30 protein-coding genes are annotated in these 41,166 nt (G+C 59.2%); 14 read left to right on the top strand and 16 right to left on the bottom strand.

From position 1 onward, the window contains the following. The first annotated feature begins 180 nt into the window (after positions 1-180). The 5 genes from pyrF to hpt all read left to right on the top strand — a co-directional run bounded on the left by pyrF (position 181) and on the right by hpt (position 3,615). Complete coding sequence (gene pyrF / locus ABIQ96_RS27175) at positions 181-957, top strand: orotidine-5'-phosphate decarboxylase (RefSeq protein ID WP_348217816.1); 777 nt, start codon at positions 181-183, stop codon at positions 955-957. A gap of 51 nt (positions 958-1,008) precedes the next feature. Then, positions 1,009-1,932, top strand: a complete 924-nt coding sequence (locus ABIQ96_RS27170) for an MBL fold metallo-hydrolase (RefSeq protein WP_348217815.1) — start codon at positions 1,009-1,011, stop codon at positions 1,930-1,932. Positions 1,933-1,977: 45 nt separating this feature from the next. Continuing rightward, positions 1,978-2,610 (top strand): peptide-methionine (S)-S-oxide reductase MsrA, encoded by a 633-nt coding sequence (gene msrA, locus ABIQ96_RS27165; RefSeq protein WP_348217814.1) that lies wholly within the window; start codon positions 1,978-1,980, stop codon positions 2,608-2,610. A 91-nt stretch (positions 2,611-2,701) separates the two neighbouring features. Then, positions 2,702-3,025 carry a hypothetical protein gene (locus tag ABIQ96_RS27160; RefSeq protein WP_348217813.1) on the top strand — a complete coding sequence of 108 codons (324 nt, stop codon included), beginning with the start codon at positions 2,702-2,704 and terminating at the stop codon, positions 3,023-3,025. 53 nt (positions 3,026-3,078) lie between these two features. Further along, positions 3,079-3,615, top strand: coding sequence for a hypoxanthine phosphoribosyltransferase (hpt, locus tag ABIQ96_RS27155; RefSeq protein WP_348217812.1), 537 nt, complete (start codon positions 3,079-3,081; stop codon positions 3,613-3,615). On the opposite strand, the gene ABIQ96_RS27150 is transcribed toward hpt, so the two are convergent. From ABIQ96_RS27150 to ABIQ96_RS27135, 4 genes are all read right to left on the bottom strand, one after another. Continuing rightward, positions 3,579-4,520 carry an ankyrin repeat domain-containing protein gene (locus ABIQ96_RS27150; RefSeq protein WP_348217811.1) on the bottom strand — a complete coding sequence of 314 codons (942 nt, stop codon included), beginning with the start codon at positions 4,518-4,520 and terminating at the stop codon, positions 3,579-3,581. The genes hpt and ABIQ96_RS27150 overlap by 37 nt on opposite strands. A gap of 142 nt (positions 4,521-4,662) precedes the next feature. Then, entirely contained in the window at positions 4,663-5,940 is a 1,278-nt protein-coding gene (dgt, locus tag ABIQ96_RS27145; RefSeq protein ID WP_348217810.1) for a dGTP triphosphohydrolase, read from the bottom strand. 37 nt (positions 5,941-5,977) lie between these two features. Continuing rightward, entirely contained in the window at positions 5,978-6,355 is a 378-nt protein-coding gene (locus tag ABIQ96_RS27140) for a type II toxin-antitoxin system VapC family toxin (RefSeq protein ID WP_348217809.1), read from the bottom strand. Continuing rightward, the gene (locus tag ABIQ96_RS27135) at positions 6,352-6,639 is read right to left on the bottom strand and encodes a ribbon-helix-helix protein, CopG family (RefSeq protein WP_348217808.1); all 288 of its coding nucleotides are present in this window, start codon (positions 6,637-6,639) and stop codon (positions 6,352-6,354) included. The genes ABIQ96_RS27140 and ABIQ96_RS27135 overlap by 4 nt, the downstream gene beginning before the upstream one ends. A gap of 102 nt (positions 6,640-6,741) precedes the next feature. Between ABIQ96_RS27135 and ABIQ96_RS27130 the strand changes: the two genes are divergently transcribed. From ABIQ96_RS27130 to ABIQ96_RS27115, 4 genes are all read left to right on the top strand, one after another. Next, on the top strand, positions 6,742-8,433 hold the full coding sequence (locus tag ABIQ96_RS27130) for a DUF4407 domain-containing protein (RefSeq protein WP_348217807.1): 1,692 nt from the start codon (positions 6,742-6,744) through the stop codon (positions 8,431-8,433). 153 nt (positions 8,434-8,586) lie between these two features. Then, complete coding sequence (locus ABIQ96_RS27125; RefSeq protein ID WP_348217806.1) at positions 8,587-9,108, top strand: hypothetical protein; 522 nt, start codon at positions 8,587-8,589, stop codon at positions 9,106-9,108. Between the two features lie 58 nt (positions 9,109-9,166). Further along, entirely contained in the window at positions 9,167-11,149 is a 1,983-nt protein-coding gene (locus ABIQ96_RS27120; RefSeq protein WP_348217805.1) for a DNA gyrase/topoisomerase IV subunit A, read from the top strand. Between the two features lie 331 nt (positions 11,150-11,480). Then, on the top strand, positions 11,481-16,859 hold the full coding sequence (locus ABIQ96_RS27115) for a cadherin-like beta sandwich domain-containing protein (protein WP_348217804.1): 5,379 nt from the start codon (positions 11,481-11,483) through the stop codon (positions 16,857-16,859). A 176-nt stretch (positions 16,860-17,035) separates the two neighbouring features. Here ABIQ96_RS27115 and ABIQ96_RS27110 read toward each other — a convergent pair whose 3' ends face one another. The 9 genes from ABIQ96_RS27110 to ftsH form a co-directional block, all read right to left on the bottom strand. Further along, positions 17,036-20,758: a hypothetical protein gene (locus tag ABIQ96_RS27110; protein WP_348217803.1), complete on the bottom strand. Its 3,723-nt coding sequence runs from the start codon at positions 20,756-20,758 to the stop codon at positions 17,036-17,038. Positions 20,759-20,802: 44 nt separating this feature from the next. Further along, positions 20,803-21,513 carry a hypothetical protein gene (locus tag ABIQ96_RS27105; protein WP_348217802.1) on the bottom strand — a complete coding sequence of 237 codons (711 nt, stop codon included), beginning with the start codon at positions 21,511-21,513 and terminating at the stop codon, positions 20,803-20,805. 34 nt (positions 21,514-21,547) lie between these two features. Then, positions 21,548-22,567 (bottom strand): VWA domain-containing protein, encoded by a 1,020-nt coding sequence (locus ABIQ96_RS27100; protein ID WP_348217801.1) that lies wholly within the window; start codon positions 22,565-22,567, stop codon positions 21,548-21,550. After that, the gene (locus ABIQ96_RS27095; protein WP_348217800.1) at positions 22,561-23,475 is read right to left on the bottom strand and encodes a VWA domain-containing protein; all 915 of its coding nucleotides are present in this window, start codon (positions 23,473-23,475) and stop codon (positions 22,561-22,563) included. Before ABIQ96_RS27095 ends, ABIQ96_RS27100 begins: the two co-directional genes overlap by 7 nt. After that, complete coding sequence (locus tag ABIQ96_RS27090) at positions 23,472-24,236, bottom strand: hypothetical protein (RefSeq protein WP_348217799.1); 765 nt, start codon at positions 24,234-24,236, stop codon at positions 23,472-23,474. Before ABIQ96_RS27090 ends, ABIQ96_RS27095 begins: the two co-directional genes overlap by 4 nt. Then, complete coding sequence (locus ABIQ96_RS27085) at positions 24,233-25,096, bottom strand: DUF58 domain-containing protein (RefSeq protein WP_348217798.1); 864 nt, start codon at positions 25,094-25,096, stop codon at positions 24,233-24,235. The genes ABIQ96_RS27090 and ABIQ96_RS27085 overlap by 4 nt, the downstream gene beginning before the upstream one ends. A gap of 1 nt (position 25,097) precedes the next feature. Then, positions 25,098-26,090 (bottom strand): MoxR family ATPase, encoded by a 993-nt coding sequence (locus tag ABIQ96_RS27080; RefSeq protein WP_348217797.1) that lies wholly within the window; start codon positions 26,088-26,090, stop codon positions 25,098-25,100. Between the two features lie 79 nt (positions 26,091-26,169). Next, positions 26,170-27,135: an arabinan endo-1,5-alpha-L-arabinosidase gene (locus ABIQ96_RS27075; RefSeq protein WP_348217796.1), complete on the bottom strand. Its 966-nt coding sequence runs from the start codon at positions 27,133-27,135 to the stop codon at positions 26,170-26,172. A 368-nt stretch (positions 27,136-27,503) separates the two neighbouring features. Next, positions 27,504-29,870 (bottom strand): ATP-dependent zinc metalloprotease FtsH, encoded by a 2,367-nt coding sequence (ftsH, locus tag ABIQ96_RS27070; RefSeq protein WP_348217795.1) that lies wholly within the window; start codon positions 29,868-29,870, stop codon positions 27,504-27,506. Between the two features lie 164 nt (positions 29,871-30,034). Between ftsH and ABIQ96_RS27065 the strand changes: the two genes are divergently transcribed. After that, positions 30,035-33,598, top strand: a complete 3,564-nt coding sequence (locus tag ABIQ96_RS27065) for an ATP-binding cassette domain-containing protein (RefSeq protein WP_348217794.1) — start codon at positions 30,035-30,037, stop codon at positions 33,596-33,598. Here ABIQ96_RS27065 and ABIQ96_RS27060 read toward each other — a convergent pair. Together ABIQ96_RS27060 and ABIQ96_RS27055 are read right to left on the bottom strand one after the other, a co-directional pair. Further along, the gene (locus ABIQ96_RS27060) at positions 33,595-34,209 is read right to left on the bottom strand and encodes a hypothetical protein (protein WP_348217793.1); all 615 of its coding nucleotides are present in this window, start codon (positions 34,207-34,209) and stop codon (positions 33,595-33,597) included. The genes ABIQ96_RS27065 and ABIQ96_RS27060 overlap by 4 nt on opposite strands. 2 nt (positions 34,210-34,211) lie before the next feature. Beyond that, positions 34,212-35,000 carry a ParA family protein gene (locus tag ABIQ96_RS27055; protein ID WP_348217792.1) on the bottom strand — a complete coding sequence of 263 codons (789 nt, stop codon included), beginning with the start codon at positions 34,998-35,000 and terminating at the stop codon, positions 34,212-34,214. Positions 35,001-35,118: 118 nt separating this feature from the next. On the opposite strand from ABIQ96_RS27055, the gene ABIQ96_RS27050 reads away from it, so the two are divergent. From ABIQ96_RS27050 to hisH, 4 genes are read left to right on the top strand one after another with little or no spacing between them, the layout of a single operon-like run. Next, positions 35,119-37,302 carry a DUF255 domain-containing protein gene (locus ABIQ96_RS27050; protein WP_348217791.1) on the top strand — a complete coding sequence of 728 codons (2,184 nt, stop codon included), beginning with the start codon at positions 35,119-35,121 and terminating at the stop codon, positions 37,300-37,302. A gap of 34 nt (positions 37,303-37,336) precedes the next feature. After that, complete coding sequence (locus ABIQ96_RS27045) at positions 37,337-38,392, top strand: PTPDL family protein (protein ID WP_348217790.1); 1,056 nt, start codon at positions 37,337-37,339, stop codon at positions 38,390-38,392. 29 nt (positions 38,393-38,421) lie between these two features. Continuing rightward, positions 38,422-39,015 carry an imidazoleglycerol-phosphate dehydratase HisB gene (gene hisB / locus ABIQ96_RS27040; protein WP_348217789.1) on the top strand — a complete coding sequence of 198 codons (594 nt, stop codon included), beginning with the start codon at positions 38,422-38,424 and terminating at the stop codon, positions 39,013-39,015. After that, positions 39,012-39,626, top strand: a complete 615-nt coding sequence (gene hisH / locus ABIQ96_RS27035; RefSeq protein WP_348217788.1) for an imidazole glycerol phosphate synthase subunit HisH — start codon at positions 39,012-39,014, stop codon at positions 39,624-39,626. Before hisB ends, hisH begins: the two co-directional genes overlap by 4 nt. A 121-nt stretch (positions 39,627-39,747) precedes the next feature. Here the strand turns inward: hisH and ABIQ96_RS27030 are convergent, their stop codons facing one another. After that, the gene (locus ABIQ96_RS27030; protein WP_348217787.1) at positions 39,748-41,166 is read right to left on the bottom strand and encodes an NHL repeat-containing protein; all 1,419 of its coding nucleotides are present in this window, start codon (positions 41,164-41,166) and stop codon (positions 39,748-39,750) included.

Raw genomic sequence — 41,166 nt, 5'->3', positions numbered from 1 at the left:
CACGAAGTTGCCCGCGAACGCTGAGACAACCAATCAAAGACTGGCCCAAGACAAAAATCGCCAGCTCAAGACCCCTCCTGAAAACCATCATCTTCACGAATCCTTAAAGGCATTGCCCTAAAGGGTTAAACTACATACGAAGAGGTTGAACTCCGAGCCCGACGTCTTCATCCTCCGGCCATGAGCTACGCCGAGCGTCTTCAGAAGCGGATTGAGAAAACAGGTTCACGTCTTTGTGTGGGACTCGATCCACGGCCGGGCGATGGTGGTGCCGCGTTTGCCCGGAATTTTCTGGAACAAGTGATTGAGGAAACCGCGATCTGGGCCGCCGCATTCAAGCCGAACATGGCGTATTTCGAGGCGATGGGCATCGAGGGGATTCGTCTGTTGGAAGACCTGCTCGCCAAGATGCCGGATGACGTGCCGGTGATTCTGGATGCGAAACGCAGCGACATCGGCGAGACGCAAAAATACTACGCGCAAGGTTATTTCGCCGGTTGGAACGTCGATGCTGTGACGCTCAATCCATTTCTCGGTTATGATTCGATCGAGCCGTTCCTCGATTGGGAAGGGAAGGGGATTTATCTGTTAGCTGTGACCTCGAATCCCGGCTCCGCCGACTTCCAACGCCAGAAACTGGCGGATGGGCGCTCCGTTTTCGAACTCGTCACCGCCCTCGGCGAGCGGGCGAAATCCGAAGGCCGCAAGACCGACGTCGGCTACGTCGTCGGCCTGACGAACGCGGCGGATGTGTTGGAAAAAATCCCCGACGCGCCGTTGCTCGTTCCCGGTCTCGGCGCCCAAGGCGGCGATCTCGCATCGCTCGCTGCCGCCGCACGGAAAGCGCCGGATGTGATCAATGTTTCCCGTGGAATTCTCTACGCTGCCGATGAATTGGGATTCGGCGCTCGGGCGAGGGAGTGGGCGGAGAAAATTTCCGCTGCTTATGACCAATAAGGTTGAGGTTTTCGGTGCAAGCCAGCCGTTCATCCGCTAGTATCAAAAATCGTGCACGACGAAGAGCCCTTACCCCTGACGCCGATGCCCGCGAGGTATTCCGGCTTGCTGCCGCAAAAGGGCTGGCCTAAGCGCAATCTCAAATTCCTGCGGCATCGGATCGTGCCGGGAATGTTTCGCCGGACCGATGGCGATGTGCTTGAGCCGGTGTTGGCTCCACCGGACTTGGACAAGGTGCGCATCACTTGGATCGGGCATGCTTCGTTTTTCCTGCAGTTTGCCGGCCACTCGGTGATCGTCGATCCGAACTGGGCGAAATGGCACGGGCCGGTGAAGCGGCATCGCCAACCAGGTCTGGATTTGCACGCGGTTCCCGAGGTGGATCTGGTCTTGGTGACGCACGCGCATTTCGATCATCTGCACAAACCGAGTTTGAAAATTCTCCAGGCTCGCGAGGGCATCGTGGTCCCACGCGGCAGCGGTTCGTTGGTGAAACGCCTTGGGTTTCCAGCGATCCACGAAATGCAGATTTGGGATCGGTTGAATTTCGACGAACTGGAAATCATTCACACCCCGTCGCATCATTGGGGCGCGCGCTTCATTCATGACACCCACCGCGATTACGGTGGCTACATCGTGCGGGCTGGCGGCAAGAGCGTCTTCCATTGCGGGGACAGCGCCTATTTTGACGGCTTCACCGACATCGGGAAGCGCTTCGATATCGACGTCGCTCTCATGCCGATCGGTGCTTACGAGTCACCGAGCGGTCGTGATGTTCACATGAATCCCGAAGAAGCCGTTAGAGCGTTCGCCGACATTGGTGCGAAGGTGCTCATCCCGATGCATTATGGAACCTTCCCGTTGGGAAATGAACCTCACGATGAACCGGTTGAGCGCCTGCTGATGGAAGCGGATCGGCTCGGGATCAGCGATCAGGTGCTCATTCCCGAAGAAGGTGTGGGTATCGAATGGTGATCAATCTTTTCGGGAACAAAATTTCATTTCGTGTATCCTACGAATATGAAGCGCCGATATTTCCTCGCCCTCCTTTCACTCGTCCCAACACTCGCTTCGTGCGAACCTGAAAAAGCCATGACCGCCACCGACAAACATCCCGCGAAAATGCCAGAAGTCCCCGCAGGTGCGGAAGTTGTCACGCTGGGTGCCGGTTGTTTCTGGTGCATCGAGGCCGCTTATCGCAAGATTGACGGCGTGATTTCCGCGACTTCCGGTTACATGGGTGGCAGTCTGAAGAACCCGAGTTATGAGGACATTTGCAACGGAGGCTCCGGTCATGCCGAGGTCGTGCAAGTCGTTTTCGATCCCAAGAAAATCCCGTTGGAAAAAGTCCTTTCGTGGTTCTGGGAACTCCACGATCCGACCACGCTGAACCGTCAGGGCAACGATGTGGGAGAGCAGTATCGTTCGGTGATTTTCTATCATACCGATGCCCAGAAGACGATTGCCGAGGCGTCGAAAGCCGCGGCCAAAGCGGATTTCAAGGACCCGATCGTTACGCAAATCGCCAAATCCTCCGATTTCTACCCGGCCGAGAACTATCATCAGAATTACTATAACGAGAATAGATCGAAGAATCCCTACTGCCGCTTTGTTATCGAGCCCAAGCTCAAGAAGCTGAAACTCGACGAGTGATGGTCTAACGGAAGTCTCCGGAATGCCTTAGTTTGCTTGACAATTCGGGGTTTTGTGGGATTCCTGAGCGCTGGCAATGGCAAAACGCAGCATGGCAGGAGTCAAACTGACCCGCTTGGAAGCCCGCACCCGGGTCATCCAAGGGGCGGGGCGTCTGGCGTTTGTCTGCTTTTGCATGGCCATCGGATTTGTCGTCGTCGCCACCGCATTTCCCCAACGCCGCGAGTTGGAAAAACTCGAAGCGAAGCTCAAGCTGGCCAAGGATCAGGAGGCGAGTATTCAGGCTGACAAGGAATACCATCAGATTGAATACCGGGCCTTGCGCGAGGATCCTTTGTTTCTCGAAATCCATGCGCGGGATCGCCTCGACTATTATCGCGAGGGTGAGCGGGTTTTGAAATTCCGCAGTGAGTAGGGGAGTGTTTTTTGACGCTTGGCGTCGTGGGGTGGAAGGTTTATCCCGTGGGCATGCGCGACGATATTGAAAAAGTCCTGATTGATGAGGCGGTCATTGAAAAACGACTCGACTCGATGGCTCTGGAAATTGAGCGCGACTTTCCGGCAGGCCCGATGGTGGTAATCATTCTTCTCAAAGGCGCGCTCGTATTCGCCGCCGACCTTCTCCGGCGTGTGCCGCGTCCGCTGGAGATCGAGTGCCTCAATGTCGCCAGCTATCACGGTGGACTGGAAAGTTCGGGAAAAGTGGATTTCCTCGACCGCCATTTTCCGGAAGTCAAAGGCCAGCACGTTCTTCTGCTAGATGATATTCTCGATACCGGCCGCACGCTTCACGCAGTCTCGCAGCGGTTGATCGAAGAGGGGGCCGTGGCCGTGCACACCGCTGTGCTGTTAGCCAAGGACAAGGCGCGCGCCGAAGAGGTCCAGGCGGACTACGTTGGATTCGAGATCGGCGACGAGTTTGTGGTCGGTTACGGCTTGGACTATAAAGGCAAGTATCGGAACCTGCCTTACGTCGGAGTGCTGAAGCTTTCCGCCGCGATTTGAATTGACCGACGGGTTTCCGGATCATCAACGAAGTGCCATGGCGGAAAACCGCATTGGTCCGGGATCCTCGGATCGGCCCCGGACTCCAAAAGCAGCGCTGCCATCGCCACGCTCCGGCAACAGTTAAGCGGAACACACATATCGACATCCTGTTGGTTCACATTTGCGCCAGCGTCTATAAGGAGAGAAACCATTTCCAAGTTGTCGTTGCCGATTGCGGAGAACAGTGTCGTTTCGCCAGTGCTGGTTTGGTCCACTTTTGCCCCATGCCCGAGCAGCCATTGCACTGCGCGGAGATCGCTCGCCTCGGCGAAGGATTTGAGCGGCCAATAGCCGCAGCCATCGACTTGATCGAGGTCGGCATGGAACTCGTCAACCAGCATTGCGAGCATCTCCAAACTGTTGCATTCACTAACGGCATGTTTTTCGGTTTCCGAAAGATGGATCTTCCTGGAATGTGCGATCATGGATTCAAGGTGCTTTTCGGAGGTAAGATCAGCGGCAAGATCCTCTGGTAGGTTCTTCAACCACTCAGGGGGAGGCGCATCTTTCCTCGAGTGAATGGCCGTCTCCATGATGTTGAATAGCCCGACCTGAGCAGGCGATGCGGGATCTGGAGTATGACTGTAACTCAGCCGCGCACCTGCCGAGAGCAGCGTACGGGCAACCTCGACGTGGTTGTGTCCCACAGCGCTTAATAACGGACTATCCCCGTATTCATCAAGTGCATCGGGCAGCGCACCGTGGTAGAGGAGCAGGTCAATGGCCTGCGCCGAACCAATCTTGGCGGCGATATGTAGAGGTGTTTGACCCCAAGAACCCTTGGAATTCGGGTCGGCTCCTTCTGCGAGTGCCAGTTCAAGTAAACTCGCATCGGAGACGATGGCTTCATCCAAAGTTGACATGCCAGATTCAAATCCTTAATCCGCCAGATGCAAGGAGGCATCTGGGGCAATTATATTCCGTCAGCGTCCTCCGGCATGGTTGCGGGTCCCTTGGTTACGGCGGCAGCTTGCTACGCCTCAGGGAATTAATTGAGAAAAGATCCTAACCCACCAAATCCCCGATCGACCCGAAGTCCGGCGAAAACAAACGTTTGTAAGTCCGCGCTGCATAGCCGTCGGTCATGCCTGATAGAAAATCGCAAACCAGTCTGGCTCTTGTTGCTTCATCCGGTGCCGCCGCGATTTCCGCTGCGGTATCGGCGGGCAGGAGTTGGAAATCCTGACCGTCGATTTTTCCCTGCGCGATGTAGCGTTCGCCGAGGACTTCCCATAACTGCCGCAGCATCCGGCTGCCCTTGTGCTCGAGCTGTTTCAACTGCGGCGAGAGGAAGACGACTTCGAAGGCCAGGCGCTTGAAGAGTTTTGATTCCGCTTTCACCGATTCGTCGATGGCGAGGCGGTAACGATAACGGTTCGTCGAGCCGCTGAGGAAATTGACGTCGGTTTCCAATCGAGTGGACTGGATGTATTTTCCGATGCGTTTCCCAACGAAGGGATCCACGCGTTTCCGCCGGATCGCCCGCATCAGATCGCCGAGAGGTGTTTCATCGCCGGTGGGTTCGCCATGTTTCTCCGCCCATGCCTCGATTTTTTCGATGTTGAGAAACCCCGCGCGCACGCTGTCTGATAAATCGTTGAGCGAGTAGGCGGTGTCATCCGCCCAATCCATCACCTGGCACTCGATCGACTTGAACTTGTCGCGCACCTTGCCCGGTGTGAGTTCCAGCGGGAAATCGTTTCCGCCCATCGCCCAGTCGAGATAGGTGTGTTGATTGTCGTAAATGAAATGATGTTCCGGTTGGTTGCCGAGTTCGGTCCACAGGGATTTGTATTTCAACACGCCGTCGAGGAAGGCTCGGGTCGGGTCCATGCCGCTGCGCTTCGCGGAGAAAATGCGTTCTGTTAGCAAGCGCAGCGTCTGGGCGTTTCCTTCGAATCCACCGTGGTCGCGCATCAGGTGGTTCAGGGTTCTTTCGCCCGCATGGCCGAACGGTGGATGCCCGAGATCGTGCGAAAGGCAGATGGCTTCGACCAAATCCGGATCGATGAAAAAATCATCACCGAGCGGGCCGTCCGGCATGCTCTTCAGCCAGTAGGAAATCGACTTGCCGATCTGCGCGACTTCCAATGAATGTGTTAGGCGGGTCCGGTAGAAATCATACTCGCCGCTCCAAAAAACCTGCGTCTTGTTTTGCAGGCGTCGGAACGTCGGAGTATGAAGCACACGATCGCGGTCGATCTGGAATGGCGTCCGATAGTCACCGTCGCAGGCACCCGAGCGCCGCTCCGTGTCAAAAGCCCCGTAAAAGCGGTTCAACATTTGCCGGAGACTAGAGACCCGCGGGCATCCGGCAATCTCAACCTTCGAGCACCAGCCCGAATGGGACGAGTCGTTCGAAGTCCCCCGCATTGAACGTCGCCAGCGGCATGCCGGAAACGATGGCCGCGGCGGCGATCATGCAATCGGCATGCGATCCACGCCGTCGACCGCTCAGGTTGAAAAGCCGCGCAGCCTCCTCGGCTTCCACGCGGGTGAAATCGAGCACCTTCCGATCCAGCACCGCGAACGCCGCGTCCTTTTGCGCCTTGGAGAGGGGACCGTTGCAAAATTCCGACCACGCCACCGAGCTTGCTGCCACCGATTTCCCGGCCTTCAGCCATGCGGAAATCTTCGCGCCACCGGCCGATCCGACGGTTACCAGATCCACGAGAAAATTCGTGTCCAAGTGAATCATGATTCCCACCAGTAGCGTTTCGCGGCGCGTTCGGCCTCGATGGCGGCCTTGAAATCGTCGCCCTCACGCATCGTCAGCCCGGCTCCGTTTTGCAGCCATTCCAATGCTTGAAGCGGGCTGGGGCGCTTGTCTTCGGCTTCCGCATCCTCATTGATTCTGCGGATGGCACGGCGCATGACCTCCGCCTTCGAGACGGACCAGCGCTTCGCCAAGTCATCCAAAAGCCCCAAAGTGCCGGTGTCCAGCGACACGCTGGTCCTTACCAAAGTGCTGACATAACTCATGTGGTAATAAGTGGTGCATCCTCGCGCTCAAGTCAAGTTGCAAACCCTACTTGAAAAAACGCCCGTCCCCCGCAAGTAGTGTCCGGCTAACTCTCAAACTTCATGCACACCATCAAACGCGCGTTTTTCTGGCTCTCCGGGGCCGGCACTGAGACCCTCGAAAAATGCCCGGCATGGGAGCAGCGGAAATATGTCGCTTTCGGAGCCACCGTGCTGGTCCCGTGTGCCTTCGCCTTCATCGCCTGCGCCTACGCGCTCTCGACCCTCACCGACAATACCCGCGTCATCTATCCAGTCGCGACGGTCTGGGCCTTCATCATTCTCACCATCGACCGCGCGCTGCTCGCCAGCTATCGGGCCTATGCCTCGATCTTCCGGAAGTTTTCACAATTCTGCCTGCGTCTCGTCGTCGCCGTCCTGATGGGCATCACCATCGCGCATCCGCTGGTCCTGCTGCTCTTCCGCGACACGATTTCGTCGGTGATTGAAAAGGACAGGGCGGCGGAAATCGAAGTCGTCCGCACCGGCTTCGAGTCGGAGAAGGAAAAAGTCCGCGGACAGGTCACCGTTTTGGAAACCGCCCTCGCCGAGCAACGGACCAAATGGAACGAGTCCTTCCAAGCCCGCTTCATCCTTCAGGAAACCGAGGAAGCGAAGTCCGCCATCCCCGGCCTAACCGCCGAGCAGCAGAAAGAGCTTAAGGCCGCTATCGAAGAGGGCACCGCGCCATTCCGCGAGCGTCTCACGGTCATCGAAAAACAATCCGACGAATTTTCTCCGCAATACGCCAAGCTCCAGACCGAGCTCGGTTTCTGGCAGGCGGAATTTGAACGCGAGCTCAACGGCCAACGCTCCGGCATGCGCGGCGAGGGGCCTCGGGCCAAGTCGATCCGTTCCGACCAACTTGAACCACGCCGCGAGGAATCCAAACGCCTCGGCGCACTCCTCGAACACCTCACCGCCGAGAAGGCCACCCTCCAAACCCAATCGCGCCAAGCAGAAGCGGCGGCCATCTCCCAATTTGAAACGAAGCTCGCTGAAATCGCTGCATCTAACAAAACTGAGGCCGAGCGCGTCGCCGGTCTCAAACAAAAGGTCGAAAGCGACCAGGCCGGCCAATTCGTCACCCAACAGAACGCCCTGCGCGATACGATCAAACAACAGATCGACACCCGTCTCGCCGAACTCAACCGCGTCCAAGGCGAGCTCGCCGCCGTTGCCAAGGAGGAATCCGACCGCCTCGACAAACTGCGTGCCGAGCCCCGCCGCGACATTCTCACCCAGACGCTTGCCCTTCATGCGTTGTTCCAAGCCGGCAATCAAGGCGGCCAATTCGCGTTCTACACCTACCTTGTTCTAACGCTTCTCTTCATGCTCGTGGACACCATCCCGCTGATCGTGAAATTCTTCACCAAGGCCGGCCCCTACGATTCGCTTGTGGACCGCGATGAAATCACCTTCGACACCGAGCACCGTGCCTTCCGCCAGAGCCGCACCCGTTACATGGAGCAACTTTCCAGCGGCAATCTCATCGCCGTCACCCGCAACCAGCGATTGGAAAATGCCTTGGTCGATGGCGTCGAGCATACCCGCGCCGCCCGCGAGTTTCTCGACTCGCTCGTGGAAATGGAAAAATCCTTCGCCGATAAAATGAAACTCGAGGAACAAACCATCGGTGTCGCAGAAAGCGACAAACGCGCCGCCCTCGAAGCCATCAAGAAGCGCTTCTACGCCGACCTCAACCATCGCATGGAAATCTTCTTCACCACCCGCCACGCGCCGGAGGGCGCCTAGTTGGAGCGCGGAATTTATTCCGCGCGAATTGTTATATCGTTCACATGCGGAATAAATTCCGCGCTCCAGTTTTGACATGCCTCGCAGCGAGGTCACTCTGAACCTATCAAGAAACTGCTTCCATTTCTCATTCCCTCTGCCGACGCCGCTGATTTGCGCAAGGCTGCATGGCTCGCCCTCGCGGGAACCCTGATCGCCGGAACCTTCGGCATCATCCACGATCAGATCACCTACACGATTTCCCCCGAGTATTTCACCCGGATGAAATTCGACCAGTTTCATGCCTGGGACTTCGGATTTCCGCGCCGGGTTTTCGTCGCGGAAATCGGATTTCTCGCGACGTGGTGGGTCGGCCTGATCGCCGCCTGGTTTCTCGCCCGTGTTGCTCTGCGGAAATTTCAATTCCCCGCGAAATCGGTTATGCGGACGATGGCGTCCATCGTGGGTTTCGTCGTTCTTTTGGGAGTCGCCGCCTATTTCACCGGCCCGTCCTTGCTGGCAGATCGCTCCGGTTGGCGGGAATCACTCGAATCCATCCGCGTCATCGACCAAGTCGCCTTCAACCGCGTCGCCGCCATCCATTTGGCAAGCTACGGCGGAGCCTTGATCGGCTGGATCGCGGCGATGGCATGGTTTTTGAGCCGCCCGAAATCGCGGATTTTCCCGAAGGAATAAGCTTCCCGTCACCTGAGGCTTGCGCGGATGCTCCGGGTTCTTTAACCATCCGCCCCACATGACGCACGATCCGGACCAACATGCCTCGCTGGGAGCGATGTATTCCGACTATTTCCTCGATTACGCCAGCTACGTCATCCTCGAGCGGGCGGTTCCCCACCTTTTCGACGGCCTCAAGCCGGTCCAGCGCCGGATCCTCCACGCCATGGATGAACTCGACGACGGCCGCTACAACAAGGTCGCGGGGATCGTCGGAAACACAATGAACTACCACCCGCACGGCGACCAATCCATCGGTGCCGCCATCGTCGGACTCGGGCAAAAGGACCTGCTCATCGACACCCAGGGAAACTGGGGCAACACCCTCACCGGCGACGGCGCGGCCGCTCCCCGTTACATCGAAGCCCGCCTCACGAAATTCGCCAACGAAGTCGTCTTCAACCCGAAAACCACCGATTGGCTCCCCAGCTACGACGGCCGGAGAAAAGAGCCGGACACCCTCCCGGTGAAATTCCCATTGCTGTTAGCCCAGGGCGTCGAGGGCATCGCCGTCGGCCTCGCTTGCAAGGTGTTGCCTCACAATTTTCACGAACTCATCGAAGCCTCCATCGCCGTTCTGCGGGACCAACCGTTCACCCTGATCCCGGATTTTCCGACCGGTGGCATCATGGATGCCTCCGACTACCGCGACGGCCTGCGCGGCGGAAAAGTTAGGGTCCGCGCCCGCATTTCCACCGAGAAAAAAGGTTTCCTCCGCATCACCGAAATTCCCTTCGGCACCACCACCGGCGCGTTGATGGAGTCCATTGTCGCCGCCTCCGACAAGGGCAAGATCAAGATCCAGAAAATCGAAGACAACACCGCCGCCCACGCCGACATCCTGGTCTATCTGCCCGCCGGAGCCGATGCGGAACAAACCCGCGACGCGCTCTATGCCTTCACCGACAGCGAACTCACCATTTCTCCTAACGCCTGCGTCATCTACGACGGCAAGCCGGTGTTCATGGGTGTTTCGGAAATCCTCCGCCGCGTCACGCACCACACGCGTGATTTGCTCAAGATGGAGCTGGAAATCAAACTCGCAGAGCTCGCCGAGAAATGGCATTTCAGCTCGCTCGAAAAAATCTTCATCGAGAACCGCATCTACCGCGACATCGAAGAATGCGAAACTTGGGAAGCCGTCCTCAAGGCCATCGACGCCGGCCTCAAGCCGTTCAAGAAACTCCTCAAGCGCGACGTCACAGAAGACGATCTCGTCCGGCTAACGGAAATCAAGATCAAGCGCATTTCCAAGTTCGACTCTTTCAAGGCCGACGAGGAAATCAAAGGACTCGAAAAACTCATCGACGAGACCGACAAGCACCTCCGCAACCTTACCAAGTTCACCATCAAGTGGTATGAGGACCTCGCCAAAAAATACGGCAAGGAGCGCGAGCGCCGCACCGAGATCGCCTCGTTCGACCGCGTTGATAGAATGCAGGTGGTCGCCGCCACCGAGACACTCTATCTGGATGCCAAGAACGGCTTCGCTGGCTATGGCCTCAAGAAAGACGGCGAACCGGTGGAAAGATGCTCCACCATCGACGACATCATCGCCTTCACCCAGGACGGCAAGATGCGCGTCATGAAGGTCGCGGAAAAAGTCTTCGTCGGCCAGAAACCGCTGCGCGTCGCCATCTTCCGCAAGGACGAGGATCTCATCTACTCGATGATCTATCGGGACGGCCGAGACGGTCCCATCCTTGCCAAGCGCTTCACCGTCGGCGGCATCACCCGCGACAAGGAATACGACCTCACCAAAGGCACGCCCAACAGCCGCATCCTCTATTTCGCCTTCCACAAGACCAACGAGGAAAGCGCCGCGCAGATGTTGTTAGTCCATCTCAAGTCCGGCCTGCGCATGCGCAACCTCATCCGCCCGCTCCACTTCGCCGAGTTCGGTATCAAAAGCCGCTCCAGCGCCGGCAATCTGGTCACCAAACACGGCATCGAGAAAATCATCCGCGCGCCGAAGGACTATGATCCGAATCTCGGCGCGTGATCCCTTGATGCCCGACCGCACGGAATCAATTGCCTTGAGGCCAGCCGTTCAGGGTTTCGCCATTTTCAACAGGCTGCTAGGGCTTTCGCCTCGGATCCTTTCAGGATCCTTGAGGGCTGCTGAGAAATGATGAATTCTTTGAAATCTCAGCGTCCCGGCGCGAGGATCCATCTTCATGGCCACCCGCCTCCGACGGCTCCGATTTTCGAAAAATCCCCTCCATTAGGCAGAAATCGCTAGATCCGGAATCGGAGTTGCGCATGCCCGGAGGCAGTGGTAGGTGGGGTGTCACATGATCTCTGATAGAATTCCTTCAGCGTCTCCCGCCTCCTTGGAACCGTCCTGGAGTGCCTTTGGCCGCTTTTGCAGGCCCTTTGCCGCGATTTTTTTCCTGCTGACCTGCCTGCTGGCGACGGTCGGCTCCGCTCCGGGTGCGGTGGTGCCTGCGGATTTTACCTCGGCTTCGTCGATCCCGGTCAAGGCCGGCCGTTACGTGGCGGAGGGGAACCGGCTGAAGCTTTCGCTCGGTTTCGCGCCGGAGGTCGGGACCCATCTGACGGTGGTAAGGGTGGTGAATGCGGGGCCCATCACCGGAGAATTCACCAATTTGAAACAGGGCCAGCGGGTGAGGCTGGAATTCGGGGGAATCACCTACAAATTCGTGGCGAACTATCGCGGGGGGAATGGCAACGATCTGGTGCTCGATTGGGCCTACCAGAATATTTATTCTTGGGGATCCAATGACAGCGGGCAATTGACCGGTGACCGGAATTCGTGGAGCGAGGAAGCCTGGACCCCCGACAAGGCAAGCCTCTCCGGCAAGACGGTTTCCCGGATTGCGGCGGGAGAATCCCACAGCGTCGCCCTGCTGGCGGATGGATCGGTGGTGGCCTGGGGGGACAATACCTACGGCCAGCTCGGCGATGGCACCAACACCTCCAGTTCTGTGCCGGTGGTGGTCGATACTGCGGGTGTGCTCGCCGGGAAAACGGTGATCGACGTGGCGGCGGGGGCAGCCCACAGCCTTGCGCTGTGTTTGGACGGTACGGTTGTCTGCTGGGGACGCAATCAAGGGGGGCAACTGGGCGACACCACCTACACCGATCGCAATGTCCCGGTGGCCCTGTACATTTCGGGACCGCTCTATGGCAGAACGATCACCGCGATCGCGGCAGGAGCTGCCCACAGCCTCGCGATTCGTTCCGATGGAAAAATCGTCGAATGGGGTAATTACTACCCTGATACCATAGTCGACGGGCAGACCTCCCTCTCTATCAGACCTAGGGCGGTGCTTCGCACGGGCGCGCTGGCCGGCAAGACGGCGGTCGCAGTGGCCGCCGGGAAATCGCACAGCATCGCGCTGTGCTCCGACAACACCCTGGTGGCGTGGGGCGACAACTCAAGCGGTCAGCTTGGAATTGGCGCCGGCTTTGATTTCAGCGACGAGCCGTTGCAGGTTCCCAATGAAGGCGTCCTGGCAGGCAGAAAGATCATGGCTCTGGCTGCGGGGAGTGGGCACAATCTGGTCCTGCTGAGCGACGGCAAGGTGGCGGGTTGGGGATCCAACTACACCGGCCAACTTGGCATCGACAGCACGTTGGATAGTTGGGTGCCGGTGGAGGTGAACACTGCGGGAGCGCTCTCTGGCAAGAAGGTGGTGGCGGTGGCAGCGGGAAGTTTCCACAGCCTCGCGGTTTGTTCCGACGGCACGCTGGCTGCCTGGGGATACAACGGCCGCGGCCAGTTTGGCAACGGCACCCTGGACACGAGTTTTGTTCCGGTGGCGATGGGATCGATGGGAGATCTATCGGGTAAAAAGGTAGTTCACCTGGCGGCGGGAGGCGGGCATAGCTTGGCGCTGGCGGCTGCACCGCTTTCCGACGATTCTTCGCTGGCCTCCCTGGGGCTTGACGTTCCTGCCGTGGATTATTCGTTTTCGCCCGGAATCACGGATTACGTCGCCAGTGTACCGAAGGGAACTTCCGCAGTGTCGTTGGCCCCGGTGGCTCGCCGCCCGCCCGAGAGAATTTTCGTGAACGGGTCCGAGGTGAAATCCGGATCCGCGAGCCTGCCGATCTCCTTGGCAGAGGGCGAAACCCTCATTGCGGTGAAGGTCACTGCCGAGGATGGCACTTTCACCACTTATTCGATCACGGTTCTGCGTCCCCGAGACGTGAGTATGGCTTTCCAAAGAGCCGCCGACACTGCCGTCAGCGCCCGGGCTTATGATGCCACCGGACTGAATGCGGATATCTCTCTAACTTTTGCGCCGCCTAACGGAACTAGCCTGACGATGGTCGATAACACGGGACTGAATTTCATCACCGGGGAGTTTTCCAATCTGGCCCAGGGCCAGGTGGTCAGCCTCGGCTATCAGGGACTCATCTATAAGTTCGTGGTGAACTATCACGGCGGAACGGGCAATGACCTGGTGCTGGAGTGGTACCGCCGGAGAGTGGTCTCATGGGGAATCAATTCGTCCGGCGAGTTGGGGAATGGAAACAAGACCCTGAACAAGTTGCCCCAGGCCGTGACGGATACGGGAATCCTGGCAGGCAAGGTGGTTCTAACGGTGGTTGCCGGATCATCCCACAACCTCGCGCTCTGTTCGGACGGGACACTGGCCGCTTGGGGGGGCAATTCATCGGGGCAGCTTGGCGATGGAGGAAGCACGAGCCAGCCGCTCGCTGTGGAGGTGGATCGCAGCGGTGTCCTGGCAGGTAAACAGGTTGTCGCGATCGCGGCTGGCTCCGGACACAGCCTGGCACTGTGTTCCGACGGAACCCTGGCTGCCTGGGGCGCGGGTGGCAACGGGCGGCTCGGCAATGGCGATGTCAGTGACAGTCATTTGCCCGTCGCGGTCGATCAGACCGGCGCCTTGGCCGGAAAGCGGGTGGTGGCGATCTCCGCAGGATACGACTTCAGCGTGGCATTGTGCTCCGACGGCACGGTGATGACGTGGGGAAACAACCAGTATGGGCAAACGGGCGGTAACTCGGGCGAGGACAGGATGGTCCCGTCATCGATCGATCAAAAAGGAATCCTGTCCGGCAGGATCGTCACCGCCGTTTCCTCAGGGCTGTATCACAATCTGGTCCTCTGTTCGGATGGAACCCTGGCAACATGGGGATGGAATTACTCCGGCCAACTGGGTGACGGGACTCAAACTGATAGCAGGATACCGGTGCCTGTGGATCAGACCGGGATCTTGTCCGGCAGGAAGATTGTGTTCGTAGATGCCGGCGGTTCCCAGAGCCTTTGCCTGTGCTCCGACGGAACCCTGGCGGCCTGGGGATCCAACGGCTCCGGACAGCTTGGAAACGGCGGCAGCTCCAACAGCAATATCCCGGTGGCGGTGACCAAGACGGTAATCTTTTCCGATAAATCCATCTCGCGGATTTCCACGGGAAACAGCCATAGCCTGGCATCCTGCACCGATGGAACCGTGGTCGCGTGGGGCCTCAACAGTTCCGGCCAGCTCGGGGACGGCAGCACGATCAGCCGGAAGACTCCCGTGGCCGTGGATCGCACCGGCTTTCTGTCAGATAAAAACGTGGTGGCGATGTCTGCAGGGAATTCGCACAGCGTGGCCATCGCCACGGAATCCCCCAGCTCCGGCTTATCGGGGCTGACGTTGAGTCCGGGGACGCTGTCACCGGTTTTCTCACCCGAGGCGCTCGGCTATACCGCCGTCGTGGCGGCACGTTCCTCATTCACCGTGACACCGGTAACGCGCGACGCGTCGGCCGCCGTGAAGGTGAACGGGGTGTCCGTGGCGTCGGGATCCCCGAGCGGTCCGATTCCGGTATCGCCGGGTGGCAGCATTGAGGTGGTGGTGACGGCGGAAAGCGCCGCGACGACCACCTATGTGATCGCGATGCCCACCGGTGTCGCGGCGGTATTCACTTCTTCCCCGGTCGTTCCCGTGACGTCCACAGGCTATAACGCCACCGGCTGGAGTGCCGATCTCGCGCTCGGCTTCTCCCCTCCTGTTGGAACAAATCTAACGGTGATCAACAACGTGGGGATTGGTTTCATCACCGGTCAGTTCACCAATCTGGCCCAAGGTCAGGCGGTGGATCTGTCGTACAACGGCAAGGCCTATCATTTCGTGGCGAACTACTACGGCGGCACGGGAAATGACCTTGTCCTCGAATGGGCGAACCGGAGTGTCGCCGCGTGGGGGTCTGATGCGAGCGGCCAACTCGGAAATGACTCCACGACGAACAGCCCGGTGCCGGTCGCGGTGGTCGGTACGGGAGCCCTGTCAGGGAAGACCGTAATGGCGGTCTCCGGGGGAGCCTCCCACAGCCTCGCCCTGTGCTCTGATGGAACAGTGGTGTCATGGGGATCGGGTCAATCTGGTCAGTTGGGAGGCGACAGCGTAACCGTAAGCCGTGTGCCGGTGGCGGTGAAAAATGATGGAGCTCTTTCCGGAAAAACCGTGGTATCGATCACTTCCTCGAACGGGAGCAATCTGGCATTGTGCTCGGATGGCACCGTGGCTGCCTGGGGCTATGGTGGTTTCGGCCAGCTCGGCAACGGGACCAATATCAATGCATTCGTGCCCGTGGCGGTAACGCATACCGGAGTTCTCGCCGGCAGATCCGTCGTGGCGGTATCCGTGGGCGGCACCCATGCCCTGGCGTTGTGCTCCGACGGCCGGGTCGTCAGCTGGGGTAAAAATACTTACGGCCAGCTCGGCAATGGCACCACCACCGACAGCAACTTGCCGGTGCTGGTTTCCAATACAGGAGTCCTGGCTGGAAAATCCGTGGTGGGCGTTTGTAGCGGCTATGAATACAGCATGGCCCTATGTTCGGATGGAACGATGGTCGGCTGGGGACCCAATGTGGGGAATCTGTTGGATACTTTCGAATCTCCGGTCAAAGTGCCAGCCGCCGTGAAACGCACAGGTGCGCTGGTGGGGAAAACGGTGACCGCTCTCTCGCAAGGGGGGCACTCGACAGTGGTCGCACTTTGTTCGGACGGCAAGGTCGTGACATGGGGACTGAATGATCTCGGCCAGCTCGGTGCGGGTACGGCAGTCGGAAGTCTTCCGGTGGCGGTCAGCACGAGCGGTGTCTTGGCGGGCAAGTCCGTCGTGCATGTTTCCTCCGGCTTCGCCCATACGGTCGCCGCCTGCTCGGACGGAACCGTGGTCACTTGGGGCTTCAATGCTTACGGCCAACTCGGCAACGACACCACGGTGAACAGCTCGGTGCCTGTGGCAGTCTCGAATGCGGGAGTGCTTGGTGGCAAAAAGGCGCTGAACGGCGGCGCTGCATTCCATAGTCTTCTGGTGGTTGCCGAACCCGATCCTGTAACCATCGGGCCGGCTTTTGCCTCCGCCAGCCTCCCCGAAACGACCGGCTCTTCCGACCCGGATCACGACGGGATTCCCAACCTCATGGAATACGTGCTTCACGGCGATCCGAACTCACCATCCACGGAAATTCTCCCGCGGATGACGATCGAGGGAGATCACTTTGTTTTCCGTTTTCACCGGCTGACGGCATCAGGAAACGACACGAACCAGGTTTTCCAATACAGCGCGGACATGATCCACTGGTCGGAAGTGGACATCTCATCCGTATCCGGTGTTTTGCTCGGCGCGACAGACGCCAACGGATGCCAACCGGTCACTGTCACCGTTCCCAAAGGTGAATACGCCAATCTGTTCGGACGGCTTCGAGTGTCGAAGCCCTGATTTCCAACCAGAATAGGTGAATCGCGACAGAAGCATGGATTTTTCATTCATGCTTCGGGCGATTTCTTCCATTCCCGCATTCCCATGGGATCGGCATTCCTCGATGAAACCAGCTTGCAAAGATGATCCTCTCCGGCTTCGCGATGGCTTGGGCTGCGGTCAATGCTTTTGCAACCTCAAGCCGCCTGCCAGCGGCGGGCGATTTCCTCAAGAACGGCAGGATCCTGAGGGGCGTCCTCGCGGCCGAAATGCCGGTCCTCGAGCGTGGCGATTTCCTTCGAGATGGACTCGCGTTGGGTTTCCGAAATTCCTTCGCGTTCCTGCAAGCGCCGCAGATAGCCGATAACGCTCACCGCGTTGATGTGCGTGGGCAGTGGCAACAGGGCGGGGCCGCCGTCGTTCGCGGGCTTCCGGTTTTTCAAGAACGCGAAACCTCCCACCCCTAACACCAGCAGCGCGGCGAATCCGCCGGCGATCCATGGCATCGACCGCTTCCCTTCGCCGCCGAGTGGCACATCGGCGGAGACCGGGACGAGATCGACATCGACGTAGCGTTGTCTAACGAGCCCGTCGTCCTTCGCGGTTTCCGGCTTCACGGTGGGGAAATGGAACGACGCGGGAAGCGTGCCGCCAGTGGGTTTCAACTCGATTCGCCATTCGTGTTCCGATACCGGCGCGAGATCTTCCGACGCGCCGTCGAGTTCTACCACGCGCAGGGTGCGATCCTCGATGGCTCCGGTCTCGAAACCATCGACGGTTAGGTCAAGCAGTTCATTCAATGGCGGAACGAGGCCGTGGGCGGTTCCCTTGACTTCGAGGAACAGGCTGCCCTTGTCCTTGTGGCTGCGCTCGTCAAGCGTCTGCGTGACGTGGAGTTCGCGATAGGGCCTTGGCTCCGCTTTCCCTGCGTCGATGGGAACTTCCGCCGAGCTGATAGGTAGGACGACGTAGCCGGAGGTGTCGGTGAAATCGAGATCGATCTTCAGCGGCGGAACCTTGTCAATCTGCGGGCCTTTCGGTTTCAGCAGAAAATAGGCGTAGGGTGTTAGTCGCCAGCCGTATTGTGGATCGGTGATGGATTCCACCTTGTCAGAGTGGAATGTCAGCGAGATGACTTCGAAATGCTCTTCCAGCGCGGCGCGGGCGGCCTTCTCGAACTTGTCGCGGTAGTCTTCCGGCGGACGGCCGAAGTTGAAGCCATATTGCGAGTTGTTCTGGTTCTGGAGGTATTTTTGAAATCCACCGGACTCGCGCTCGATCTCGCGGGTATGGCGGAGATTCACCCGGAGGCCGAAAGGGGTGTTTGAGCCGACGCGATCTGGTCCATCGACGGAAGCGTCGAGCTGGATTTCGGTGACGAGATCGCGATAGTAGTCGAGCACCTCCTTGGCATCCGCCAATTCCTCCCGCTCACCAGCGATGGCCGTGGAGCCTTCCAGAAACCGTAGCTTGAGATCGGGCGAAACATTGGCCAGTCGGGTGTTGAGCGTGGTGGCGAATACCTTGAGATGCCTCTCCTTGCAATCGCCGGGTAAAGCTTCCAGCGCGGCTTTGATTTTCCCGTATTCCTCCGGGGACGCGACATGATGGCTCTTCAACGCCTCCAGCGTCGGTGAACCGAGCGCGGCATAAAACCAGGTTTCGAAAACTGCCGGGCTTTCCTTGCTGGAGTCTTCCAATGGCAATGTCGATGCGTAGTCCTTGGCTGCGGCGGCCAACGAGTCGAGCGCCGCGCGCTTGATGGCAGAGTGTTCGTGATTCGGTGTGATGGTGCTGTTATAATTGCTTTCCTCAAAATGCAGGGCGGCGAGCTGCTCGTTGAGCCGCCACGCTTCGGCCGGCTTTTTCAACAACGCGCGATCCAGGATTCCACGGGCCGCTTCGTAGCCGTGAAGGATTTGTTCCTGAAGTTCCTTGTCCTTGCGTTTTGTCTGATAGGTTTGCTGCAGTTTCGGATTCGGCCACAAACCGGCGAGGTTGAGGCGCATCCGGCCGACCAAGGTTGCCAGCGTGTTGGAGTCGAGCACATCGGTCGCGCCGAAGACGGATTCGATGGCCTCGACGCGCCAGACTTCCGCCTTGCTGTGGCAGGAAATGAAAGCGTCCGCCAATTCGTTGTGGAACGATTCGCCGAGATCCAGGCCGCGGATGCCTTTCACCAGCGTTGCGAGTTCGACAAGATTCCGCTCCTGCTTCGATCGTGTTAGAGGAATGGTGCCGGACTGGCTGTTGAAACCGTAGAAATAGAAATAGCGCGAACGATTGTCTTGTTCGTCGTTGGGATTGTGGTTTTCGGACCACACCCGGATCATTTCGCGCACGAGGGATTTCGCCTCATCCTTGTCCGTCGTAGCGAGAGTCTTCACCAACGGCAGCGCCTTGTTTTCCTCCTTCACTTTCAGCAACAGCCGGGCGGAAGCCAGAATGCATTCGTTCCGTGTCGCAGCCTCGATGGTGGCCAGCCACGCGTCGTCCGGTTTGCATTCGAGGATTTCCCCGGCGGCAATCGGGCGAGTGCCATTTCCCTGATAGCCGGTGTCAGGTCGGCCGAAAAACATGTTTCCCCAAGGATCATACTGGGCCTGCGTGCGGCGCGAGGTGCTCTGGTCCCTCTCCTGGGTGACGCCGGCTTCGTAGGTCCATTGGCGGGCAAACAGCGTGAAAATGCCGGACCACGCGGCGGGATCGACTTCCTTCGTGGACAGCAGGGCTTTCACTGCAGCGGCCTGCAGCTTGAGTTGTTCGAGACGGATCGACTCAATCGGATTTTCGCGGCTCTGGGCGGTGAGGATGCCGAGTGATGCCAACAGTTCAAGTCCCTCGCCTTGGGAATCCTTGAAGGTTTTTTCCAACCAGAGCTTGCCGGTGTCGTCGCCGAGTTCCGGGATCAGGGTGAGCGCCCGGAACAATGCCTCGGCGCGTGCTTCCGGCGGAGCCTTGGTATCGGTTAGGAATGAGGTGGAGAGTTCCCACGCCAGCGGCAGGGCATCCTTGCCGGCAGCCTGCTTGTCCTCCTGTGACAGAGCCACGCGCTGACGGGCAATGAGGTTCAGCGCGGCGTAGTTCTTTTTCTCACGTGATTCTGTCAGATCAGGAAGATAGGGACCGGCATCCTTGACGAACCCGGCCTCCAACAGAAATTCAGCGGCCCGCTGGCGATCGTCGGCCACCTGTCCGCCGAAATTCCGGATGCCGTCCGCGAGTGCCTTGAAAAACTCCTCCGGCGGGCGGGGGCTCTTCGACAACAACTTCGCAAGGATTTGAATCTGCTTTTTCGGCGGCGGCACCGGAGCCGCCGCGGCGAGTCCTAACAAATCCGCAGGTGGTAGGAACGCGGGTTGCGAATGCGGTTTCGAACCCTGTGCCATCAACTCCGGTGGCGGACTCACCTGCGCGGGTGCGGCGAGCTTCTCGACCATCATCTGATAGATCTCGCCGGAGCTTTCCTTGGGCAGTGCAGCGAGGAAATCCCTGACCCGGTCCCATCGGTCGAGCACGACATCCCTGCGGAAAATGGCGGCGGCTTTCTTGAACTTCTCAATCTCCTGCTCGGGAGTGGGTTTTTCCTCCGGTTTGGCCTCAGTGGCCGGCTTTTCCCGCGCTTCCTCCAATCGCGTGGCAAGGATGCCGGAGGTGCTTCGGTCGAACGGTAACTCGCGCAGGATCGCGATTTTCTGCTGCTCCGGTGTCAGCGCGGGCCGCTTTTTGCTTTCCTCGATGAGTTGGCGGAGCCGATCGAAATCAAGATCGCCGGGATTTCCCGGATTTCCGGGATTCGCAGGATTGCCAGGCTGCGCCGCGATCGGTTGAGGATTTCCCTCGACGACGATGGTAGGTTGTTGCGCGATGCCTGGAGCGGTGAGTGCGGCGAGCGCGATCAGAACTGAACGTGACTGCATGGAGGATGTTGAGGGGAAAATGACGACGATCTAACCAAGCAATTTCAGGAACCTTCGCCATCCATCGGGGCACCGGCTCCGGCACCGCGGCCGTCCTTCGGTTTCAACGAGGGCTTCTTGCCGGGCTTGTTACTGGCGCACTTGCCGGAGCAGCAGCCGTTGCATTGTTTCGGAATCGCCTTCCCGTAGAGTTCGAACGGATCCATGCGTGCGAGGCGGATGGTGGACTCAAGATCTTCCGCATGCTTCTGTGCGAGGACGGTATCTCCGGACTCGGCGGCACGTTCGGATAGAAGCTTTTGTTCCTGACGGGCGGCTTCGATTTCCGGTTCCCATTCGGTTTCCGGCAGTCCTTCGAGTTTCATCAGATAGGTCATGTAGAAACGCGAACTGGCCAGAGTGGCGAGCGTCTCGTCGCGGAGTTTGGTATCCGCTTTGGGATCTTCCGCGAGTTCACCGGCGAGTGTGGCGAGTTCCTCACGGGCCTTGGGAAGCTGCGCCGTTTCCATGCGGGCTTTTGCCAATTCGAGACGGATTTGGCGGGCTTCGGAAATGCGATCCTTCGGCAGCTTGGCGAGGGTTTCCTCGTAAGCGGCGACGGCGGCGGGCCAGTCACCTGCGTTGGCTTTCGATTTGGCGATATCCAGCAACGACGCGGTGGCATCCAGCGTCATTTGTTCACGGCCCGGGCCGTAGTGGTAGGCGAGCAATCCGACGGGGATCAGGCACCAGAAAGTGATGATGAGAGTTTTCATGGCATTAATTTAAGTCGTACGATGCACGAATTTGTCAGGGATGGGAAGCGGTGAGTTTCGAGGAACGGGAAATGGAGGTCCGAACCCGGTTAGGACCGGGATTCCAGCGCGAGCCGGCGAAATGCAGCAGCAGCGGCAGTCCCGCCAGCAGGAAAGCTCCGAGGGCGGTCAGGAAAATGGCAAGTTCGCGCTGGCCGGGAAGCCGGGCGCTGTTGTCAACCGCCAGGGTGCCGAGTCGTTGGAGCATGGCGGTGGGGACGAGTTTGGTGTTTCCATCGTGGTATTCGCCGCCGAGACGGGTGGCGATTTGCCGCAAGGTGACGCCGTCCTGACGCGAGTGATGGCCGTCGATGAATGTGCCTTTCAACGGGTCTCCCACTCCGGCGACGAGCACGCCACCGATGGATGGCGGCATCTTCGGCATGCCGGTGGCGGGGACGGAATCGCCGTCGCTGATGAGAACGAGCGTGGCGGATCCACGTGGCCATTTCGCGGCGATCCGCGCTGCTTCCGTTAGTCCGTCGAGCAGTTTGGTTTTTCCCGAGGGGAACGCCTGATGCATCGGGAGATCATCCATCAGGTTATGGAGGATTTCCAAATCGCGGGTTTCTTCAACGACCGCTTTCGCGCCATTGTAAACGGCGACGACGGTGGTGTGCAGCTTGTCATGGGCCGTGCGGGCGATGATGGATTCGACGACCGCGCGGGCGCGGGCCATGCGGCTTTCGTTAGCTCCGGGACCGGCGTCCCGCAGGCGCATGCTCGGCGAAACATCGAGAACTAACAGTAGGTGCTGCCGGTCCTTGGGCTCAACCTCCTTGACCACGGAGCGATGCGCGGCGGGTGGCAGAATCATCAAGGTCGCAAGTCCCCAGATCAAAGCGGCGAGTCCTGCAATGCGGATGAACGGCGCGGCCTTTCCCGCGAGTGCGGCCTTTTTTCCAGGACCGAATGCCAGCGCCGCCACACTCCGCACGCGGCCGAGATGCAGCCATTCGGCACCCGTGGCGAGCACGAGCGCGGCGAGAGCCAGAAGCAGCGGAGTGGTCACCATGGCGTGTGTCGGAGTCCGAAAAGCGTAAGAAGATACATCGCGCCGATCCCAAGGCCCGCCATGGAAAAGGGTTCGAAGAAATCGACGGGATCCGGTGTGACCCGTTTCATCGGGGCTTTCTGCATTTCATCGATCTTCGCGAAAATCGCTTTCAATGTACCGGGATCACCGGCGGAGAAAACCTCGCCGCCGGTGATGGAGGCGATCACGCCGACGGTATCGGGAACCCCTCCCTCGGCGACGTGGACATCGTAGAGTTTGATTCCGTTAGCTTTAAGGCTTTGCGCGATGGCCACATCCTGGCCGTTTTCTAGATCGTAGCTTTCGCCATCGGTGATGAGCACGATCATGCGGTCGCCTGAGTCACCGGCGAGCATGGTTTTTTCCGCCGCCCGCAGCGCCATGCCGATCATCGTACCGCCGAACCACGGTGGCAGATTCTCAGGTCGGAGAAAAGGCGGGGCGCATTTGAAGGCGGAAACGTCGTTGGTGAGCGGCACCCAGTTGAGCACACTGCTGCCGAAAACCGTTAGGCCGAAGGCGTCGCCCTTGCGGAACGAAATGAAATCGTTCACCGCGCCCATGGCGGCGTCGTAGCGGGTGCCGGAGCCAAATGGCGAAGTCATCGATCCCGAGACGTCGAGGCAGAACAGAATGTTGGTCATTTCCCGTTCGCTGCGCGGTTGTTCGAAACGACGCGGGCCTGCAAGGATGAAGATGGCGGTTGTTAGCAAAAGCAGCGGAAGCAGATCCGCCGATTTGAGCAGAAATCCCATCAGCCTCGCCCGCGGCAGCGGTTGGTGGTCGAAGGGCAGGGGAATCCGTCGTCCGCCGCGTTTCCAGAAAAACACCGCCAGCCCGAGCGGGAGGAGCAGCAGGGCAAACGACCATGGATGGGCGAAGGTCATTTGTAGGGAGCGAGCAATTGTCCGATATCGGCTTCGGAAGCTGTGGATTCACGCGAATGCAGCCAGCGTTCCAGAGCGAGAATGAGTGGCGAGGCTTCGGCATCGGAGCGGAGTTTCACCATCGCCTCTGCGGGAGAAAGCGCTGCGATGTCCGGCCGCTGTTCGCGCCAGTGGCCGATCACGAGGCGCTCCAGTTTCGCGCGGTCGTCGGATGATAGATTTCCCTTGGCAGCCTGATCGACCAGAGGACGGAGCCGTTCGGAAAGTGTCGGCGCAGCCGTTTTTTCATTGTCGCCGTTGGACGACTTTTTTTCCTTCCAGAACAAGATGGCAACCAGTCCGGCAGCCCAGAGCGATCCGAGGATTATCATCATCCTGCGATATCCGCCCAGTTCAGGCAATGCCCCTTGGCCGATCTCATGCGGCCTGACGATTCCCGGTGGCAGCGTGGCGGTGATCTCGAGCGCGATTTCCGGAATCACCGTCCCCTCGGGAGCTTCGAGGAAATCCGCCAGATTGTAATGTCCCGGATCGAGTCCCTGAATTTCAAAATCGTAGCGGCTTCCGTCCTTGGCGGGTTTGACTTCCAGAATTCTAACAGACAATGGAGGTTTGCTGTCGCGCCGTGGTTTCGCTTTCACCACGCCGCCGGGAATATAGATTTCCCGGATCTCCAGCGGCAGCCCGACACGCTGCGATGGAATCTCCGCCATCACTCCGGTGATGGCTAACAGGATGATGATGGAGATGCGGCGGATCATTGGCGGTTGCGGCGGGATGCTCCGCCACGGGCGCGGAGGAAATGGCGTAGCCTGCCGAGAAACGGAGTGCCGGGATGGATGACGAAATGATCGAGCGAGGCTTTCTTGAGCGACTCGGTCAGGCTGGCGGTGGTGGAAAGCAGCTTGCGTCCGTGGGTGAGGATTTCCCTGCCGGATTCCACCTCGCGGCCGCGAAACAAGCCTGCGCCCGTGATTTGGTCTTCCGCCGGATCTCGGAAAACGAGGCAGATGCAATCGTGTCGCGCGCCGACGAGTTTCAACGCCGCCAGGGCATCGGGGTCATGGAAATCGCTGAGGACGATGAGCATCGATCGCTGGGTCAACGACGGCTCTAACGAAAGTAGTCGTTGTCCCAAGGTGGTCGGCTCGTCGAACCGATAGGTGCGCAATGCGTGCAGCCATTGCAGAAGAACGTCACGTGACAGGCTCGGCTTCACCACGATATCCCGTCCACCCGCGCCTAGCAGGCCGACCGGACTGACACGATCCAAACAGGCCAACGCGATGCCGCCGGCGACTTGGAGCGCGAGTCCGTATTTTCCCGGCGGATGCGATGCGAGCGCCATCGATGCGGATGTATCGACTACCAGCCAGACGGGCATTTGCTTGGGCGTTTCGAATTGCTTCACGTGCGGCTTGCCGGTCCGCGCCGTGACCCGCCAGTCGATGGATTTCACCGGATCGCCCGGTTCGTAGCGGCGCGATTGGACGTATTCGAGTCCCTGGCCGAGGAATGGACTCCGATCCGTGCCGTAGCTCAGGCTGTCGGCGAGGCGTTTCACCGCGAGGAGAAACTGCCGGCTGTCGAGCGGTTCGCAATGCTGGAGGGAGTGTTCCATTTCAGGAAACGGAGGCTTCGAGAATCTCGCGCAACACGCCGGCAGCGGTTTTTCCTTCGGCCAGCGCTTCATAGCTCAGGCGGATTCGGTGCAGCATCGCGTCTTCGGCGAGAGCAAACAGATCTTCCGGCACCACATAGTCGCGGCCATGCAGCAACGCCCGGGCGCGTGACGATTTCAGTAACGAAATTCCGGCGCGCGGTGAGCAACCGAGTTCGAGATCCGGATGCTTGCGGGTGCGTTCCACCACATCGACGACATGTTTGAGGAAAACATCGCTGACGTGGATGTGGTTCGCCGCTTCCATCGCGGCGACGAGGTCCGCTTCGGTGCCGATGGCATCGCCTTGGATGAGGTCGAACTCGGTCCGAGCCACGGCTCCCGCGCCTTCGCGCTTCACGCCGAGTTTCAAATTCCGCTTCAGGATTTCCTCTTCCTCCGCCGATGTCGGATAGCCTAACCGGTGACAGAGCATGAAGCGGTCGAGCTGTGCTTCCGGCAGCTCGAACGTGCCGCTTTGCTCGATCGGGTTCTGCGTCGCGATGACCAGAAACGGCGTGGGCAGGGGAAACGACCGGTTGCCGATGGTGACCTTGCGTTCCTGCATTGCTTCCAACAGCGCGCCCTGCACCTTCGGCGCGGCGCGGTTGATTTCGTCCGCCAGAAGCAGGTTGGTGAAAACCGGACCTTGGTGGGTGCGGAACCCACCGGAACGCTCGTCGAGGATTTCAGAACCAAGAATGTCGGATGGCAGCAAGTCGATGGTGAACTGGATCCGCCGGAAATGCAGGTGCATCGCTTGCGCCAGCGTGTTGACCAGCAGGGTTTTTGCCAGCCCCGGCATGCCTTCTAGCAGGAGGTGGCCGCTCGTCAGCAGGGCGATCAGCATTCTTTCCACCACGACGTCCTGACCGACGACGATGGTCGCGACCCGCTGGCGGATGGCTTGGAGATATTCAGTTGTTTCGGAAACCGGAGGGGGGACGTTGCTCATCGAAATTCGGGTCTTTCCATTTACGAACACTAACTGCCACAGCGCCGGGGACTTGTCTGTAAAAACCGCTGGAAATGGCTCAGGGCTTGGGCCAGCCGTCATCGGCCCAGTGGATAGGCAGGTCGCCGATGGTGGCGAAGCCTCCGCGCTGCTTGTCGTAATAATGGAAAAACATCCGGGTTTCGTCCTTTTCCTGGATGAACGACGCATGGCCGGGACCCACGCGGTCGCCTTCGGATTTGAGGAAAAGCGTGCCGCCGCCGGTGGCGAGTTCGTTGCCGGTAGCGTCAAGATAGGGTCCGGTGATCTTTTTGCTGCGACCGATTCGGATCTCGTAAGTGCTCTTCAATCCCCGGCAGCAAAGGCCCCAGTTGACGAAGAGGTAATAGTAATCGCCGCGTTTCAGCAGGGCGGGGGCTTCGATGGATTCGTTCCATGCGAGTTGATGGACCTTGCGATGTTCGGCGTGGCGGAGGCCGGTTTTCGGATCGAGCTCAATGAGCTGGATGCCTGTCCAGAACGAGCCGAAGACCATCCACAAGCTGCCATTGGGATCGGCGAAGAGTTGGGGATCGATGGCATTGTAGGGATCATCCTTGCCGGAGCGGACGACGATTCCTTCGTCCTTCCATTGATAGGCAGGGTCCTTGGGATCGAGGGTAGGACTGCTGGCAATACCGATGGCGGAAACATTTTTTCCCCAGCCGGATACCGAGTAATAGAGCAGGTAGCGGTCACTCCGGTGAATGACGTCGGGAGCCCATAGGTAACCGCGATGGTCCGGAATGACCTCGCGATGCCATACGGGGAATTCCTTGAAAACCGTTCCGGCATCCTTCCACGTTTTCAAATCCGTCGAGGTGCGGGTGGAAATGCCGTTGCCGGTCGAGAAACAATACCAAATATCTCCTTGCCGGATGGGCGTGGATGGATCGTGAAAACGCGGCGTGCCCCAGTCCTTGCGATCCGGTTGCGCCATGGCGACCTGGCTGGTTAACAGTAGGGCGGTGAAAAGGATTTTTCTGATGATTCCTGGCGGTTTCATGTGCGGTGTTAGGTGGGGGCGTCGAGGGCGGCTGATGTCCGGTCGTTAAGTGATACCAGTTGTCGGAAGTATGGTGACTTCATCGTTGCGCGAAAAGCCCGGGATGACAAGGAGCCGCGACACTTTTGTCGTGAGGCGAATGCGGGGAAAAAGATGGGTCTATAAAGGCTTTTGCTTTTTCACTTCATTCGCAAGCACCACAAGAGTGTGGTGCCTCCATAAGGACCGAGACTTTCGGTCCACAGATGGAGTCATCCTATTTCCAAGATTTGGCATGTAGCGGGTGGCGAACGGGGTTTTGCACACAACGAAGAAGGGCGATCCGGAGACCGCCCTTCTTGTTTAGACTCTATGTCGATGATTGCCTGTTATGCCGGTGCTCCGACAGCGCCTGGAATCGGGCCGGGGCCTTCGGGGCGATCTTCTTCCGTGGCCTTGGCAACGGGCTTTTTCTTGAGCTCGTCGGGAATCGGAGGTGGCTTGGGAGCGGTCGGTGGATTGCGCATTTCACCGAAGTCGATGATGTCCTTGAGATGGGTGGCATCAAGCGTTTCGAATTCGAGAAGAGCCTTGGCGATGAGTTCCACCTTGTCGCGGCCTTCGTTGAGGATGCGGGTGGCGATTTCGTAGGCTTCGTCGATGAAGCGCTTGATTTCCTCGTCGATGGTCTGTGCGGTGCTTTCGCTGTAGTTGGTGCGGCGGCCTCCCATGTCGCCACGGCCGAGGAAGACCGGGCCGTCGCCTTCGCCGTATTCGACCATGCCGAGTTTGTCGCTCATGCCCCATTCGCAAACCATGTGGCGGGCGAGGGAAGTGGCTTGGCGGATGTCGCCGGAAGCCCCGTTGGAAACGTCGTCGCTGTGGAAACCTTCGGCGATGCGGCCACCCATCGTCACGATTAGATTGGCGAGCGCTTCCTTTTTCTGCGTCGAGTATTTGTCGCCGTCCGGAAGATACATCGTCGCGCCCAGGTAGGGGCCGCGGGGAATGATGGTGACCTTGTGTAGCGGGTTGGTGTCCGGCAGGACCATGTTGAGGTAGGCGTGGCCGGCTTCATGCCAGGCGGTGCCGGTTTTCTCCTTGTCGGACATGGCGAGACTGCGGCGCTCACGACCCCAGCGGACCTTGTCGCGGGCTTCTTCCATTTCGTCGAGAGTGACGGCGGAGAGTCCGCGGCGGGCGGCCAACAGCGCGGCCTCGTTGATGAGGTTGGCGAGTTCGGCACCGGAGAATCCGGGAGTGCCCTTGGCGATTTTGGAGAGATCAACACCAGCGGCGAGTTTGATCTTCTTGACGTGGACGCGGAGGATTTCCTCACGGCCGTTGACGTCGGGAAGGGAAATCGTGACCTGGCGGTCGAAACGGCCGGGACGGAGCAGGGCAGGGTCGAGGACGTCCGGTCTGTTAGTCGCGGCGATGATGATGACGCCTTCCTGGGTGTCGAAGCCGTCCATTTCGACGAGAAGTTGGTTGAGCGTTTGCTCGCGCTCGTCGTGACCGCCGCCCATGCCGTGGCCGCGATGGCGTCCGACGGCGTCGATTTCGTCGATGAAAATCAGACAAGGCGCATGCTTGCGGCCTTGTTCGAACATGTCGCGGACGCGGGATGCACCGACACCGACAAACATTTCGACGAAGTCCGAACCGGAGATCGAGAAGAACGGCACATCCGCCTCACCGGCGATGGCTCGGGCCAACAGCGTCTTACCAGTTCCTGGAGATCCGACCATCAGCACGCCTTTCGGAATCGAGCCGCCGAGCTTCTGGAACTTGCGGGGATCGCGGAGGAAATCGACGATTTCAAACAACTCTTCTTTCGCTTCCTGAATCCCGGCGACGTCCTTAAAGGTCACCTTGTTGCGATCCATCGTTAGAAGGCGGGCCTTGCTCTTGCCGAAGGACATCGCACCGCGACCGGCAGATTTCATTTGCTGGCGGAAAAGGAAAAATAGAACGCCCATGATCAGCAACAATGGCAGGAACATGGTGAGCATGCCGCTCAGATAGTCCTTGTTGCGCTTATAGACGGCTTTGTCTTTAACCAATTTGTTGAGATCGTCGCTCTGGATGGCGGTAGAGACGGCGACGCTGAACGGGACAGCATCCGCGACCTTGCCCTCGGCGTTCAATTTTTGCGGAGCGGCATCAACAATCTTGCGTGTTCCAACGATCACGGCGTCGTCGGAGCCGGCGGTGGTGAGGACGCGGAGCGAGTTTCCGCTGTCGTCGATTTCCACCAGATTCAGAGCCAGCGCCTTGCGAAGGTCGGCGAGTGAGAGGGTGTCGATCGCGTCGTTTTCCAGAGGTTTTTCGGTGGAGCCGTTGACTTGTTGAAAACGAATGTTGGTTCCTAGCAGCTCGTTGATTTCCTTACCTTGGAGGGCGAAGTTGACCAACACGCGGAAGTCCTTTTTAGGGGTATCCGTTTTGGGTGCAACCGGTTCAGGAGTGATCCAGCCGGTGATCGTGGCGTCGAAAGAGGTGTCGGTGGTGATGACTTCCAGCGGTTGCTTGGTGTTATCCACGAGGATCCGTCCCTGGTCCCACGCCTGGCGGAACTGGGAGTAGTTCATCTCCTTGACTGTCTTGTTCGTGATCGGATTGAAATAGGCCACTCCGAGGATCACGGTGGCGAGGCACATCAGCCCGAGTAAACGCCAGTTGAAGCCGTTGGCGTCGCCTGCGCCACGGTTCGGATTGTTGGAAGGCGGAGTTGAGTTCGGTGAGTCGGACATGGTTGTCTTGGAAATAGCCCGACGGTTGATCTCCACGCGAATCGGGTCGCGCGGCTGCAAGCCCGTCCGGGCGTGATTGAGGATACCGTAAGAGGGTGAAAAGCAAACCCCTTTTTTCGCACCAGCCCTTGCGGGTGGGCGCGGTGTCTGCCTAGAAACCCCTCGTGGATTCACCGACACCCCAGAAAGACCCTCCACCGTTGCCGCAGCGACGGATACGGTCGCTGAGCTGGCTGCGAGCGATTCCGGGGGTGGGGCGGCTGCGTGCGCTGCGGCCGGGAGCGGATGCGCACGTCGGGGTTCTGGTCGATGCCTTCGCGGCATTTGCGACCTTGGACGACGAGTTGAGCACACTGGAGGCGGACCTGATCCTGGACATGCTGCGCAGTGCGTTTCCCGAAGTGGACCATGGCTGGCTGGGGAGGCGGTTGCAGAAAGCCGTGCGGAATCCAAGGCCGTTGCAGGGATTGGCGATTGAGCTGAAGGACAGTTTCGACGATCCTGGCAAGCTCGCCTTAGGCTTGCAGCTCTTCACTCTGGTGGACGCAGCCGGGCGGTCGGAGCGCAACCGTTCGAGCTTTGAAATCTTCATGCGGCGTCTGGGGCGGCCGGATTATGGCGTGGCGATCCTCCGGGAAATGCGGGGAGATGCCGGTGAGGCGTCGGACGCGGAGCTCCCATTCGAGCGTCTCGTTTTCGGCCGGGATGGTGCGGATGTTTTGTTGCCGCCTGCTGCGAGCGATCACGAATTCCGGGTTTACCGCGCAGGGGATTTAATTCTGGTGAGAAACACCGGCAACGCTCCGCTGTGGATCCGCGGACGTTCGGTGGAAACAGGGTCGTTCCTGCGGATGCGTGAGCGCCAGCCGCTGGTGGTGCCGGGTTGGACCCTGAGTCACGAGGACCTGATGTTTTTCCTCGATGTGAAACGCACGGGCAACACCCCGTCGATTTACTTGGAATCCGGTTCCGGCGGCATGACCGCCGAGCGGACGCGGGGACGCCAAAGCGAGTTGCGGGTAAGCTTCGGACTTCAGGCTGAGGTCGAGGCCCTGCGCGACACCGAGCTTCAGGCCGGAAGCCGTGGAATGTTGAAAAAAGGCGACGTGGTGACCTGTCGGAATCACGAGCGCTTGGGAGATTCATCCGGCTTCAGTCTCTCCATCAACGATCTCCGCCGCAAGGCGACCCAGTCCGGTCGGCGTTTCCGGCTCGCGGGTGATCGGCAGGAATATCTGGTGTCCAACGACGCGGCGTCGCTATCACCGGGCGATTTGTTATTAGGTTCCAAGTTGTCGCCCAAGACCATTCTCTTCATTCGCTACGACGCGCAACGGGCACAGGGCGAAATGCTCATTCGGGAAAGCAATGGACCCATCCTCGTGGACGGCATCCAAGTGAAGCAAACGGCGACGCTGCTCGATGGTTCCCTGATCCGACTTTCCGGAAGCCAGGCGGTGCGGTGCCGTTTCAGCGAAGGGTTTCTCGATGAGGAACGGACTTTGATCGAGTCGCTGCAGGTTGAGGATTTGATCCATGATTTCGGACCGGATTCACGGGCGCTCGATCACGTCAACTTTGAGGTGAAACGCGGTGAAATGCTCTGCATCATCGGTCCGAGCGGTAGCGGGAAAAGCACTCTGCTGGCCGTTCTATCAGGCCAGCGCGAGCCGACCCGCGGCAAGGTGAAACTGAACGGTATCCCGCTGTACGAACGTCGGGAACGGTTGGTTCCCTTCATCGCCCACATGCCGCAGGAAGAGGCGCTCAATCCCCAGCTAACTGTTCGCGAGCATCTGCGGCACGCCGTCACGATCCGTCGCCCGGCGCTTTCGCTGGCGGAGCACGAGCGTCGCGTGGACAGCATGTTGGCCGAGCTCGGGTTGCAATCCATCGCCCAGCGGCGTGTGGGATCACCCGGCGACAAGACGATTTCCGGCGGCGAGCGCAGCCGTCTCAATCTCGGCGTGGACCTTGGCAGCCGGGCGGAGGTCTTCCTGTTCGACGAACCGATTTCGGGACTGTCGTCCAAAGATTCCGAGCACGTTGCGGAAACTCTGCGATCGCTGGCCCGCGAGAAAATCGTCATCGCCACGCTGCATCGTCCGGGCGCTCCGGTGTTGCGATTGTTCGACAAGGTGCTGCTGCTCGATAGCGGTGGGCGTCTCGCTTATTTCGGCACCCCGGCCGCGATGGTGGGTTATTTCCGCGATGCTTGCGAGGAGCTGTCGATTTCGCATCCCTCAGTGACGGCGATGTCGCCGCTGGGAGCGGATTTCGTTTTCGATGTGTTGGAAACTCCGCTGAGCTCGATCGGCGGTGGATCTAACACAGGTGCGGCCCGGCGGTTTCCATCGTCGTTCTGGCAGGAGCGGTTCGAGAGCGTGGACCTGATGCAGTCGCTCCAGCTAGGCGGCGGACCTGTTTCCAAACTCGGCGAGTTCAAGCCTGGTGAACGCCTTCCGGTGCCGCCGAAACCCACGCGCCGGCTGCGTGCGGTGTTGTCGGTGTTCTCCACCCATTTTCAGCGTTCGCTGCTTTCGAAACTGAGGAACCGTGGCACGATTTACAGCACCTGTCTGGAGGCTCCGTTGCTAGCCGCGCTGATCGCGATTACGCTGCGGTCGTCGAAGGACGGACCCTACGAATTTTCCTCGGCCCTGCACATACCCGCCTATCTGTTTCTCAGCGTGACGGTGGCGATGTTTCTGGGATTGACCAACTCGGCGACCGAGGTTCTCCGCGACCGGCCAATCCTTCGTCGCGAGCGGAATTGTCAACCGGGTGCGGGCTCCTACGTGATGGCGAAATTCGCGGCGCTCGGCATCGTGGCGGCGGTGCAGTGCCTGGCCTATCTGGTAGTCGGAAACTATTTCCTGGAGATCGACGGCACGCTGACGGACCTCTGGCTGTGGATGACACTAACCGCATGGACCGGCACCGGCATGGCGCTGGTGATTTCCTCCATGGTGAAAACCGAACGCGCCGCTCTAACGGCCGTACCGCTGCTGCTGGTTCCCCAGATGTTGCTGGCGGGGGCGCTTGTTCCTTACCGCGAGATGAACCACGGCCTGTTTGAAAATGCGGAGGAGGTCCGCGACCGGGGTGGGGTTCCGGTGCCAGCCTCCATCATGCCGCTGCGTTACGCCTACGAGGCGATGGTCATCGCCCAAGCCACGCGCAATCCTTTCGAATCGGAACGCCTGCGGCTCCAGCGCCGGATCGACAAGGTCAGGAGTCTGAAGGAACCGATGAACGCCCAGCAGGGCGAACGTTTCGAGCTGGTCAAGGAAGGTCTCCGCAGGTTGCTTGCAGCGGGCGCGACGTCGCGGGACGAGGCGGAAAACATGATCACCCGGGTCCGCCGGATTTCCACCTCCGGAACACGTATCGAAGTGGAAACGATGAAAGTCTGGCCTGACGACTCAACGAAAGTGCGTCCGGCGTCCGAGTTCTTTGTCAATGAACGGATCGATCTCGTAGTCCGCGAGGCCGAGACCTTCCGTAACGACTATCGGAACAAGGACCGGCGGGTCGTTTTCTATGCTCTCAAGAAGCCGATTCCATTCATGAATCATGCGGTGGAGCGACCCACCGGTGAATACGTCGAGAGCGACGATGAAATGGATACCGACCGATATTGTGGCTTCATTCTGGCCAGCATCATCATTGGCTGCGGATTGATCTCCACCGTGACGATTTCCCGGCAGAACCGGCAGACCCGTTAGGCGTTCTCAGCCGGCGGCGAGGCGACTTGGTTGAGAGCTTCCATCACCGCGACCACTGACGGCGGCGCGAGTGCTTCCGGAACCACCGCGCCAAGGACCAGGCAACCGTAAGCGGTTTCCACGGGGATGACTTCCAGCGTGGCACCGGCACCGATTTTCACATGGACGTTGCCAGCCGAAGCGCCCGGACGACGGGAGGCGAGTGCGAGGCTGCGGGCGAGGAAATGTAGGCGGCCGTGGCTGCTTTCGTCGAAAATCACCGCGCCTTCGCGGTCGAGAATGAAAATCCCGGTGGCTGAGAAATGGTGGCGCATCCAATCCCTGAATCGCTGAATCCGTTCGAGAAACGGTCCTCGGGCGGTCGTTTGATTTTCAGGCAGCGGGGGTGGAACCTGCATCTCTGGAGGCGGAAGACTCGCTACCTCGCGGGGTGGCGGTGGAAGAGCGGGGGCGGTTGCTTGGACGGCAAGCTGCTCGGTCGCGTAGCCGACAAATCCGTTATCAAATCCCGCGTCCTCGACGCTCATTTCGGGTTCGCGGTTAGGTCTCATCAGCCGGTCCGCCAGACGCCGGACTTCGATGGGATCGAGCCATGGATAAATCGGGTCCATTTTCAGCGTGTGGCGTAGTGGCCGCTGTTCGGTTCGAGTTTCGCTTCGATTTCCGCACGCAGGGAATCGAATACCACCTGTGCGCCCGCACCGTCCTCCAGCACGCCGATCGGCAGACCGCGGGCGCTGGCCCGGACAAACAATCCGTCGCGCGGGATTTGCGTTTGGAAAACCATTTCCGGCGGCAGCAACTGACGCAACGCCGCAGCCGCCTCGGTGCTTTCCGCGAGATCGTTCTGCACCATGGTTAGGCAGACGCCGAGCACGCTCAGCCGGGGATTCATCACCCGCAGGCGGTTCAGGCCTTCCAGCAGTTTCGGCACGGAGCGGATCCCTAACGGCTCGGCCTGTTGGGGAATCATGATCGCGTCGCTGGAGGCGATCACGTCGCCGGTGACGCCGAATAGCCCGGCCGCCGTATCGATCAAACAAAGGTCGAAGCCGCGGGTAGCCACGCTGCGGAGAAATGCCCGGACGCGCGCCAGATGGGCACCCATGCCGGCACCGCCCGCTTCGTAGTCGCTGGCCTGGCCGCTCGCTACCAAAGAAAATGTTTCCAGCCGCGTCGGCACGATCAGGCGGTCCAATGGAATCCCGGGATCCGCAAGATAATCATAAAATCCCGCGAGCAACCGCGATTGACGGGTCAGCGAAAGCCCGACGGAGCCTTGGGGATCCGCGTCCACGAGCAGGGTTTTCACCCCGGCCCGGGCGAACGAGTGAGCGAGGTTGATCGAGACGGTGGTTTTACCCACTCCTCCTTTTTGGCTGGATACGGCGATACTGATCACACTGCGAAGGGAATTGTGGCGCAAAGGTAGCTTCGGCTTGCCACATCGGAAGTCTTTTCTTCAAGATGCGGTCGCCAAGGGAATGATCACTCCCGTTTGCGGTCCCCGTCCCATTTCCATGAATTCACGATTTCCCTATGGTTCGTCAGCAGTCGCCATCGTTCTGGGTGGCATGATGCTTGGAACCGGGGGCTGCAGGAAATTGAAAAGCGCGGAAAAACAAGCCACTACCGTTCCGGCAGTAGTGGCCTCCGAACTCGATTCGAACGGCCTTGGGGCGTTTCCTGGCGCGGTCTACCGCAGCCAGGCGGGCTCTCCGATTCATTGGCAGCCGTGGACTCGCGAGACGATGGACCGTGCGAAAGCCGCCAAACGGCTGGTGTTCGCGGTGATCGCCATGCCCCAACAACCGGGATTTCAAAGTGTGCTGGCTTCGTTGGCGTCCGACCCCGCCTTGGTTGGGGCGATCAACAGCACCTATGTGCCGGTGCTCGTCGACGGAGATGCGGCCCGCGAGATCGGTCTTCTAACGGCGGATCTTTGCGCGGAAATCAAGCGCCCTCTGCAACTCCCGTTGTTCGTCTGGATGACTCCGGACGGTGATCCGGTCGCTTGGATTCCCGTGAGCAAATCGTCGTCTAGCAATGTTGCGGATTTGTTCAACCAATCCCATTCCATGGTTTCCCGGATGTGGGCCGAAGACTCGGCATATGTCGTGAAAAACAGCGGTCTCGACAACGCCGCGCGACGGGCCCGGATCTCCCAGCGGAAGAACGCCAACGTGATGAGCGAGCAGCCGGCGGAGGACGTCGTCCGCAGCATCCGGCAGCTTGCATCATTTTACGACCCCGCGTCGCGCAGTTTTGACGAGGCCGGCGGATTGTTTCCGGCCGGTTCGCTCGATCTTCTTGCCACCGCCGCCATCCAGCCCGGGCTTCCGGCGGACACGCGGCTGCGCTGCATCGATACCACGCGTGAGTTGTTAGTCGATCTGTTGCCGAGCGCGATGTTCGATCCGCTCGACGGCGGCGTGTTTACTTCCCGCCGCGGAACGTCGTGGGCGCTGCCTTCATTTTCCCGGGACTGTCTAACACAGGGGCGGGTGGCGATCGCGCTGATGGATGCCTATCGGGCGACCGGGGACCAACGGGCGCTGGAGAAGGCGCTGGGGTTGATCACGTTTTCGGAAAAAACCTATCTAACGACCGAGGGGCTGTTTTCCGTGGGCATGTCGGTCGAGACGAATCCCGCGTCGTGGTTGTGGAGCGTCGAGGACATCGAAAAGGAACTGCCACCGGAAGACGCGAGTTGGTGGATCAAGGCGACGCAGATGAAGGGTCTTGGAAACCTGCCGTCGGAAGTGGATCCGCGCCGCGAATTTTTCCGCTGTAACAGCCTGGGGATCGGCCAATCGCTGACAGAAATCGCGTCGGCCCAGTCGCAGTCACCCGAAACATTCGCGCCGCGATTTGATTCGGCGCGGAAAATCCTTTTGAAGGTCCGCAATGCCCGCTTGGGACCGATGGTTCGCGACGATTGTTCCCACGCCGCCGCCACTTTCCGGATGGTATCGGCCTATGCGGCGGCATTCGGCGTCACGGGCGATGATAAATTCCTCAAAAAAGCGGTCGATCTGTTGGAGAAAGCCCGCGCTGCTTTCGCTGAAGGGCCGAAGCTGCGCGAGTTTTCCAAAGATGCACCCAAATCACTGGGGGAGGGGCGGGCATTCATTTATGGTCTCGCCCTACAGGCGGCGATCGATGTTTCCGCGATCACCTCCGACGACAAATGGCTGGTCTGGTCGGAAGACCTCGCCACCACTGCCGCCGAGCTTTTTACGGACAGCGAGTTTCTCAAGGAATGTCCCGACGATGCGAAAATCATCGATCTGCCGGTGACGGATCTGGTCATGCTTTTCGACGATTCCACGGCAGGCATGATTTCCTTCGCCGAATGTCGCCTTGCCGAGCGCGGGCGTCCGCTGGTGAAGACTTTTAGCGAATTGGCGACGCCGCTTCCCACCTACTCGGTGGACCGGCCGATCCTGCATACCGACTTGCTGCAGGCGACGATCGCCCGCGAGTTCAAGGTGACGGTCATTGCCGGCGCGAATATTTCCGCAGACCTGAAGCTGGCCACCGAGCGGCTGCCGCCAAGGATGATTCAGCGTCGTGCTGCAAAACCTGCGGATGAAATTCCGCCGGGCATGGTTAAAGTCCTCTTTTCAAACGACAAATCGCGGCTCGTTTCCACGGTGCAGGCGCTGCAAGAAGCGGTCTTGCCCTCGAACCCGAAATTATAAACGCTCCTCCAAGCAAGTAACCCACCGCCCATTGATGAAAACGAATCCCGCACTTCTCGCCCTGATTTCCTTGGCTGTCTCGCTTCCCGCCAAGGCCGACAAATTCACTCTCAAGGACGGAACTACGCTTGAGGCTACGATCTCCAGCGAGGATGCGAGTAACTATGTGCTGGAAGTCCAAGTAACGAAGAGCATCCGGGACGAGCGCAAGGTTCCTAAAGCCGATGTGGTGAAAGTGGAGCGCGCCCAGCCGGATTTGAAGGCGTTTGAGTCCATCGCGAAATTGGTGCCCACCCCGGATTTGTTGACCGATGAGGAATACGGAGTCCGGATCAACGCCGTCATGAAATTTCTCAAGGACTACCCCGCCGGAGACAAGGCCAAGGACGCGAAAGCCATGCTGGCCACCCTGAAAGCGGAATCCGCCCAGATCGCCTCCGGCGGTATCAAAGTGAATGGCTCCATCGTTTCTCCGGCCGAGTACAAGTTGAATGCCTACGATCTCGACGCCCGCGTCGCCGAGGCGAGCATCCGCAGTCTCGTCGCTCAGGGAGAGACGCTGGCCGCGCTCCGGGCGTTTTCCGATTTCTGCAAAAACTTCCAGAGCACGAGTTCGTTCGGTTCTTTGTCCCCTTTGATGCAGCAAGTGATCAAGACTCACGTGGCGGAAGCCAAGGAATCCCTAAGCACGCTTGACGCCCGCCTCAAGAAACGGGCGGCCGGCTTGGAGCAAATGTCTTCCGAAGATCGCGGGATCACCGATAGTGCGATCAAGGAAGAGGACGCCGCGTTTGAGGCCCGATTGAAATCCGAGAAGGATGCCCATCAAAGTTGGGTTACGCCGAGCCCTTTCAATAAGGCGAGTTTGGAAGAGACCATTCGTTTTGGCGAAGCGGAATTAGTTCGCCTCGGCTCGGTCAAGACGGCGCTCGGACAGGATGGCGGCAGAACTTGGCGCGAGGCTTGGGCTGTTATCCACAACAGTGGAAACCCGACTGCCGTCTCCACTGCCATCACCAATGCGCGGACCGTAGGAATTTCGCCCAAATACCTCGCGATGCTTGAAGAGGCCGCCAAGGTGAAAAAATAAGCCTCCGCTCGGGATTCCCATTCGCTTTCATGTCCACGCCACGCACCGCCAGCCGCAGCCGCAAGACCGCGGAGACCTCCATCGAACTGTCGATAGATATCGACGGCTCCGGAGTTTCCAAAATCGACACCGGCATCCCTTTCTTCGATCACATGCTAACGCTGTTTTCGAAACACGGACTGTTTGATCTCAACGTCAAAACCGTCGGCGACACCGATGTGGATTTCCATCACACCATCGAGGACACCGGCATCGTTATTGGCGACTGCCTGCGCGAGGCGCTCGGCACCAAGGAAGGCATCCGCCGCTACGGCTGCTGTTATCTGCCGATGGATGAAACGCTCGCCCGTGTTGTCGTCGATCTCAGCAACCGTCCGCACCTTGAGTTCCGCGCGCCTGCCGGAACTCCGTCAGCGCCTAACATGCCGTTCACTCTGGTCGAGGAGTTCTGCCGCGCCGTCGCATCCAACCTCCGCGCGAACATCCACGTCGAGCTGTTGTACGGTCGTGACGGCCACCACATCGCCGAAGCGATTTTCAAAGGACTCGCCCGCGCCCTTCGCGACGCGTGTGAGAAGGACCCGCGGGTGAAGGGCATTCCCAGCACCAAGGACGCGTTGTGAAAACCGGCATCATCGACTACGGCGGCGGCAATTTGCGCAGCGTCGCCAATGCCCTGCGTTCGCTCGGTGAGGATCCCGTCATCATCGCCAGTCCCGACCAGATCGGCGATACCACGCATCTGCTGTTGCCCGGCCAAGGCGAATTTGGTGATACCATGCGGCGTCTCGACGAGCGCGGCCTCACGCCGTTTCTCAAAAACTGGATCGCCGCGGACCGCCCGTACTTCGGCATCTGCGTCGGCTATCAGATTCTGTTCGACGGCAGCGAGGAAGCTCCGGAAACCGCCGGACTTGGCATCCTCCCCGGCACCGTCCGCCGCTTCCACGACGAACCCGGCCTGAAAATCCCGCACATGGGCTGGAACTCCGCCACCGCCACCCGCGGCGACACCCGCGTCTGGCAGGGCCTCGGCGGGGATCCGTATTTCTACTACATCCACTCGTTTTTCCCCGAGCCCGCCGCGCCGGATGCCGTCGTCGCGCAAACCACCTACGGCACCCAGACCTTTGCCGGCGCCGTCGAGCGCGGCAACCTCTTCGCCTGCCAGTTCCACCCGGAAAAAAGCCAGGAAGCCGGCCTCCGCCTGATCCGGAATTTTCTGGGGCTGTGAACTCGTGAATAGGTTGGATTTGTCGATAACGTGAAACTCATATCAGAGAATCACTCGGCAAGGCGACGGATCTAGATCGCTAGCGAGTGCTCGTTTACGCTCGAAACCACATCGAGTCGGATCAGCGCTTCACGTAGCAGACCTTCGTTGCGCTCCTGTTTCCCACGGAGTCCACAGCGTAGATGCTGATTTTGTTTCTGCCGGATGCGAGGATGGCGGTGAATTTCCAGCTAGTGGTGCCGCGGGCTAGCTTCCATTCCCCCGAGCCGATGCGGTAATACACCTTGGAAATCCCATATGTGTCGCTTGCGGTGCCCTTGATATTGAGCTTGGAGAAAGTGACCTTACTGGGAACCGGGCCAGTCGCGGCGAGACGCGGCTTGGTCACATCCGGCGGGAAGCGAAGGACGCGGTTGTGATAGCTGTCGGGCACCCAAAGGTTTCCCTCGGGATCAACGAACAGACTCATGTAAGGACGATCCAAATTGCGGTTCGTCATCGCCGAGATGTTGGTGGTGAAGTTTGGCTGGCCGACCACACGGTCCGCTGCGGAGCCAGTCGGCTTACTGGATGCATTGAAGAAACAGACGACGCGATTGTTGTAGAAATCTGATACCCAGAGCGAGTCATCTGCCGTGAGATGTAGGCCGAAGGGAGTGTCAAACTGAGTTGCGCTGGTGCCTGCCGAAGTCGTGAAAAAATCCGGTTGCCCGAGCACTGCACTAGCGCCCGCCCCATCTTCGAGATTTGCCGCATTGTCGAAGCGAAGGATACGGTTTCCGGTTGGACTGGCGACAAACAAAGTGCCATTTGCCGAAACCGTGATGTCGGTGGGGAACCGTGTTTCCGAGGAGCCCGACCCAATAGAAGGACTACTTAAAAAGTTGAACTGGCCAATGACTCCGTCCGCAGCGGCACCACTGGGCTTGGTGCTGATGGAGTCAAATCTCAAAACCCGGTCATTGATGCTATCCGCGACCCAAAGCCGATCAGCTGTGTCCACAAAAACTCCATACGGGTTTTTCATCTTGGTGGCAGTGGTCCCGGATTCGTAGGTCGTGAAGTCCGGTTGGCCGTAAACGCGATCTGCCGTGGGAAAGCTGCTCCGACTGCTCGCAGCTTCAAACATCACCACTCGATTGTGTCCACCGTCAGCGACCCACAGTTGACCGTGTTGATCAAAGAATATTCCCCTGATATGCCCGAATCCCGTCGCTCCCGATCCCGCAACTGCGGTGCTGAAGTCGGGTTGACCAAATACCGCTTCCGCCTTTGCGCCATCGGTGAGTGATTGGTAATTGGAGAAACGCAGGACTCGAAAATTGTTCTCTTCTGCCACGAAAAGCTTGCCGGTGATAGGATCAATCGTGATCGCAGATGGATTATACATCGTGGAGGCGCTTTTTACTCCAGAGTTCGCCATGGTGAAATCCGGCTTGCCGAGGACGAGGTCCGCGATGGCGTAGTTCGGAATCGTTTTGTCAGCGGCAGCAAACTGGCACAGGGCGGCGAACCAGATGGCAATCAAAGGAAGTTTCAC

The sequence above is a fragment of the Luteolibacter sp. genome, assembly GCF_039920825.1.
Taxonomy (GTDB): domain Bacteria; phylum Verrucomicrobiota; class Verrucomicrobiia; order Verrucomicrobiales; family Akkermansiaceae; genus Luteolibacter.
Note: the sequence above shows the minus strand (reverse complement) of the source record. Positions and strands in the feature narration are given on the sequence as shown.

Excerpts from the sequence above, each read along its gene's own strand:
- pyrF (WP_348217816.1), top strand. The coding sequence starts at position 181 with ATGAGCTACGCCGAGCGTCTTCAGAAGCGGATTGAGAAAACAGGTTCA.
- msrA (WP_348217814.1), top strand. The coding sequence starts at position 1,978 with ATGAAGCGCCGATATTTCCTCGCCCTCCTTTCACTCGTCCCAACACTC.
- ABIQ96_RS27160 (WP_348217813.1), top strand. The coding sequence starts at position 2,702 with ATGGCAGGAGTCAAACTGACCCGCTTGGAAGCCCGCACCCGGGTCATC.
- hpt (WP_348217812.1), top strand. The coding sequence starts at position 3,079 with ATGCGCGACGATATTGAAAAAGTCCTGATTGATGAGGCGGTCATTGAA.
- ABIQ96_RS27150 (WP_348217811.1), bottom strand. The coding sequence starts at position 4,520 with ATGTCAACTTTGGATGAAGCCATCGTCTCCGATGCGAGTTTACTTGAA.
- dgt (WP_348217810.1), bottom strand. The coding sequence starts at position 5,940 with ATGTTGAACCGCTTTTACGGGGCTTTTGACACGGAGCGGCGCTCGGGT.
- ABIQ96_RS27140 (WP_348217809.1), bottom strand. The coding sequence starts at position 6,355 with ATGATTCACTTGGACACGAATTTTCTCGTGGATCTGGTAACCGTCGGA.
- ABIQ96_RS27135 (WP_348217808.1), bottom strand. The coding sequence starts at position 6,639 with ATGAGTTATGTCAGCACTTTGGTAAGGACCAGCGTGTCGCTGGACACC.
- ABIQ96_RS27130 (WP_348217807.1), top strand. The coding sequence starts at position 6,742 with ATGCACACCATCAAACGCGCGTTTTTCTGGCTCTCCGGGGCCGGCACT.
- ABIQ96_RS27120 (WP_348217805.1), top strand. The coding sequence starts at position 9,167 with ATGACGCACGATCCGGACCAACATGCCTCGCTGGGAGCGATGTATTCC.
- ABIQ96_RS27110 (WP_348217803.1), bottom strand. The coding sequence starts at position 20,758 with ATGCAGTCACGTTCAGTTCTGATCGCGCTCGCCGCACTCACCGCTCCA.
- ABIQ96_RS27105 (WP_348217802.1), bottom strand. The coding sequence starts at position 21,513 with ATGAAAACTCTCATCATCACTTTCTGGTGCCTGATCCCCGTCGGATTG.
- ABIQ96_RS27100 (WP_348217801.1), bottom strand. The coding sequence starts at position 22,567 with ATGGTGACCACTCCGCTGCTTCTGGCTCTCGCCGCGCTCGTGCTCGCC.
- ABIQ96_RS27095 (WP_348217800.1), bottom strand. The coding sequence starts at position 23,475 with ATGACCTTCGCCCATCCATGGTCGTTTGCCCTGCTGCTCCTCCCGCTC.
- ABIQ96_RS27090 (WP_348217799.1), bottom strand. The coding sequence starts at position 24,236 with ATGATCCGCCGCATCTCCATCATCATCCTGTTAGCCATCACCGGAGTG.
- ABIQ96_RS27085 (WP_348217798.1), bottom strand. The coding sequence starts at position 25,096 with ATGGAACACTCCCTCCAGCATTGCGAACCGCTCGACAGCCGGCAGTTT.
- ABIQ96_RS27080 (WP_348217797.1), bottom strand. The coding sequence starts at position 26,090 with ATGAGCAACGTCCCCCCTCCGGTTTCCGAAACAACTGAATATCTCCAA.
- ABIQ96_RS27075 (WP_348217796.1), bottom strand. The coding sequence starts at position 27,135 with ATGAAACCGCCAGGAATCATCAGAAAAATCCTTTTCACCGCCCTACTG.
- ftsH (WP_348217795.1), bottom strand. The coding sequence starts at position 29,870 with ATGTCCGACTCACCGAACTCAACTCCGCCTTCCAACAATCCGAACCGT.
- ABIQ96_RS27060 (WP_348217793.1), bottom strand. The coding sequence starts at position 34,209 with ATGGACCCGATTTATCCATGGCTCGATCCCATCGAAGTCCGGCGTCTG.
- ABIQ96_RS27050 (WP_348217791.1), top strand. The coding sequence starts at position 35,119 with ATGAATTCACGATTTCCCTATGGTTCGTCAGCAGTCGCCATCGTTCTG.
- ABIQ96_RS27045 (WP_348217790.1), top strand. The coding sequence starts at position 37,337 with ATGAAAACGAATCCCGCACTTCTCGCCCTGATTTCCTTGGCTGTCTCG.
- hisB (WP_348217789.1), top strand. The coding sequence starts at position 38,422 with ATGTCCACGCCACGCACCGCCAGCCGCAGCCGCAAGACCGCGGAGACC.